We start from the raw sequence: 54,286 nt of genomic DNA on the forward strand, positions 1-54,286 counted from the left end.
GGTCTTCCCGCTGGCGGAGCTTCCCGAGATGCCGCGCGGCAAGGGCGTGCGCCTGCAGAAGTTCAAGGATGGCGGGCTGTCGGACGTGACTGTCATCACGCTGGCCGAGGGACTCAAGTGGTCCGATCCCGCCGGCCGCACACGTCATGAGCCGGACCTGACCGAATGGCTGGGCACCCGTGCGCAGGCCGGTCGCATGGCACCCCGCGGCTTTCCCCGCGACAATCGGTTCGGCTGAAACCGAATGGGCGTCGCGACCCTCGACACCTTGCGCGGCGACGTCGCGGGGACGCGGGGCGCGCTGCTCTGGCTGGTGCTGAAGACCACGATGCTCAGCGTCCTGACGCTCGGCCTATACTCATTCTGGTCGCGCACGCGGGTGCGCCGCTGGCTCTGGTCCTCGCTTCGCGTGGGCGGCGCGCCGCTGGAATATGCAGGCCAGCCGCTGGAGAAGCTGATGGGCTTCGTGATCGCCGCCGTCATCGTCGCGACTTATCTGGGCGTGATCGTCATGCTCCTGATCTTCGCCTCGCTGACGCTGTTCGAGGGCGTCGCCGCGGGCGGCGTCGCGGCGTTCCTCCTGCTGCTGCCGGTCTACTGGTTCGCCCAGTATCGCGGCATGCGCTACCTTTTGAACCACACCCGCTGGCGGGGCCTGTCCTTTGCGATGGTGCCCGGCGCCTACGGCTATGCATGGCGCGCGGTGGCGTGGTCGGCGGCGACGGTGCTCAGCCTCGGGATCGCGCTGCCATGGCGCACGCACCGCCTCTGGGCCTACCGGGTCGCACGGGCGAGCTTCGGCGACACCCGCTTCGCCCTCGCCACCACGGCCGGGCCGCTCGTCCGGGTCTGGCTGCCCGTCTGGGTAGGGCTCTGGCTGCTGGTCGGCGGGACGGCGGCCTTCGGATACGCTCTCTCCGACGGCGGCTCCGACGAGGAAGCGCTCGTCGGCTTCGTCCTGCTTTCGGCCCTCCCGGTGGCGGGCCTCGCCGCGCTTCTCTGGCTGCGCTGGCGCGTGCGCTCCTTCGAGATCCTCGCCTCCGCCATCCGCTTCGGCGAGAGCGCCACGCTGTCGGTCCGCCCGACCGTCCGCCGCATTTTCCGCATCCACCTTTTGGGTTGGATCGTCGTGGCCCTCCTCCTCCTCGCCCTCCTCTTTGCGCTGGGGCTCGCGCTGGGCCTCTTCGCGGTTGGCTGGCTGGCCAATATTCCCACCGACGGTGCCTTCGCCGAGCCGTCGCCCTACGCGCTCGCGGCGCTGGGGGTGCTGCTCTACCTGACGCTCTTCCTGATGCGCGGCGCTCTCCGCACGGCCTTCGTGACCTTCCCGCTGATTGCCCATGTCGGCGACACGCTGGTCGTCACGGGCGCCACGGCGGTCAACGCGACCGGGGCGGGCGAGCGCCAGCACATGGCCGATGCCGATGGCTTCGCGAACCTCTTCGACATGGGGTCCGGCATATGAGCGACGCCGCCTTCGCCGACTATTTCGACGGCACCCGCGCGCTCCGCCAGCGGGCGGAGATCCGGGTCTGGCAAGGCGATCTCCATATCGCGCTGCCCGATGGCGAGGCCGTGATCTGGCCCAGCGCCGCGATCCGGCAGCTTCGCGACCAGCCCGGCGGCGGGCTGACGGCCTATGGGCGCACCGGGGGCGACGATCGTCTGGTCGCCGAGGCCGCGGCCGCCGCCCTGATCGATGCGCAGGCCCCCTCGGCCGCGCGGGGGCTGCCGGGGCCACCGCTCGCGATCCGCGCGGCGGCCGTTCTCGTCGCCGGATGCGCGGCCATCGCGGCTCTGATCTGGATCGTCCTGCCCGCGCTCGCCTCGATCCTCGCCGAGGTGATGGACCCCGAGGCCGAGGTCGCGCTGGGCGAGCTGCATTTCGAGCAGACGCGCGTGATGTTCGGCGGTGCCACGCCCCTCGCGATCTGCGACGCGCCCGCAGGGCAGGCCGCGCTGGAGGCCATGGTTGCCCGCGTCGGAGCGGATCTCGATCTTCCCTATCCGATCGTCGCGACCGTGCTCGACGACCGCGAAGACCCGATCCTGAACGCCTATGCCGTGGCCGGCGGGCGCGTCACGTTCTTCCATTCCATGATCGTCGCGGCCGAACATCCCGACGAGATCGCCGCCGTCCTCGCCCACGAGATCGGCCATGTCGTCCACGACGATCCGGTGCGCGGGATGCTGCAACAGCTCTCGGGTCTGGCGGTGATTTCCGTGCTGCTGGGCGACATCACCGGCGGCGGGCTTCTGTCGGGCGCGACCAGCGGCGCGATCTTCGCGGGCTATTCGCGGGACGCCGAGACGCGGGCCGACATCTTCGCCGCGCGCCAGCTTCGCGCGCAGGGCCTGCCGCCCTCGGCACTCGGCCGGATGTTCGAGCGGCTGCGCGAGCGTTACGGCGATGTCGACGGCTTCGCGAGCCATTTCGCCAGCCACCCCCAACTGGCCGAGCGCATCCTCGCCGCCTCCGGTGCGGGCGATCCGCCCCCTGGCGCGCCGTCGCTCGCCCCCAAGGAATGGTCCGATCTCAAGGCGATCTGCCGGTGAAACTTGCCCCCGGCCGGACGCCCCGCTACGCAAGATGCGATATCGCCGCCAAGGGGTTCCCATGACCACAGATCTCAGCCGCCGCGCATTCGCGGGGCTCGCGCTCGGCGGGCTGGCCGGGTGCGCCGCCTCGGACCCCCTGACCGAAGCCCCTCGCGACATGGGGGATTTCCGGCTGGGCCTGACGATCGTCGTGGCCGACAAGGTCAAGAAGATCCCGCCCTCCCGCGACGCCACGAAAGAGGCGCTGATCGCCGCGATGACCGCCGAGATCGACCGCCGCTTCCGGCGCTACGACGGCGCGCGCGAATACCACATCGCGGTCGCCATCGACGGCTACGCGCTGGCGCCGCCGGGCATCCCGATCGTGCTGACGCCGAAATCGATCATGGTCGTCACCGCGAACCTCTGGACTGCCGATCCGCAGGAGAAGATCCGCGGCCCCGAACAGCTCACCACCTTCGAGGGGGCCGACACGCTCCTGCTCGGCTCCGGCCTCGTGAAAAGCGCCGACGAACAGCTCGCCACCCTGGCCCGCAACATGTCGGGCAAGATCCAGGCCTGGCTCCTGCGCGAGCCCGAGACCTTCGGCCTGCCGCCGCGCTGACCGGAGCCAACCGGGCCTTGCCTTTCGCACGGCCCACGGCTAGACGGCCCGCGATGTAATCAGGGGGTCCGCCACATCGGCCCCGACAAGCGCAGGGGCCCCTCATGGCGAAGGCAAAATTCGAACGCACGAAACCGCATGTGAACATCGGCACGATCGGTCACGTTGACCACGGCAAGACGACGCTGACGGCTGCGATCACGAAGTATTTCGGCGACTTCAAGGCGTATGACCAGATCGACGGCGCGCCCGAGGAGAAGGCCCGCGGGATCACGATCTCGACGGCGCATGTCGAGTACGAGACCGAGAACCGCCACTACGCGCATGTCGACTGCCCGGGCCACGCGGACTACGTCAAGAACATGATCACGGGGGCCGCCCAGATGGACGGCGCGATCCTCGTGGTGAACGCGGCCGACGGCCCGATGCCGCAGACGCGCGAGCACATCCTGCTCGGTCGCCAGGTCGGCATCCCGACCATGGTCGTCTACATGAACAAGGTTGACCAGGTCGACGACGAGGAGCTCCTGGAGCTCGTCGAGATGGAGATCCGCGAGCTTCTGTCGAGCTACGAGTATCCCGGCGACGACATCCCGGTCATCCCGGGCTCGGCGCTGGCGGCGATGGAAGGCCGCGACGAGGAGATCGGCGAGCAGTCGATCCGCAAGCTGATGGCGGCGGTGGACGAGTTCATCCCGACGCCCGAGCGCGCCGTGGACCAGCCGTTCCTGATGCCGGTCGAGGACGTGTTCTCGATCTCGGGTCGCGGCACGGTCGTGACGGGTCGCGTCGAGCGCGGCGTGATCAATGTCGGCGACGAGATCGAGATCGTGGGCATCCGGGACACCAAGAAGACGACCTGCACGGGCGTCGAGATGTTCCGCAAGCTGCTGGATCGCGGCGAGGCGGGCGACAACATCGGCGCGCTGCTGCGCGGCGTGGATCGGGACGGCGTCGAGCGGGGCCAGGTGCTCTGCAAGCCGGGCTCGGTGAAGCCGCACACGAAGTTCGAGGCCGAGGCCTACATCCTGACCAAGGACGAAGGCGGGCGCCACACGCCGTTCTTCGCCAACTACCGCCCGCAGTTCTACTTCCGGACGACGGACGTGACGGGGACGGTGCAGCTGGCCGAGGGCACGGAGATGGTGATGCCGGGCGACAACGTGTCGTTCGGGGTCGAGCTGATCGCGCCGATCGCGATGGAGCAGGGCCTGCGCTTCGCGATCCGCGAAGGCGGCCGCACGGTGGGTGCGGGCGTGGTCTCGAAGATCACCGACTGATCGCGGGGGCCCTTCGGGGCCGACCGCCACGGACACGGCGCAAGGGCTCCCCTCGGGGGGCCCTTGTTGCGTGAGGGGCACCCCCGCGACCCGCCCGCATCAAGGGCCCGCCCCAGCGAGGCCCTGCGGACGGCGGCCGGATCGCGCCGCGGCGAGGCCGAACCCCGCCACGAAAGAGGGCCGCCCCCGGAAGGCGCGGCCCTCGATGCGGGCGAGGTCGTGGGATCGCCGATGGGACGGCCCGGATCGGGCCGCCCGTCTGCGGGATCAGTTGTTGCGGATGATGGCCTCGATCTGGCCCTTCTTCTGCGAGTCCGCGTCGCTGCTGTCGACGATGGCCTTGATGGTCGCGATCTGGCCGAGGGTCAGATCGTCGCCCATCGAGGACGGGTCGATGCCGAGGCGCTCGAGATCGCTCATCAGCGCGGTTTGCAGCATGTTGAAGCCCTGGCTGGCGTGGCCGTCGGCGAGGGCGGCGCCCCCGGCGGACAGGGCGATGAGGACGGCGGCTGCGGTCATCTTGAGGTTCATGTCTTCTCTCCGATGTGTTCGGTGCGACGTCGGCCGGGTCATCCGACCGCTCGTCCCGGACCAGATGCCGCGCCGCCCGATCACGTGTCCCCAGACGAACCCGTGAGATCATGCGTCCGTGACTTGACCGTGACGCCGCCTTCGACGCAGGCGCGCGCCTACCCCATTGGCCGCCGACGCGGAGCCGCGACGGCCAACGAAAAAGGGCGACGCTTGCGCGCCGCCCCCAAATCTCGGTCGGAAGATCCGATCAGTTGGCGATGATCGCCTCGATCTGACCCTTCTGCTGGGCTTCGGCGCCGTCACCTTCCACGATCTCCTTGATCGCGGCGATCTGACCGAGGGTCAGGTCGTTCAGGGCGTCGGTCGGGATGCCCATGCGCTCGAAATCGCTCATCAGAGCGGTCTGCAGCATGTTGAAGCCTTCGCCCATCGTGGCGTGGGCGTCGGCCATGGCGGCGGAGGCGCCAAAGGTCAGGGCGGTGGCGGTGACGAGGGCGGTAAGCGTGCGGTTCATTGGTGTGCTCCTTAGGGGCAGTGGTCATAGAAAACACGGCGTGGTTGTCGTCGCGTCGGCAATACAACGGGGTCCCGATCCAAAGGTTCCGGCCCGTTGCAACATTTTCTTGCCAGCGAATTGCCGTCGCGTCGAGTCGTTGGCCGGGCGACGGCGGCGCCATCCCGCCCGCGCTTCCCCCTTGCACCCGTCGCGGCTGGGCCATATGCCCTGTCGCGCCTGCAGGGGTATAGCTCAGTTGGTAGAGCAGCGGATTCCAAATCCGCAGGTCTCGGGTTCGAATCCTGATGCCCCTGCCAGGCCCGCGAACCGCGACCGCCGACCGGCTTGCGCCGCCGGACCCCGGCGCCTATCTCCGGCAGGACCGATCCCGAGAGGCACGACATGGCCACCACCAACCCCATGCAGTTCATCCAGCAGACGCGGGCCGAGATCGGCAAGATCACGTGGCCGACACGCCGCGAGGTCCTGCTGACGACGGTGATGGTCTTCCTGCTGGCGATCCTGGCGGCGACCTTCTTCTTCTTCGTCGACTTCCTGATCCGGACGGGCCTGACGACGCTCTTGGGCGCATTCTGACTGCGCGCCCGCCCGCGCGGCCCGCGACCCTTGAATCCCGCCGGAGCGGGGGGTAGAGGGACCGGACTTCGAACCGGGCGGCGCGCATTGATTCGTGATGCGCGCTGTTTGACGTTTTGAGGCCGGTCGCCACGCGCGGTCGGACGATATTTTTAGAGACGAGCGAGGACGACCGGCAGATGGCGAAGCGATGGTATTCGGTCAGCGTGCTGTCCAACTTCGAGAAGCGCGTCGCGGAGCAGATCCGCACCGCGGTCGAGGAGCAGAACCTCGAGGACCAGATCGAAGAGGTGCTGGTCCCGACCGAAGAGGTGCTGGAGGTCCGTCGCGGCAAGAAGGTGACCTCCGAGCGGCGCTTCATGCCCGGCTACGTGCTGGTGCGGATGGAGATGTCGGACGAGGGCTATCACCTGGTCAACTCGATCAACCGCGTCACCGGCTTCCTCGGGCCGCAGGGTCGGCCGATGCCGATGCGCGATGCCGAGGTGAACCAGATCCTCAACCGCGTGCAGGAAGGCGAGGAGGCCCCACGGTCGCTCATCACCTTCGACGTGGGCGAGGACGTGAACGTGACCGACGGTCCGTTCGAGGGCTTCGCAGGCCAGGTCGAGGAGGTGGACGACGAAGCCCAGCTTCTCAAGGTCTCGGTCTCGATCTTCGGCCGGGCCACCCCGGTCGAGCTGAAATTCACGCAGGTCTCCAAGGCCGCGTGATAAACGGCCCCCGCGCCACGCGGGGGTCTCGGACGTGGGAGGCGACGGGCGATACGCCCCGGACCGAACCACGGCAAAGCGCCCTTCGGGGCATGTAGGGCGGGCCTGGTCCCGCCGCCGAAAAGGAGAGACGCATGGCGAAGAAACTCGTCGGCACCATGAAGCTGCAGATCCCTGCAGGTCAGGCCAATCCGTCGCCGCCCGTGGGCCCCGCCCTCGGTCAGCGCGGCATCAACATCATGGAATTCTGCAAGGCGTTCAACGCCAAGACGCAGGAGATGGAGCAGGGCGCCCCGTGCCCCACGGTGATCTCGTATTACCAGGACAAGTCCTTCACCATGGATATCAAGACGCCGCCCGCGTCCTATTATCTCAAGAAGGCCGCTGGCCTGAAGCCCGTGGGCAAGCGCAACCGTCCGCGCGGCGCCGAGACGCCGGGCCGCGAGACAATTGCCTCCGTCACCGTCAAGCAGGTGCGCGAGATCGCGGAAGCGAAGATGAAGGATCTGTCGGCGAATGACGTCGATCAGGCGATGAAGATCATCGTGGGCTCGGCGAAGTCCATGGGCATCGAGGTGAAGTGATGGCAAAGCTCGGAAAGCGCGCAAAGGCCGCCCGCGAGGCATTCGCCGGCAAGGAAAACGTATCCATCGACGAGGCCGTGAGCCTCGTGAAGGGCAATGCCAAGACGAAGTTCGACGAGACCGTCGAGATCGCGATGAACCTCGGGGTCGACCCGCGGCACGCCGACCAGATGGTCCGCGGCGTCGTGGCGCTCCCGAACGGGACCGGCAAGGACGTCCGCGTCGCCGTCTTCGCCCGCGGCCCCAAGGCCGAGGAGGCCGAGGCCGCCGGTGCCGACATCGTCGGTGCCGAGGACCTGATGGAGACGGTGCAGTCGGGCAAGATCGACTTCGACCGCTGCATTGCCACGCCCGACATGATGCCCATCTTGGGTCGTCTGGGCAAGGTTCTGGGCCCCCGGAACCTGATGCCGAACCCCAAGGTCGGGACGGTGACGATGGACGTGGCCCAGGCCGTCAAGGACGCCAAGGGCGGCCAGGTCCAGTTCAAGGCCGAGAAGAACGGCGTCGTCCACGCGGGCGTCGGCAAGGCCTCCTTCGACGAGGCCAAGCTGAAGGAGAACGTCATGGCGTTCGTCGACGCGGTCTCCAAGGCCAAGCCGACGGGGGCCAAGGGCTCCTACCTCAAGAAGATCTCGCTCAGCTCGACGATGGGGCCGGGCGTGTCGGTCAGCGTCGAGAGCGCGACGGGCAACGATCCGGCCGCCTGATCGCGGCGCGACCCTATCGGAACCGGTGGAACGGCGGGGCAGGATGCCCCGCCGTTTCGCGTTTGCGGCATGGATCGGGCGGGCGCGATGCCGCAGCTGCGAGGATTTGCCCTTTCCATTCGGGCGCGATCATCCTAAGAGGCCCCCCGACGACCCGGACGGATTGCTTCGCCCGGGTCGTTGATTCGTCCGAGACGGTGGGTGGCTTCGGCCGTAAGTCCTGCCCGAGACGGGAAAAGACATTCCGGCCCCGATTTCCGGGACCCTGGGCTGCGCTGACCCGTAAGGACTTCTTGTCGTGCATTCGCGCGACGAAAGAGAGCCGGGGGGGTCCGCCCCTCCATCGTGGGGTTTCCCCGCGAGACTTGGAGAAGAACTGTGGATAGAGCCCAGAAAGAGAAAGTGGTCGAGGAACTCGGCCAGATCTTCGAAAGCTCTGGCGTCGTGGTGGTCAGCCGCTACGAGGGCATGACAGTCGCCGAGATGCAGGACCTTCGCTCGCAAATGCGCGAAGCGGGTGGTTCGGTTCGCGTCGCCAAGAACAAGCTCGCCAAGATCGCCCTTGAGGGGAAGGCTGCCAGCAGCATTTCCGACTTCCTCACGGGCATGACCGTACTCGCCTATTCCGAGGACCCCGTGGCTGCGGCCAAGGTCATCGACGCGTATGCCAAGGACAACTCCAAGCTGGAGATCCTGGGCGGCGCGATGGGTGAGAACGCTCTGGACGTCGAAGGTGTGAAAGCCGTCGCGAAGATGCCCAGCCGCGAGGAGCTCATCGCTTCCATCGTGGGCTGCATCGGCGCGCCTGCCTCGAACATCGCCGGCGCCATCGGCGCGCCTGCTTCGAACATCGCGAGCATCCTGTCGACCATCGAGGAGAAGGCCGCCTGAGGCCCATCCCGTCATCCCTCGTCGTGGTCTTGAACGACACGGCACCGGAACACATCTAAACGAACTGGAAATCGAACAATGGCTGATCTGAAAAAACTCGCCGAAGACATCGTGGGCCTGACCCTTCTGGAAGCCCAGGAACTGAAGACCATCCTCAAGGACGAATACGGCATCGAGCCCGCCGCCGGTGGCGCGGTCATGATGGCCGGTCCCGCGGGCGACGCCGGTGGCGCCGCCGCCGAGGAGCAGACCGAATTCGACGTCATCCTGAAGTCGGCCGGCGCCTCCAAGATTAACGTGATCAAGGAAGTCCGCGGCATCACGGGTCTGGGTCTGAAGGAAGCCAAGGATCTGGTCGAAGCCGGCGGCAAGGCCGTCAAGGAAGGCGTCGACAAGGCCGAGGCCGAAGACATCAAGGCCAAGCTGGAAGCGGCTGGCGCCGAAGTCGAACTGAAGTAAGGCGGGGACAACCCGCCTGACGGGCGCCGGTCGCGCGGGGATCTCCCCGCCGCCCCGTCCGAGAGCGAACGACACGGGTGGTCCCGCCGCATGCGGGGCCACCCCTTCCTGTCCCGGCAAGCCCCTTTTCGGGGGCTTTCCAGGTCAGGAGGCGGAAACGGGGGCGCGTCCGTGGGACGATGCGCCAGATGGTTTCCCCTCGCACGACCCTTCGCTGGCCCACGGCGTCCGCAGCCCCGACGGACGCCCGTGCGCGCGAAACCGAGAGAAAGAGACCATCCATGGCTCAGATGCAGGCATCCCCCAAGCGGATTCGGCGTTACTACGGCAAGCTCGAGGAAGTCCTCCAGATGCCGAACCTCATCGAGGTTCAGAAGTCTTCCTACGACCTGTTCCTGAATTCCGGCGACCAGCCCGAGCCCTCCGAGGGCGAGGGCCTGATGGGCACCTTCCAGTCGGTCTTCCCGATCAAGGACTTCAATGAGACGGCGGTGCTCGAATTCGTCAAGTACGAGCTCGAGGAGCCCAAGTACGACGTCGAGGAATGCCAGCAGCGCGACATGACCTACTCGGCCCCGCTGAAGGTCACCCTGCGCCTGATCGTGTTCGATGTGGACGAGGATACCTCGGCCAAGTCCGTCAAGGACATCAAGGAGCAGGACGTGTTCATGGGCGACATGCCCCTGATGACGCCCAACGGCACCTTCATCGTCAATGGCACCGAGCGGGTCATCGTTTCCCAGATGCACCGTTCGCCGGGCGTGTTCTTCGACCATGACAAGGGCAAGACGCACTCGTCGGGCAAGCTGCTGTTCGCCTGCCGCATCATTCCCTATCGCGGCTCCTGGCTCGACTTCGAGTTCGACGCCAAGGACCTTGTCTTCGCGCGCATCGACCGCCGCCGGAAGCTGCCGGTGACGACGCTGCTCTATGCCCTCGGTATGGATCAGGAAGCGATCGTGAACACCTATTACGACACCGTGACCTACACCCATCGCAAGGGTGAGGGCTGGGCCACGAAGTTCTTCCCCGAGCGCTATTCCGGCACCCGGCCGGCGATGGATGTCATCGACGCCGCCACCGGCGAGGTCGTGATCGAGGCGGGCAAGAAGGTCACCCCGCGGCAGGTCAAGAAGCTGCGCGAAGAGGCCAAGGTCGAGGAAATCCTCGTGCCGTTCGACGCCATCATCGGCAAGTTCGCCGCGCGCGATATCATCGACGAGACCAACGGCGCCATTTTCGTCGAGGCCGGCGACGAGCTGACCTGGGAGCTGGACAAGGCGGGCGAAGTGTCCGGCGGCACCCTCAAGGAGCTGCTGGACGCCGGTATCGAGACGCTGCCGGTGCTCGACATCGACAACGTCACCGTGGGTCCGTACATCCGCAACACGCTGGCCGCGGACAAGAACCTCGGCCGCGAGACCGCGCTGATGGACATCTACCGCGTCATGCGCCCGGGCGAGCCGCCCACCGTCGACGCCGCCCAGACGCTGTTCGACCAGCTCTTCCGCGACAGCGAGCGCTATGACCTCTCGGCCGTGGGCCGGGTCAAGATGAACATGCGTCTCGACCTTGATGCCGACGACACCATCCGGACCCTGCGCAACGAGGACATCCTCGCCTGCATCAAGGCCCTCGTGGAGCTGCGCGACGGTCGCGGCGAGATCGACGACATCGACCATCTCGGCAACCGCCGGGTGCGCTCGGTCGGCGAGCTGATGGAGAACCAGTACCGGGTCGGCCTTCTGCGGATGGAGCGCGCCATCAAGGAGCGCATGTCCTCGGTCGAGATCGACACGGTGATGCCGCAGGACCTGATCAACGCGAAGCCCGCGGCCGCCGCGGTGCGCGAGTTCTTCGGCTCGTCGCAGCTGTCGCAGTTCATGGACCAGACCAACCCGCTGTCCGAGGTGACGCACAAGCGTCGCCTCTCGGCGCTTGGACCGGGTGGTCTCACGCGCGAGCGTGCGGGCTTCGAGGTGCGCGACGTGCACCCGACCCACTACGGCCGGATGTGCCCGATCGAGACGCCGGAAGGCCCGAATATCGGCCTGATCAACTCGCTCGCGACCTTCGCGCGTGTGAACAAGTACGGCTTTATCGAGACGCCTTACCGCAAGGTGGTCGACGGGCAGGTGACGGACGACGTCCAGTACATGTCCGCCACCGAGGAGATGCGTCACACCGTGGCGCAGGCCAACGCGCAGCTGACCGATGACAAGCGGTTCCAGAACGAGCTGGTCTCGACCCGCCAGTCCGGCGACTACATGCTGCAATCGCGCGACAACGTGGACCTGATCGACGTGTCCCCGAAACAGCTGGTCTCCGTCGCCGCGGCGCTGATCCCGTTCCTCGAGAACGACGACGCCAACCGCGCGCTGATGGGCTCGAACATGCAGCGCCAGGCCGTGCCGCTCCTGCGGGCGGACGCACCCTTCGTGGGCACCGGCATGGAAGCGGTCGTCGCCAAGGATTCCGGTGCGGCCATCATGGCCAAGCGCGGCGGCGTCATCGACCAGGTCGATGCGCAGCGGATCGTCGTGCGCGCCACCGAGGATCTCGAGCTGGGCGATGCGGGCGTGGACATCTACCGCCTGCGCAAGTTCCAGCGCTCCAACCAGAACACCTGCATCAACCAGCGTCCGCTGGTGAAGGTCGGCGACACGGTCACCAAGGACGAAGTCCTGGCCGACGGTCCGTCCACCGACATGGGTGAGCTGGCGCTCGGCAAGAACGTGGTCGTCGCGTTCATGCCGTGGAACGGCTACAACTACGAGGACTCCATCCTCATCTCCGAGCGGATCGCCCGCGACGACGTCTTCACCTCGATCCATATCGAGGAGTTCGAGGTCGCCGCGCGTGACACCAAGCTCGGACCCGAGGAGATCACCCGCGACATCCCGAATGTCGGCGAGGAGGCGCTGCGCAACCTCGACGAGGCGGGCATCGTCTATATCGGCGCCGACGTGGAGCCGGGCGATATCCTGGTGGGCAAGATCACCCCCAAGGGCGAAAGCCCGATGACGCCGGAAGAGAAGCTCCTCCGCGCCATCTTCGGTGAGAAGGCCTCGGACGTGCGCGACACCTCGCTGCGCGTGAAGCCGGGCGACTACGGCACGGTCGTGGAAGTCCGCGTCTTCAACCGTCACGGCGTCGAGAAGGACGAGCGCGCGCTCCAGATCGAGCGCGAGCAGGTCGAGCGTCTCGCGCGCGACCGTGACGACGAGCGCGAGATCCTGGACCGCAACATCTATGCGCGCCTCCGCGGCATGATCGAGGGCCAGAAGGGCGTGAAGGGTCCCAAGGGCTTCAAGTCCGGCTCCAAGGTCGATGACGCGGCCCTGTCGGCGCTGACCTATGGCCAGTGGTGGCAGATCGCCGTCGAGGACGAGGGCACCGCCCAGCAGGTCGAGGCCCTCAACGAGCAGTACGAGATCCAGAAGCGCGCCCTCGAGGCCCGGTTCGAGGACAAGGTCGAGAAGGTCCGCCGCGGCGACGATCTGCCGCCGGGCGTGATGAAGATGGTCAAGGTCTTCATCGCCGTGAAGCGCAAGCTTCAGCCGGGCGACAAGATGGCCGGCCGTCACGGCAACAAGGGCGTCATCTCGAAGGTCGTGCCGATGGAGGACATGCCGTTCCTCGCAGACGGCACGCCGGTCGACTTCGTGCTGAACCCGCTGGGTGTGCCCTCGCGCATGAACGTGGGCCAGATCCTCGAGACCCACATGGGCTGGGCCGCGCGCGGCATGGGCCTGCAGATCGACGAGGCGCTGGACGAGTTCCGCCGCTCCGGCGACCTGACGCCGGTCCGCGACGCCATGAAGATCGCCTATGGCGAGGAGGCCTACGAGGAGCATCTGGCCAAGATGGGCGAGGACGGTCTTGTCGAGGCGGCGTCCAACGTCACCCACGGCGTGCCGATCGCGACCCCCGTCTTCGACGGCGCCAAGGAAGGGGACGTCAACGACGCCCTGACCCGCGCGGGCTTCGACACGTCGGGCCAGTCGGACCTGTTCGACGGGCGCTCGGGCGAGAAGTTCTCGCGCCAGGTGACCGTCGGGGTGAAGTACCTGCTCAAGCTGCACCACCTGGTGGACGACAAGATCCACGCGCGTTCGACCGGGCCTTACAGCCTCGTCACGCAGCAGCCCCTGGGCGGTAAGGCGCAGTTCGGCGGCCAGCGCTTCGGCGAGATGGAGGTCTGGGCGCTCGAAGCCTACGGCGCGGCCTACACCCTGCAGGAGATGCTGACGGTGAAGTCCGACGACGTGGCCGGGCGGACCAAGGTCTACGAGAGCATCGTCAAGGGCGAGGACAATTTCGAGGCGGGCGTTCCCGAGAGCTTCAACGTGCTCGTCAAGGAAGTCCGCGGCCTCGGCCTGAACATGGAACTCCTGGATGCGGAGGAAGACAGCGAGTGATCGCGCGGCGGTGCGTGCCGAGCACGCACCCTACGCCCGGTAGGGTGCGTGGTTTCCACGCACCGCTCCTCTTCCAACGCACCCTTTTCACAAAGGTATCAAGATGAACCAGGAACTGACGAACAACCCGTTCAACCCGATCGCGCCCCAGAAGGTCTTCGACGAGATCAAGGTCTCGCTGGCCTCGCCCGAGCGGATCCTCTCGTGGTCCTACGGCGAGATCAAGAAGCCCGAGACCATCAACTACCGGACGTTCAAGCCCGAGCGTGACGGCCTGTTCTGCGCGCGCATCTTCGGTCCGATCAAGGATTACGAGTGCCTCTGCGGCAAGTACAAGCGCATGAAGTATCGCGGCGTCGTCTGCGAGAAATGCGGCGTCGAGGTCACCCTCCAGAAGGTCCGCCGCGAGCGGATGGGCCATATCGAGCTGGCCTCGCCGGTCGCCCATATCTGGTTCCTCAAGTCGCTGCCGTCGCGCATCGGCCTGATGCTGGACATGACGCTGCGCGACCTCGAGCGGATCCTCTACTTCGAGAACTACGTCGTGATCGAGCCCGGCCTGACGGACCTCACCTACGGACAGCTGATGTCCGAGGAGGAGTTCATGGACGCGCAGGACGCTTATGGCGCCGACGCGTTCCAGGCCAATATCGGCGCGGAAGCCATCCGCGAGATGCTGGCGGCGATCGACCTCGAGCAGGAGGCCGCCACCCTTCGTGAAGACCTGAAGGAAGCCACGGGCGAGCTGAAGCCGAAGAAGATCATCAAGCGCCTGAAGATCGTCGAGAGCTTCATCGAATCCGGCAACCGTCCGGAGTGGATGATCCTGACCGTGATCCCGGTCATCCCGCCCGAGCTGCGCCCGCTGGTGCCGCTGGATGGCGGCCGCTTCGCGACGTCGGACCTCAACGACCTCTATCGCCGGGTCATCAACCGCAACAACCGCCTCAAGCGGCTGATCGAGCTGCGCGCGCCCGACATCATCGTGCGCAACGAAAAGCGGATGCTGCAGGAATCCGTCGATGCGCTCTTCGACAACGGCCGCCGCGGCCGGGTCATCACGGGGGCCAACAAGCGCCCGCTCAAGTCGCTCTCGGACATGCTCAAGGGCAAGCAGGGCCGCTTCCGCCAGAACCTTCTGGGCAAGCGCGTCGACTTCTCGGGCCGCTCGGTCATCGTGACCGGCCCGGAGCTCAAGCTGCATCAGTGCGGCCTGCCCAAGAAGATGGCGCTCGAGCTCTTCAAGCCGTTCATCTACTCGCGGCTCGAGGCCAAGGGCCTCTCATCGACCGTCAAGCAGGCGAAGAAGCTGGTCGAGAAGGAGCGTCCCGAGGTCTGGGACATCCTCGACGAGGTCATCCGTGAGCACCCGGTTCTGCTGAACCGTGCGCCCACGCTGCACCGTCTCGGCATCCAGGCGTTCGAGCCCGTGCTGATCGAGGGCAAGGCGATCCAGCTGCACCCGCTGGTCTGCTCGGCCTTCAACGCCGACTTCGACGGCGACCAGATGGCCGTCCACGTGCCGCTGAGCCTCGAGGCGCAGCTGGAATGCCGCGTCCTGATGATGTCGACCAACAACGTGTTGTCGCCCGCCAACGGCGCGCCGATCATCGTGCCGTCGCAGGACATGATCCTGGGGCTCTACTACGTCTCGATGGAACGGGCCGGCATGAAGGGCGAGGGCATGATCTTTTCGTCCGTCGACGAGGTCACGCACGCGCTCGACGCGGGCGAGGTGCATCTGCACGCCAAGATCAAGGCGCGTGTCACCCAGATCGACGAAATGGGCGAGGAAGTCGGCGTCATCTTCGACACGACGCCGGGCCGCGTGCGCCTCGGCTCCATGCTGCCGCTCAACGCCAAGGCGCCGTTCGACCTCGTCAACCGGCTCCTGCGCAAGAAGGAAGTCCAGCAGACCATCGACACCGTCTACCGCTATTGCGGCCAGAAGGAGTCGGTCATCTTCTGCGACCAGATCATGACCCTCGGCTTCCGCGAGGCGTTCAAGGCGGGCATCTCGTTCGGCAAGGACGACATGGTCATTCCCGACGCCAAGTGGCCCGTCGTCGAGGCGACGCGCGACCAGGTCAAGGATTTCGAGCAGCAGTACATGGACGGCCTGATCACCCAGGGCGAGAAGTACAACAAGGTCGTGGACGCCTGGTCGAAGTGTAACGACAAGGTCACCGAGGCCATGATGTCCACGATCTCGGTCGCGGGCGTGGACGAGAACGGGGCCGAGAACGAGCCGAACTCCGTCTACATGATGGCCCATTCCGGCGCCCGTGGCTCGGTCACCCAGATGAAGCAGCTGGGCGGGATGCGCGGCCTGATGGCCAAGCCGAATGGCGACATCATCGAGACGCCGATCATCTCGAACTTCAAGGAAGGCCTGACCGTGCTGGAGTACTTCAACTCCACACACGGCGCGCGGAAGGGTCTGTCGGACACGGCGCTCAAGACCGCCAACTCGGGTTACCTGACGCGGCGTCTCGTGGACGTGGCGCAGGACTGCATCGTCCGCATGGACGATTGCGGGACCGAGAAGGCGATCACCGCATCGGCCGCCGTCAACGACGGCGAAGTCGTCGCCACCCTGGCCGAGCGCGTGCTGGGCCGGGTCGCGGCCGACGACGTCGTCCGCCCCGGCACCGAGGAGGTCATCGTCAAGGCCGGCGAGCTCATCGACGAGCGAACCGCCGACATCATCGACCAGGCGCAGGTGCAGTCCATGCGCATCCGCTCGCCGCTGACCTGCGAGGCCGAGGAGGGCGTTTGCGCGTCCTGCTACGGACGTGACCTCGCGCGCGGCACCAAGGTGAACCAGGGCGAGGCCGTCGGCATCATCGCGGCCCAGTCCATCGGCGAGCCGGGCACCCAGCTGACGATGCGGACCTTCCACATCGGCGGCGTCGCCCAGGGCGGACAGCAATCCTTCATGGAAGCCTCCGCCGAGGGCACCGTCGCGTTCCAGAACGCCAACACGCTCAAGAACGAGGCGGGTGGCATCGTCGTGATGGGTCGCAACATGACCCTCGCGATCATGGACGAGAATGGCGAGGAGCGGGCCTCCCACAAGCTGGGCTACGGCACGACCCTGCACGTTACCGACGGGGCCAAGGTCGCGCGCGGTGACAAGCTCTACGAATGGGACCCGTTCACCCTGCCGATCATCGCCGAAAGCGACGGCAAGGCGAAGTTCGTCGATCTCTATGCGGGCATCTCGGTGCGCGACGAGACCGACGACGCCACCGGCATGACCCAGAAGATCGTGTCCGACTGGCGCTCCGCGCCCAAGGGCTCCGATCTCAAGCCGCAGGTCATCGTGGCCGGCGAGGATGGCGAGCCCGTCCGCAACGAGGCCGGCAATCCGATCACCTACGAGATGTCGGTGGACGCGATCCTGTCGGTCGAGGACGGCCAGATGCTGAAGGCGGGCGACGTCGTCGCGCGTATTCCGCGCGAAGGCACCAAGACCAAGGACATCACGGGCGGCCTGCCGCGCGTGGCGGAACTGTTCGAGGCCCGCAAGCCCAAGGACAACGCGATCATCGCGGAGGCCGACGGCACGGTGAAGTTCGGCAAGGACTACAAGAACAAGCGCCGGATCACGGTCATCCCGTCCGACGACAGTCTCGAGCCGATCGACTACATGGTGCCCAAGGGCAAGCACATCCCGGTGGCCGAGGGCGATTTCGTCCAGCGCGGCGACTACATCATGGATGGCAACCCCGCGCCGCATGACATCCTGCGGATCCTGGGCGTCGAGGCGCTGGCCGATTACCTGATCGACGAAGTGCAGGACGTGTATCGACTGCAGGGCGTGAAGATCAACGACAAGCATATCGAGGTGATCGTCCGGCAGATGCTCCAGAAGTGGGAGATCCTCGATAGCGGCGACACGACGCTCCTCAAGGGCGAGAATGTCGACAAGGCCGAGCTGGTCGAAGCCAACGAGAAGGCCGAGAAGCGGGGCGATCGTCCCGCGCGGGCCGAGCCGATCCTGCTCGGCATCACGAAGGCGTCGCTCCAGACCCGTTCGTTCATCTCCGCCGCCTCCTTCCAGGAGACGACGCGCGTCCTGACCGAGGCTTCGGTGCAGGGCAAGAAGGACAAGCTGGTCGGCCTCAAGGAGAACGTCATCGTCGGCCGCCTGATCCCGGCGGGCACCGGTGGCGCGACCCAGGCGATGCGCGCCATCGCCACCGCGCGCGACAGCGTCGTGATCGAGGAGGCCCGCGCCGAGGCCGAGAAGGCTGCGGCACTGGCTGCCCCGACCGAGGAGCCTTCCGCCGAGGATGTCTTCGCCGAGACCGCCGAGGAGCCCGCCGCCGAGGAGTGATCCCCGGCCGCATGGCAAGAAGAAATACCCCCGCCGGAGCGATCCGGCGGGGTTTTTCGTCCGGGGGCGACGCCGGCCCAGTGCCCGGCCCGCGGGCGTCCCGGTATCCTTCCGCGCCACACAGCGTCCCGATCCATCGGACCAAAGCCATTCGGCACGCTCGTTCACGCCCCATTAACCGCTCGGCCCCAGAACCATCCCCGCGATCGCACCCGGCGGGACTGACACCCCGCCATTTCGACAGGACGACCCCACACCTGCCCGGACGAGGGCGGGGTCACCGGGGTCGGGCCCGACCTCGACCGACCGGCGCGGCGACATCCGCGTCGACACCGATGGGGCGTCCACCCGAAACGGGGCGGGCCCGCCCAACCCATCCATCACCGAGACCCATGACGGGCCGCACTGGCCCCGACCGGCGATAGGACTTGCCCGGTTCCCGCACCCGTGCGAGCGATCCGCCATGGCCATCGTCAACCAGATCATCGGCGTCCTGCGCTTCTCCTACCCGGCGAAGGAAGGCTTCTCAGTCTCCGGGCTGGACGAGGCTCAGCTGGAGCGGCACCTCTACGAACCCGGCCGGATCGAGACCCGGTTCCGCTATCTCGAGACGATCACCCTGCCGTCGCTCGCCGCCCAGACCGACCCGGCGTTCCGCTGCGTGATCCTCGCCGGGACGACGCTGCCGATACGGCATCGCAAGCGGCTGCGCGGCCTCGAGGAGACCTATCCCTTCCTAAAGATCGTCTTCATGGAGCGGATGGGCGCGCTGGCCGCGGGCAAGCGCAGCTTCCGGCGCGGCCTCGACGACGGCACCACCCATGTCACCGGCTTTCGCATCGACGACGACGATGCCGTGGCGGTCGACTACATCGCCCGCACGCGCGACCTCTCGGACCGGCTTCTGGCCGCGGGGCTGGCCGAGGGGCCGACCACGCTCAGCTTCATGCGCGGTATCTACTGGGACCTCCATGATCCCTCCGAACCCTTTCACGAATTCCGCGAGCCGCAGCCCCTCGGCCTCGCCTGCGCGATGATCACCACAGCCGATTTGCCGACCTGCATCTTTCGCTACAACCATCGCCGGCTGCCCTGCCACGTCCCCGGCTTCACCCTGCCCGGAGACGCGCAGATGTTCCTCAGGACGCTGCACGACCACAACGACAGCGGCCGCTCCATCCCGCCCCACGCGACCCCCATGACCACCCGCAAGGGCCGCAAGCTGATGGTCGAGCGCTTCGGCCTCGACGCCGATGCGGCGCTCGCGCTGATGCCCGCGCCGCCGCAGGACTGACATGCAAGACAACCTGAAGGGTGCGTTCCTGATGATGGGCGCGATGGCGACGTTCACCATGAACGACGCGGCGCTGAAATGGCTGGCCGAGGATCTGCCCGCCTTCCAGGTCACGTTCCTGCGCGGCTGTGTGGCCACGACGCTGATCGTCCTGTTGTCCTGGGCGATGGGCACGCTCGGCCGCGGCATCGCGCGGGCCGACCGTCCTTGGGCCTTCGGGCGCTCGGCGGCCGAGACGGCGGCGTTCCTGCCGTTCCTGCTGGCACTCCAGAACATGCCGCTGGCCAATATCACCGCGATCCTCGCCGCGCTCCCGCTGTCGATCACGGCCGCGGGCGCGCTCTTTCTGGGCGAGCGGGTCGGCTGGCGGCGCTGGACCGCGATCGGGGTCGGGCTGGTCGGGGTCCTGTTGATCGTGCGGCCGGGGACCGAGGGCTTCAACGCGTGGTCTGCCGTCGCGATGATTACCGTCGTGCTGGCCACGGCGCGCGATCTGCTGACGCGGCGCCTGTCGCGGGCGACGCCGTCGCTCAATGTCGCGGCGATCACGGCGGCGATGGTGACGCTGCTGGGCCTGGCGCTGTCGCTGGCCGAGCCGTGGGGCCGGCCGACGGCAGGGCAGGGCGGCATGATCCTCGCCGCCGCGGGCTTCATCTTCGCGGCCTATCTCTGTTCGGTCATGGCGATGCGCGTGGGCGAGGTCGGGGCCGTCACGCCCTTCCGCTACACCTCGCTGGTCTGGGCGCTCATCCTCGGCTGGCTCGTCTTTGGCGACTGGCCCGCGACGCTGACCCTCGTCGGGGCGGCGCTGATCGCGGCGACGGGGCTCTATACCCTCTGGCGCGAAGGCCGGGTGGCATCCGTCCCTCGTGCGGTCGGCCCTCGCTAAATTGCGGCGAAACTCGCCGCCAGCGCGTCGAGGTCCAGTCCGAACCGGTCCCGCAGGTCGGTCCGCTCCTCCGAGGTGGCATGCACGAGGCGGTCGAGCTGCCCGGGCATCGGGCTGTCATTCGTCCCGTCCACGCCCCGCAGCCACATCGGCGCGTCCGGGATCGTCACCGAGGGCATCAGCGCGCCGACGCGGTGATGCGGGAAATGGATCGCCGTGCGCCGGATCGACGGCTTCAGGAACAGCGCCTGCGCCACACCCAGATGGCTGCGCGTCGCGGATTGCACCAGCGGGCCCTGGGGCGTGGGGCGCATCACGTAGCCGCGGCTGAAATCGATCGCCAAGCGGCCATGTCGTTCCCAGAGCGGGCGAACCTCGCCGAAGATGCGCCGGGCGCGTTCGACGAAGGTCCGCGCCACGCCGTCATCGTCATCCTGTCGGAACTGCATCACCGGCGGCCCGTCCGGGTCGATCCGGTCGTTGACGATCGCCTCCATCGCGTGGCGCTGGTTTTCGGGCGGATGGAAGATCAGCTCGGCCTGAGGCAGGGCGGCGACCAGTGCCACCAGCCGCCCGCGCCACGGCTCGGGCAGGGCATCGCCGGTGATGACGAGAACGCGGAAATCGCCGTCCGTCTGGGCCGCCAGCGTCCGCAGACAGACATGCTCCAGCGTCCGAAACCGTGCCTCCAGCCGGTCGGGCGCCCAGAGATGTGCCTGCCGTTCGGTGACGCTGTCGTGCTCGATCTGGAAGCCGCCGGAGCCGGGATAGGCGAAGCGGGTGATGGCGATGATCTGCAGATCGGACATGGCGGCGACGGTGCCTGCAAACACGGGGGCCGACAAGCGCGTGGCCTGCGTTGACACCCCACCGCGATTCCCCTATCAGGCCCGCAATTCGGTCCGGGTGCGCGTCGCGCGCCCGTGTCGGCAAGCCAGAACCGTCGCACACGATCCGGGATACTGTTTCCCGCATCCTCTGTCACCCAACCGCATCGTCCAGGTCGGAATTCCGGGCGGATGCGGCCATCGGTCTTTGGCGCGTCGGGGTCCGGACGAGAGATTTGAACGTGAACGATAGACGGGGACACCCCACATGCCGACGATCCAGCAGCTGATCCGCAAGCCGCGTCAGCCCAAGCGCAAGACCTCGAAATCCCTCCACCTCGAGGGTTGCCCGCAGAAGCGCGGCGTCTGCACGCGCGTCTACACCACTACCCCAAAGAAGCCGAACTCGGCCATGCGGAAGGTCGCCAAGGTGCGCCTGACCAATGGTTACGAGGTCATCTCCTACATCCCGGGCGAGAGCCACAACCTGCAGGAGCACTCGGTCGTGCTGATCCGCGGGGGCCGGGTGAAGGACCTTCCGGGCGTGCGCTACCACATCCTGCGCGGCGTGCTCGACACGCAAGGCGTCAAGGATCGCCGTCAGCGCCGCTCCAAGTACGGCGCCAAGCGTCCGAAGTGAGACCGGGTCCCGCCCAATTCTGATGCGGGGCGCCGTGCCGCCCCGCCCGCCGCATTCAAACGAAGGATACACCGATGTCCCGCCGCCACGCCGCTGAAAAGCGCGAAGTTCTGCCCGACGCCAAGTATGGCGACAAGGTGCTGACGAAGTTCATGAACAACCTGATGATCGACGGCAAGAAGGCCGTCGCCGAGCGCATCGTCTACAACGCGATGGATCGGGTCGAGACCAAGATCAAGCGCTCGCCCATCGAGGTGTTCGCCGAGGCCCTCGACAACATCAAGCCGTCGGTCGAGGTGCGCTCGCGCCGCGTCGGCGGTGCCACCTACCAGGTGCCCGTCGAGGTCCGCCCCGAGCGCCGCGAGGCGCTGGCGATCCGCTGGCTGATCAACGCCGCCCGCTCGCGCAACGAGAACACTATGGAAGAGCGTCTGGCCGGTGAGCTGATCGACGCCGTCCAGTCCCGTGGCTCCGCCGTCAAGAAGCGCGAAGACACCCACAAGATGGCCGACGCCAACAAGGCGTTCAGCCACTACCGCTGGTGACCCGCCGCACCTATCTGACGTTCTGATCACGGGGGCCCGTCCGGGGCCCCCGAACCTGTTTTCTCCTCCATTCAGAGGTACGAGCCCATGGCCCGCGACTATCCCCTCGAACGCTACCGCAACTTCGGCATCATGGCCCATATCGATGCCGGCAAGACGACCTGCTCGGAGCGTATCCTGTTCTACACCGGCAAGTCCCACAACATCGGCGAGGTCCATGACGGCGCCGCCACGATGGACTGGATGGAGCAGGAGCAGGAGCGGGGCATCACGATCACGTCCGCCGCGACGACGACATTCTGGCAGCGCCAGGAAGAGCCGACCGCCGACGGCACGTCCGACACCAAGTACCGGATGAACATCATCGACACGCCCGGCCACGTCGACTTCACCATCGAAGTCGAGCGCTCGCTCGCCGTGCTCGACGGCGCGGTCGCCGTGCTCGACGCCAATGCCGGTGTCGAGCCCCAGACCGAGACCGTCTGGCGCCAGGCCGACCGCTACAAGGTTCCGCGGATGGTGTTCGTCAACAAGATGGACAAGATCGGCGCCGACTTCTTCAACTGCGTCCGCATGATCGAGGACCGCACCGGTGCCCGCGCCGTGCCCGTCGGCATCCCGATCGGCGCCGAGACCGAGCTCGAGGGCCTCATCGACCTGGTCACCATGGAAGAGTGGGTCTGGGAAGGCGAAGACCTCGGCGCGTCCTGGATCAAGAAGCCCATCCGCGACAGCCTCAAGGCCATGGCCGACGAGTGGCGCGGCAAGATGATCGAAGCCGCCGTCGAAATGGACGACGACGCGATGGAAGCGTACCTCATGGACGCCGCCGAGCCGGACGTCGACACGCTGCGCAAGCTGCTCCGCAAGGGCACGCTCTCGATGTCCTTCGTTCCGGTGCTGGGTGGGTCCGCGTTCAAGAACAAGGGCGTCCAGCCCCTGCTCAACGCGGTCATCGACTACCTGCCGTCGCCGCTCGATGTCGTCGACTACATGGGCTTCAAGCCCGGCGACGAGGAGGAAGTGCGCAACATCCCCCGTCGTGCCGACGACTCGATGCCGTTCTCGGGCCTCGCGTTCAAGATCATGAACGACCCCTTCGTGGGCTCGCTCACCTTCACGCGCATCTACTCGGGCAAGCTCGAGAAGGGTGACACGCTCCAGAACACCACCAAGGGCAAGAAGGAGCGCGTCGGACGGATGATGATGATGCACTCCAACAACCGTGAAGAGATCACCGAGGCCTTCGCGGGCGACATCATCGCGCTGGCCGGCCTCAAGGACACGACGACGGGCGACACGCTCTCGGACGTGAACGATCAGGTCGTGCTGGAGACGATGACCTTCCCCGATCCGGTCATTGAGATCGCGGTCGAGCCCAAGACCAAGGCCGACCAGGAGAAGATGTCCCAGGGCCTCCAGCGCCTCGCCGCCGAGGATCCGTCCTTCCGCGTCGAGACCGACCTCGAGTCGGGCCAGACGATCATGAAGGGGATGGGCGAACTCCACCTCGACATCCTGGTCGACCGTCTCAAGCGGGAGTTCAAGGTCGAGGCCAATATCGGCGCGCCGCAGGTGGCCTACCGCGAGACCATCGGTCACGAGGTCGAGCACACCTACACCCACAAGAAGCAGTCGGGTGGTTCGGGTCAGTTCGCCGAGGTCAAGCTCCTCATCTCGCCGACCGAGCCGGGCGAGGGATACTCGTTCGAATCGAAGATCGTCGGTGGTGCGGTGCCCAAGGAATACATTCCGGGCGTCGAGAAGGGCATCAACTCGGTCATGGATTCGGGTCCGCTCGCGGGCTTCCCGGTGATCGACTTCAAGGTCCAGCTGCTGGACGGCAAGTTCCACGACGTGGACTCGTCGGTCCTCGCCTTCGAGATCGCGGCCCGGATGGGCATGCGCGAAGGCATGCGGAAGGCCGGCGCCAAGCTTCTGGAGCCCGTGATGAAGGTCGAAGTGATCACGCCGGAGGAATATACCGGCGGCATCATCGGCGACCTGACCTCGCGTCGCGGCCAAGTCTCGGGGCAGGAGCCGCGCGGCAACGCCATCGCCATCGACGCCTTCGTGCCGCTGGCCAACATGTTCGGCTACATCAACACGCTGCGCTCGATGTCCTCGGGCCGCGCGCAGTTCACGATGCAGTTCGACCATTACGACCCGGTCCCGCAGAACATCTCGGAAGAGATCCAGAAGAAGTTCGCCTGATCCGATCGCGGTGCGTGGGCCTCCCACCACGCACCGGTCACCCCCAAACCCGTAGGGTGCGTGCGCGTCACGCATCCTCGCCAATTTGAGAAGGAGCCCTCCCATGGCGAAGGCAAAATTCGAACGCACGAAACCGCATGTGAACATCGGCACGATCGGTCACGTTGACCACGGCAAGACGACGCTGACGGCTGCGATCACGAAGTATTTCGGCGACTTCAAGGCGTATGACCAGATCGACGGCGCGCCCGAGGAGAAGGCCCGCGGGATCACGATCTCGACGGCGCATGTCGAGTACGAGACCGAGAACCGCCACTACGCGCATGTCGACTGCCCGGGCCACGCGGACTACGTCAAGAACATGATCACGGGGGCCGCCCAGATGGACGGCGCGATCCTCGTGGTGAACGCGGCCGACGGCCCGATGCCGCAGACGCGCGAGCACATCCTGCTCGGTCGCCAGGTCGGCATCCCGACCATGGTCGTCTACATGAACAAGGTTGACCAGGTCGACGACGAGGAGCTCCTGGAGCTCGTCGAGATGGAGATCCGCGAGCTTCTGTCGAGCTACGAGTATCCCGGCGACGACATCCCGGTCATCCCGGGCTCGGCGCTGGCGGCGATGGAAGGCCGCGACGAGGAGATCGGCGAGCAGTCGATCCGCAAGCTGATGGCGGCGGTGGACGAGTTCATCCCGACGCCCGAGCGCGCCGTGGACCAGCCGTTCCTGATGCCGGTCGAGGACGTGTTCTCGATCTCGGGTCGCGGCACGGTCGTGACGGGTCGCGTCGAGCGCGGCGTGATCAATGTCGGCGACGAGATCGAGATCGTGGGCATCCGGGACACCAAGAAGACGACCTGCACGGGCGTCGAGATGTTCCGCAAGCTGCTGGATCGCGGCGAGGCGGGCGACAACATCGGCGCGCTGCTGCGCGGCGTGGATCGGGACGGCGTCGAGCGGGGCCAGGTGCTCTGCAAGCCGGGCTCGGTGAAGCCGCACACGAAGTTCGAGGCCGAGGCCTACATCCTGACCAAGGACGAAGGCGGGCGCCACACGCCGTTCTTCGCCAACTACCGCCCGCAGTTCTACTTCCGGACGACGGACGTGACGGGGACGGTGCAGCTGGCCGAGGGCACGGAGATGGTGATGCCGGGCGACAACGTGTCGTTCGGGGTCGAGCTGATCGCGCCGATCGCGATGGAGCAGGGCCTGCGCTTCGCGATCCGCGAAGGCGGCCGCACGGTGGGTGCGGGCGTGGTCTCGAAGATCACCGACTGATCGCGGGGGCCCTTCGGGGCCGACCGCCACGGACACGGCGCAAGGGCTCCCCTCGGGGGGCCCTTGTTGCGTGAGGGGCACCCCCGCGACCCGCCCGCATCAAGGGCCCGCCCCAGCGAGGCCCTGCGGACGGCGGCCGGATCGCGCCGCGGCGAGGCCGAACCCCGCCATGAAAGAGGGCCACCCCCCGGAAGGCGCGGCCCTCGATACGGGCGAGGTCGTGGGATCGCTTCGTGCTCAGGCGCGCGTCAGGGACGTGCCGTTGATGCAGTGGAGCCGCATGCCCGCGACGTCGATATGGTGGCCCAGATGCGAGCCGCAGCGGCGGCAATGAACCTCGGCCATGGCGAAGGTCTCGTCCTGGATCATCCCGGCCTGCCCGTATTGCCGGACCGCGCCGTCGAGACCGAACATCACGGCGTTCGGCTCGGCGTGGTGGAAGAAGACCCAGCCCTTGTCGAGCGGCTCGAACCAGCCCGCATCGTAGATGAAGAGATCGCAGCCGCGGCAGTTGTAGCCGGCCTCGTGCGCCTCCTCCCAGAGGTCGGTGGTCTTCGGCCATTCGGTGTTGGCGCGGCGCAGGATGCCGTAGGCGTCGTCGTCGCCGTCGAGATGGGCGCGCCATTCGGCTTCGCTGCGCTGGACCTCGAAGGGGAAGTCGCTGGTCTCGGGGACGTATTGTGCGATGGTCCGGCCGGAGGGGGCGACGATCTCCTCGGCGCGCAGCGCGGGCGCCGTGGCGGCGATCGCGGCGGCAGAGGCCAGCAGGGCGCGGCGGGTCAGGTTGCGGTCAGTCATGGTCTCGGCTCCTCGGAACGATTGGCTACGCGGCCATCCTAGCCGACCCGCGCGCAGGCGTCTCATCACGTTGTCCCAAGGCTGCGTGACGGGGGCGCGAGTTTCCCGTGTGCGGGGGGTTGCGGGGCGGGACGACCTGGGCTATCCGCCCCCATCCACGGACGGGGTCGCGACGCGCGGCCCCGCTTCCGTTCGGGTTCGACGAGGGGGCCGGGTGGTCCTGTCTCCTCCTCTCAACTTGAACGGGCCGGTCGCCATGATCCGCGGCCCGCCCCCTGTCGGAAGAACGACATGAAAAGCCAGAACATCCGCATCCGGCTCAAGGCGTTCGATTACCGCGTGCTGGACGCCAGCACCCAGGAAATCGTCAACACCGCCAAGCGCACCGGTGCCCAGGTTCGCGGGCCGATCCCGCTGCCGAACAAGATCGAGAAATTCACCGTCCTGCGCGGTCCGCACATCGACAAGAAGTCGCGCGACCAGTGGGAAATCCGCACGCACAAGCGGATGCTCGACATCGTCGACCCGACGCCGCAGACCGTGGACGCGCTGATGAAGCTCGACCTCGCCGCGGGCGTCGACGTCGAGATCAAGGTCTGAGGGAGGGTATCCAGATGATGCGTTCCGGAGTGATCGCGAAGAAGGTGGGCATGACCCGCATCTTCCAGGAAGACGGGCGTCAGGTGCCCGTCACCGTGCTGCAGCTGGACGGCCTTCAGGTCATCGGCCAGCGCACCGCGGACAAGCATGGCTACACCGCCGTCCAGCTGGGCGCGGGCACGGCCAAGGCCAAGCGCACGTCCCAGGCGATGCGCGGCGTCTACAAGGCCGCGGGCGTCGAGCCCAAGCGCAAGATCGTCGAGTTCCGCGTGGACGAGGACAAGCTGATCGAAGTGGGCGAGGAAATCATCGCCGACCACTACTTCGAAGGTCAGTATGTCGACGTGTCGGGCACTTCGATCGGCAAGGGCTTCGCCGGTGCCATGAAGCGGTGGAACTTCGGCGGCCTGCGCGCGACGCACGGCGTGTCGATCTCGCACCGCTCGCACGGCTCCACCGGTCAGTGCCAAGACCCCGGCAAGGTGTTCAAGGGCAAGAAGATGGCCGGTCACATGGGCGCCGCCCGCGTGACCACGCAGAACCTGCAGGTCGTCCGCACCGACACCGACCGCGGCCTCATCATGGTCAAGGGCGCCGTTCCCGGCTCCAAGGGCGGCTGGGTCACGATCAAGGATGCGGTCAAGAAGCCGTTCCCCGAGAACGCGATCCTGCCCGCCGGCCTGATGTCCTCGAAGAAGGAAGCGCAGCGCCTCGCCGAGGAAGCCGCCGCCGCCGCCGAGGCCGAAGCCAAGGCCGCCGAGGAGGCGCTGGCCGCCGAGCAGGCCGCCGCCGAGGAAGCGGCCCTGAAAGCCGCCGAAGCCGAAATCGCGGACGAGTCGTCGGATGCCGACAACTCGGACGTTGAAAAGAAGGAAGGTGACGAATGAAACTCGACGTCATCAAGATGGACGGCTCCAAGGCCGGCTCCGTCGAACTCAGCGACGAGGTGTTCGGCCAGGAGCCGCGCCGCGATATCCTGTACCGGGTCGTCCGCTGGCAGCGCAACAAGGCGCAGGCCGGGACCCACAAGGTCAAGACCCGCTCCGAGGTCAGCTATTCGACCAAGAAGATCGTCCGGCAGAAGGGCTCCGGCGGCGCACGCCACGGCTCGCGCAAGGCGCCGATCTTCCGCAAGGGTGGTGTCTACAAGGGCCCCACGCCCCGCAGCCACGGTCATGAGCTGACCAAGAAGGTCCGCCGCATGGGCCTGCTGCACGCGCTGTCGTCTAAGGCGGCCGCGGGCAAGCTGGTGATCCTCGACGCGGCGAACCTCGAGGGGGGCAAGACCTCCGCGCTGGCGCGTCAGGTCAAGGATCTCGGCTGGAAGCGCGCGCTGATCATCGACGGCGCAGACGTCAACGAGGATTTCGCGCAGGCCGCGCGCAACCTCGGCAACGTGGACGTGCTGCCCTCGATGGGCGCGAACGTCTACGACATCCTCAAGCGTGACACGCTCGTGCTCACGAAGGCGGGTGTCGAAGCTCTGGAGGCGCGACTCGCATGAACACCTACGACGTGATCCGCAAGCCGATCATCACCGAGAAGGCCACGATGGCGTCCGAGACGGGCGCCGTGGTCTTCGAGGTCGCGATCGACGCAAACAAGCCCCAGATAAAGTCCGCCGTCGAAGAGCTCTTCGGCGTCAAGGTGAAGGCCGTGAACACGACCATCACCAAGGGCAAGGTCAAGCGCTTCCGCGGCCAGATGGGCCGTCGCAAGGACGTCAAGAAGGCGTATGTGACGCTTGAAGAGGGCAACACCATCGACGTGACCACGGGCCTCTGACGGGGCGGCGGGGTCACCCCGCCGGTGGTTTGCGAATGAAGGGCCCCGCCGGGAACGGCGGGGCCCTTTCCCATTGCGGGCCGATGCAATGCGGCGGGCCCACCGGCGAGGCGACGAAAAGGTTCGATATCCTGCGCGACGCCGCGCGCGCGGACCGATGCCCCTCGCGGTGCGCGGCTCTGGCAGAACGATGTCCCGCAAGCGGGTGGTTCGGAGGGACGCCCTCCCGCCGCAGCCATTTGATCCGCCCCGCCAAGGGCCATACGTCCCGCTGACTGCGGAACGGGCGGAGGCGCACATGTTGCTGGAACAATTGGATCTGGGGCTCGAGGCTCGCGTCCTTCACGTCCTTCTCGGAGCCGCGATCGGCCTCGTTTTCGGCATCGCGGCCCAGATTTCGCGCTTTTGCCTGCGCCGGGCCGTGGCAGGCGATCCTGACGAGCGGTCGGGGGCTGCGGGGGTCTGGATGACCGGCCTCGCGGTCGCGATCCTCGCCGTCCAGGGTCTGACCCAGGCCGGGTATATCGACCTCGGCGATCACCGCTGGCTGTCCTCGGACCTGCCGGTCGCGGCGCTCGTGGTCGGCGGGCTTCTGTTCGGCGTGGGAATGGTCCTGACGCGGGGCTGCATCTCGCGGCTCAGCGTTCTAGCCTCCTCCGGCAACCTGCGCGCGGTCACGGTCATTCTGGTTTTCGCGGTCACCGCCCACGCCATGCTGAAGGGCGTGCTGGCCCCGGTCCGCACCGCCATCGGCGGCGTGACGATCGAGAGCCCGGTCGCGACCCTGACGCAGCTTCCGGGCGGCGTGTGGCTCTGGACGGCTGTCGCGGTCCTGCCGCTCCTTCTGTTCGCGTGGCGCTCCGACGCGCGCCGCACCGACCTCCTCCTCGGCGGGCTGATCGGGCTGGTGGCGGCGGCCGGCTGGGCGGGCACCTCCGTCCTGCTCTTCGATGAATTTGACCCCCTTCCGGTCCAGAGCGCGGCCTTCACCCTTCCGTGGACGGACACGCTCTTCTGGACCATCGCGTCCACGGCCATCCCGGCCTCCTTCGGGGTGGGCTTCATCGGCGGCGTCGTGACCGGGGCCTTCGCCTCGGCCACCGCCCGGCGCGAGTTGCGTCTGGAGAGCTTCGAGAGCCCCGGCCAGACCCTCCGCTACGCCTCGGGTGCGGCGATGATGGGCGCGGGCGCGGTGTTGACCGGCGGCTGCACCATCGGCGCCGGGATCGCGGGCGGCGGCGCTCTGTCGGTCGCGGCCCTCGTGGCGCTGGCCTCCGTCGTGGGCGGGGCGTTGCTGGCAAAGACGGTGCAGACCGGCGGACTCGCCGGACGGCCAATCGGCGCTTCCGGCTGAGGCGGCCTCCGGGAGGCTGGCGCCAGCCTCTCCGAGGCAGGGTCCGGTCCCGACAAGCCTTAGATCGGGTCCGCTGTCGAAGAGTTCTTCGGCGTCGAGGTGAAGGCCGTGAACGCGATCATTCCCAAGGGTAAGGTCAAGCACTTCCGCGGCCAGATGGGCCGCCGCAAGGACGTCAAGAAGGCCTACGTGACGCTCGAAGAGGGCAACACGATCGACGTGACGACCGGGCTCTGACCGGACGGCGGACAGAACCCCGCCCTTGGAACGACGAGGCCCCGCCGGAGACGGCGGGGCCTTTGCTTTGTACCTGTCCGGGAGGTTCGCCGAAGGATGGACGGCTCCGAGTAAGGTCCGAGAGACGGTCTAGTTCACGCGGACACGCCGCACGCCCATATCCGTGGAGCGCAGCGTGTAGGTAAAGACCCGCTTCGAATAGACGCCGTGCTTGAAGTAGAACCGGCTTGAAAGGATGGCATCCGGTCGCTGCGATGGCGCATACCGACCGTCGATCTGCACTGCGCCATCGAGCCAGACGACAGACCTGAAACCTCCGGACCCGTCAAACTGCACCAGGACCTCTAGAAGCTGTTCGGTTCCGTCACGCTTGACCCGGGCTGGTGACGTGCCGCCGATTGTCCCTCGGATGCAGGACTCGCCCGGTCCCGTCTTGATGTCGCTGGCGATATACATGCGCCCATCCTCGCGGACGAAGAGTTGGAGCGGCGGAGCGCAGCCATTGCGTCCATCGTGGATGGAGAAGATGCTGAATTCATTGTTGGTTGGTGTCGTAAAGCTGGTCGTGGTCGAGAACATGAAGGCGCCGCTTCGGTTGGTCGGATAATCCTCCGTGAAGATCTCAGCCCGCTGATTGAACGTCCCGCCCGTGCAGTAATTCCGGCTCGTCGAGAATACCCACGTTCCGCGGCTTCTCTGGATCGAGCCGGGATCCGCCCCGCAGGAAACCTCCCATCGGTTGAGCGATTGCGCAGATGCGGGGCCAGTCAGAAATCCTGTGGATGCAATCAAAGTCAAACCGATCAAAGCGGCAAAGACCCGAGCAATGTTGGTCTGGTGCATTCGTTACTCCGTACGAACCATCGATCAGGTAGTTGTACGGCATTTGGCCCGTCTGGCGACATATCATTTTCGATACTGTGCCCAAGTCCGCCGTCCCAAGTTTGTTTGTAGCTCCGCGACCCCGTCCATGCTCACTTGCGCCTCGGACCGGGATCAAGGCCGAAGGCGTGCCGGCGCGGGACATGTCGGTGAAGATGAAGGTCAGCTCGTAGCGTCCCGGATCGGGCAGGCTCATCCCGGCGGTGATGTTGTTCCAGAACTGCGTCTCGTCCACCGGATAGAGCAGCGTCGAGGGCGCGGCATAGGTGTGCAGCTTGGCGCGTCCCAGCTCCGCACCGCTCTCGTCCGCGACGCGCAGATGCAGGTCGATCTCGAACCGCATGTCCATCGTGCCGGGCTGCGCGCGGGCGACATGTTCGAGATAGGCGCGCAGGAAGATCTCCTCGTTCGGCGCATAGACATTGCTCTCCCGCGCGAGGTAGCGGCCACGGTCGTCGCGCCGGTCCTTGTGGGCGAGATAGGCGGAGTGGACCCCGATCGGAGGCATCATCTCCTGCATCGCGATGGTCTGCGCGTCGATGTAGATCGGCGGCGTCCGCGCGCCGGTCTCGTCCCGCCGGGAACGGCGGGGCTTTCTGGTTTCATATTGTCGCCACCAGTCGTGACTTTTATCCGCCTAGCTGACTTCCCTAAGGACGAGAGTATGAAGCCCGTTTCGCAACAAGATCGTACGCTCGCAGTCGAACTGGCGGTGTCCCTCTCCAGCTGGCTTAAATCTCATCTGGATGTCGTCACGTGGCGTGAACTGGATGAAAGCACGCCGGCCGTCTACAATATGGGACTGTCGTCACACGAAGCTGGATGCCAAGCACTGAATGCGGTTGGGGTGTTCGAGCAGGCCGACCACTACACGACCCATTACGTGCGCGTTTCGCCTGTGGACGTCCGACAGCACATGGAGCAGCTGCAGTCCCTATCATCGGACAAGCTGGCACTTCTGCTCGATGCATTCATAGGTGGGCCCGTCGCCCATTCTGCGCTGCTCCCAACCCACCGAGAGGCATTTCAGGTTCCGAACTCTCTTGAAGGTTTGGCACGGCGACTGACCGATTCCGGCTATCTCGACGCTGACGGAAACGGAAAGCGATGGACTGACAAGATTACGAGTTTCATGCACAAGTGGTCCGTCTGGACAGATGGTCGTGCACCGCTTTCCGCAACTCCCGACGGTGTCGAGGTCTTCTGCGCTGGCCTATCGGCGGCAGACCGAGATCGCCTTCTCGAGACCTATCGAGGCAACGGGTACATCGCTGCCCTCCAGCTTCTCCGAAGCATCGCAGGCTTGGAACTGAAATTCGCCAAGGACGTGCTCGACTTTTTGGTGCGCTGAAGGTGCGTTTCGAATACGGGCATTACGTCCAGTCCCACCGAGCCTAGGCGCGCGCGGGGGTAGGCTACCGTACCTCCCTAATCGCCTGACCCGCCCTTGACCCCACCCCCCAACCCTCCTAGACGGCCCCATCCCGACCACCCCGGATTCGTCCGGGGTGTCTCTTTTCGGGACATCGAACCAGGGACCTTCGGGGCCCTTACATCCAGGGCGGGACGCCGTGTGCGCCTCCGTCCGACACACAACGGAAGACAGGTAACATGGCACTCAAGTCGTATAAGCCGACGACGCCGGGCCAGCGTGGGCTGGTTCTGATCGACCGTTCGGAGCTGTGGAAAGGCCGCCCGGTCAAGTCCCTCGTCGAGGGTCTGACCAAGCATGGCGGACGCAACAACACCGGACGGATCACGATGCGCCGCAAGGGCGGCGGGGCCAAGCGCCTCTATCGGATCGTCGATTTCAAGCGCAACAAGCTGGACGTCCAGGCGAACGTGGAGCGGATCGAGTACGACCCGAACCGCACGGCCTTCATCGCCCTCATCCGCTACACGGATGGCGAGCAGGCCTACATCCTCGCGCCGCAGCGCCTCGCCGTGGGCGATCGCGTTGTGGCCTCGGCCCGCGCCGACATCAAGCCCGGCAACGCGATGCCGTTCCAGGGCATGCCGATCGGCACGATCGTCCACAACATCGAGCTCAAGCCCGGCAAGGGCGGCCAGATCGCGCGTGCGGCGGGCACCTATGCCCAGTTCGTCGGTCGCGACGGCGGCTACGCCCAGATCCGCCTCTCCTCGGGTGAGCTTCGTCTCGTCCGTCAGGAGTGCATGGCGACGGTCGGCGCGGTCTCGAACCCGGACAACTCGAACCAGAACCTCGGCAAGGCGGGTCGCAACCGGCACAAGGGCATTCGTCCCTCGGTCCGCGGCGTCGTCATGAACCCGATCGACCACCCGCATGGCGGTGGCGAGGGCCGGACGAGCGGTGGTCGCCACCCGGTCACGCCCTGGGGCAAGCCGACGAAGGGTGCCCGCACCCGCAACAAGAACAAGGCGTCGCAGAAGCTGATCATCCGCTCGCGTCACGCCAAGAAGAAGGGTCGCTGAGAATGAGCCGTTCCGTTTGGAAAGGGCCTTTCGTGGACGCGTATGTCCTCAAGAAGGCCGAAGCCGCCCGCGAGTCGGGCCGCAGCGACGTGATCAAGATCTGGTCGCGCCGTTCCACCATCCTGCCCCAGTTCGTGGGGCTCACCTTCGGCGTCTACAACGGGCACAAGCACATCCCCGTCAACGTCTCCGAGGACATGATCGGCCAGAAGTTCGGTGAGTACTCGCCGACGCGGACCTATTACGGTCACGCCGCCGACAAGAAAGCCAAGAGGAAGTAAGCCATGGGCAAGGAAAAGAATCCCCGCCGCGTGGCCGATGACGAGGCCATGGCCAAGCTGCGCATGCTGAAGACCAGCCCGCAGAAGCTGAACCTCGTGGCCGCGATGATCCGCGGCAAGAAGGTCGAGAAGGCGCTGGCCGATCTCACCTTCTCGAAGAAGCGGATCGCCATCGACGTGCGCAAGTGCCTGCAATCGGCCATCGCGAACGCCGAGAACAACCACAACCTGGATGTCGACGAGCTGATCGTCGCCGAAGCCTGGGTGGGCAAGAACCTGACCATGAAGCGCGGACGTCCCCGCGCGCGCGGTCGCTTCGGAAAGATCGTCAAGCCGTTCTCGGAACTGACGATCAAGGTGCGGCAAGTCGAGGAGCAAGTCTGATGGGCCATAAAGTCAATCCGATCGGGATGCGGCTCCAGGTGAACCGCACCTGGGACAGCCGCTGGTACGCCGACACCAAGGATTACGGGAACCTGCTTCTCGAAGACCTCAAGATGCGCGCGTTCATCGAGGAAGAGTGCAAGCAGGCCGGCGTCAGCCGCGTCGTGATCGAGCGTCCGCACAAGAAGTGCCGCGTCACGATCCACACGGCCCGTCCCGGTGTCATCATCGGCAAGAAGGGCGCCGACATCGAGGTGCTTCGCAAGAAGCTTGCCGCGATGACGGACTCGGAGCTGCACCTCAACATCGTCGAGGTCCGCAAGCCCGAGCTGGACGCCCAGCTGGTCGGCGAGAGCATCGCCCAGCAGCTTGAGCGTCGCGTCTCGTTCCGCCGCGCCATGAAGCGCTCGGTCCAGAACGCCATGCGGATGGGTGCCCTCGGCATCCGGATCAACATGGCCGGCCGCCTCGGCGGCGCCGAGATCGCCCGGACCGAATGGTACCGCGAGGGTCGCGTCCCGCTGCACACGCTGCGCGCCGACATCGACTACGCCCATTCCGAGGCCAAGACCCCCTACGGGATCATCGGCATCAAGGTCTGGATCTTCAAAGGCGAGATCATGGAGCACGACCCGTCGGCCCGCGATCGCAAGGCCGAGGAACTGCAGAACGGTCCGGGCCCCCGTGGCGCCGGTGGCCGTCGTGACGACCGCGGCCCCCGCGGCCCGCGCCGGTAAGGAGTAGATCAGATGCTGCAACCGAAACGGACGAAGTTCCGCAAGGCCTTCAAGGGCCGCATCCACGGCGAAGCCAAGGGCGGGTCGGATCTCACCTTCGGCACCTACGGGCTGAAGGCGACCGAGCCGGAGCGCGTCACCGCGCGCCAGATCGAAGCCGCCCGCCGGGCCATGACGCGTCACATGAAGCGTCAGGGCCGGGTCTGGATTCGGATCTTCCCGGACCTGCCGGTGACGTCGAAGCCCACCGAAGTCCGCATGGGCAAGGGCAAGGGCTCGGTCGATTACTGGGCCTGCAAGGTCAAGCCGGGTCGCGTGATGTTCGAGATCGACGGCGTGACCGACGCCGTCGCGCGCGAGGCGCTGCGCCTCGCCGCGATGAAGCTGCCGGTCAAGACCCGCACGGTCCAGCGCGAGGATTGGTGACCCGACGGCTCCGCCGTCGGAGCGCGATGTAGACGGTTTGCTTGCAAACCGTCGGGTCGCGCCCGGTTCAGAATAGGGAAGGGGCGTCCATTGCGGGCGCCCTTTTCGCATGCCGGGGACACGCCGGCCCACGGCAAGGCACCGACCGCCCTACACCTGGCCCGTCCGCCGGTGTAGGAGGCGCGCGACCGTAACGCCCCCGGAGCGCCCCGATGCCCGACCTCTCCTCGCTCTTCGTGACCCGCCTCTACCGGGCCGCCCTGTCCGAACACGGCCCCGCCATCGTCGCGGGTGAGCTCGAGGCGTCCTGCCTGTCCATCGCCGAGGATGACGAGGCGGGGCAGGCGTGGTGCGAGGAGAACGACTTTCCGGGCTACACGAGCTACGCCTCGCTCACCGATCTGGGCTGGCGCTTCCCGATCTTCGCGGACCTGACCCGCGCGCTCGATGCCCATGTCGCGGCCTTCGCCGAGGACCTCGCGTTCGACCTCGGCGACAAGTCCCTGACGCTCGAGGATCTCTGGATCAACATCCTGCCCGAGGGCGGCATCCATACGGGCCACCTGCATCCCCATTCGGTAATCTCGGGCACGACCTATGTGGCGATGCCCGAGGGCACGAGCGCGATCCGGTTCGAGGACCCGCGCCTGCCGATGATGATGGCCGCCCCGGTGCGCCGCAAGGACGCCCGCCCCGAGATGCGGACCTTCCACTACGAGGCGCCGAAAGTGGGCGACGTGCTGCTATGGGAAAGCTGGCTGCGCCACGAGGTGCCGATGAACATGTCAGAAGAGGACCGGATCTCGGTGAGTTTCAATTACCGGTGGGGGTAGGGCCTTTGCCCTGATGGCCAAGCGCGCTTGTCCGCGCGGATCGGCGGCTATACATATTGTATCGATGCAGATGGCATCGAATGCGCCGCTAGGGGCCTGACATGGACGTCAAGATCGAACGCGAAGCCGTGGAGGGTGGAACGCTGGTGCGCGACGCGCGGACCGGCAAGCTGATTTCCGTGCAGACCGGCTCCTCCGAAAGCTATGTCGATCCGGCAAGTCGGTCTGCCGGGGAAACAGTCGCGCACCGGCGCAGGGACGCGATGGAGCGTCTTCTCAATCGCTGACGACGTCTATCAGGTCACTTTGTCCGACGCTCTGGAGATGCACGAGATCGCACTCTCCTTCGGTGGACGTTCGGGAATCGTCAGTTTGGCCATGGTCGAGTCCGCGATTGGCCGACCTTATCACGGCTATTACGACAGCTTGGCGGACATGGCCGCAGCGCTCTTGGAAAGCATGGTCAAGAACCATGGCTTCGCCGATGGCAACAAGCGGTCGGCATGGTTGTTGACCGAAATGATGATCGACCGCAGCGGCTATCGGCTGGACATACCCGACGACGAGCGAGTCGACGATCTCGTGGTCGCTCTGGCCGAGGGCAGCGCGGATTTTGAAGAGGCGCGGACATGGTTCGCGGACAGGTTGGCCCGGTCCGCCTGATTGCGCCCGAAAACGTCCGCCTCCCCCTTGCCAACCCGCACCAACCCGTCTAGAGGCGCCTCTCTACCGTTGATCTCCACCGGAATCAGGGTGACCCGCACGATGCGCAGGGCCCTCCGGTGATGTTGCAAAGGACGACCGGCATGGATGCCACCGAACTCCGGGGGAAGACCCCCGACGAGCTCCGCACGGAGTTGACCAACCTCAAGAAGGAAGCGTTCAACCTGCGCTTCCAGGCGGCGACGAACCAGCTCGAGAACACCGCGCGCGTGCGCACGGTGAAGCGCTCGATCGCCCGCGTGAACACGATCCTCAACCAGAAGGCGGCCGAAGCCGCCGCCTCGGAGGCCTGAGCCCATGCCCAAGCGCATCCTCACCGGCGTCGTCACGTCGAACCAGAACGCCCAGACCGTCACCGTCTCGATCGAGCGCCGCTTCAAGCACCCGCTCCTGCAGAAGACGATCCGGAAGTCCAAGAAGTACCGCGCCCACGACGAGAACAACCAGTTCAACGTCGGCGACACGGTCAGCATTCAGGAATGCCCGCCCAAGTCCAAGACGAAGCGGTGGGAGGTCATCGCCGAATAATCGGCGCGGCCATCAATTCGAAACCCTGGGGGCACCGGCACGCATCGCCGCCCCAAAGGTCGGGAGAAACCAATGATCCAGATGCAAACCAACCTGGATGTTGCTGACAACAGCGGCGCTCGCCGTGTTCAGTGCATCAAGGTCCTGGGCGGGTCCAAGCGGAAGTATGCCTCCGTGGGCGACATCATCGTGGTGTCGGTCAAGGAAGCCATTCCGCGGGGCCGCGTGAAGAAGGGCGACGTCCGCAAGGCCGTCGTCGTCCGCACCGCCAAGGAAGTCCGCCGCGACGACGGCACCGCCATCCGCTTCGACCGGAACGCGGCCGTCATCCTCAACAACAACAACGAGCCGATCGGCACCCGTATCTTCGGACCGGTGGTTCGCGAGCTGCGCGCGAAGAACTTCATGAAGATCATCTCGCTCGCGCCGGAGGTGCTGTGATGGCTGCCAAACTCCGCAAGGGTGACAAGGTCGTCGTGCTTACGGGCCGCGATGCGTCCAAGCAGGGCGAGATCGTGTCCGTCGATCCGAAGGCCGGCAAGGCCATCGTCGAAGGCGTGAACATGGCGATCCGCCACACCCGCCAGAGCCAGGCGTCCCAGGGCGGACGCATCCCCAAGGCGCTGCCCATCGACATGTCGAACCTCGCCATCGTCGATGCCAACGGCAAGGCCACCCGCGTCGGCTTCCGCATGGAAGACGGCAAGAAGGTGCGTTTCGCCAAGACCACGGGAGACGTGATCTGATGCTGGACGAAGCGAACTACACCCCGCGTCTGAAGGCCGACTTCAAGGATCGCATCAAGGCGGCCATGAAGGAGGAGTTCGGCTACAAGAACGACATGCAGATCCCGCGTCTGGACAAGATCGTCCTGAACATCGGGGCCGGTGCCGAAGCCGTGCGCGACAGCAAGAAGGCCAAGTCGGCCCAGGACGACCTGACCGCCATCGCCGGTCAGCAGGCCGTCATCACCAAGGCCAAGAAGTCGATCGCCGGCTTCCGCGTCCGTGAAGGCATGCCGCTGGGCACCAAGGTGACGCTGCGCGGCGCCCGGATGTACGAATTCCTGGACCGCCTCGTGACCATCGCGCTGCCCCGCGTCCGCGACTTCCGCGGCGTCTCCGGCAAGAGCTTCGACGGCCGCGGCAACTACGCCATGGGCCTCAAGGAGCATATCGTCTTCCCCGAGATCAACTTCGACAAGGTCGACGAGGTCTGGGGCATGGACATCATCATCTGCACCACGGCGCAGACGGACGCGGAAGCGAAGGCGCTGCTCAAGCACTTCAACCTGCCGTTCAATTCGTGAGGGACTGATCAATGGCCAAGGAATCCATGATCGAACGCCAGAAGAAGCGCGAGCGCCTGGTGAAGAAGTACGCGTCCAAGCGGGCCTCCCTGAAGGAGATCATCCGTGACGAGAGCCAGCCGATGGAGGAGCGCTTCAAGGCGACCCTCAAGCTGGCCGAGCTGCCCCGCAACTCGTCGCCGGTCCGCCTGAACAACCGCTGCCAGCTGACCGGTCGGCCCCGTGCCTATTACCGCAAGCTCAAGCTGTCCCGCATCATGCTGCGCGAACTGGCCAGCCAGGGGAAGATCCCCGGCATGGTCAAGTCGAGCTGGTAAGGAGATCAGACCATGAATGATCCCATCGGCGATATGCTGACCCGTATCCGGAACGCGCAGATGCGCGGGAAGGGCACTGTCTCCACCCCGGCATCCAAGCTGCGCGCGCGCGTCCTGGATGTGCTGGCCGACGAAGGCTACATCCGCGGCTACGAGACCTCGTCCGATCGCATGGGTCACCCGACCCTCGAGATCGAGCTGAAGTACTACGAAGGCGTCCCCGTGATCCGCGAAGTCAAGCGCGTGTCCAAGCCGGGTCGCCGCGTGTATCTCGGCGTCGGCGACCTCCCGTCGGTCCGTCAGGGCCTCGGCGTCTCCATCGTGTCGACGTCCCAGGGCGTCATGTCGGACGCAAACGCACGCAGCGCCAATGTCGGCGGCGAAGTGCTCTGCACCGTGTTCTGAGGAGAATCTGATGTCTCGTATCGGAAAACGACCCGTAGAACTGCCCTCGGGCGTCGAGGCCTCGGTCTCGGGCCAGACCATCTCGGTCAAGGGCCCCAAGGGCACCCGCGAGTTCACCGCCACCGACGATGTCGTGCTCGAAGTGGCCGACGGCACGGTCACGGTAACCCCGCGCGGCAAGTCCAAGCGGGCGCGCCAGCAGTGGGGGATGTCCCGCACCATGGTCGAGAACCTGGTGACCGGCGTGACCGACGGCTTCAAGAAAGAGCTGGAGATCACGGGCGTCGGCTACCGGGCCACCATGCAGGGCAACACCCTGAAGCTGGCCCTCGGCTACAGCCACGACGTCGAATTCGACGTGCCGGAGGGCGTCACCGTGACGGCCCCCAAGCAGACCGAGATCACCGTCGAGGGGGCTGACCAGCAGCTCGTCGGTCAGGTCGCGGCCAACATTCGCGAGTGGCGCAAGCCCGAGCCCTATAAGGGCAAGGGTATTCGCTACAAGGGCGAGTATATCTTCCGCAAGGAAGGCAAGAAGAAGTAAGGACCAGTCAGATGGCAAACAGCAAACGGGATCTGTTCCTCAAGCGCCGCCTGCGCGTCCGGAACAAGCTTCGCAAGATGGCCGCCGGGCGTCCGCGCCTGTCGGTGCATCGCTCGAACAAGAACATCTCCGTCCAGGTGATCGACGACGTCGCGGGCAAGACCCTCGCCGCCGCGTCCACCATGGACAAGGGGATCGACCTCAAGGGCCAGAACAACGTCGAGGCGGCCGCCAAGGTCGGCGCGGCGATCGCCGAGCGCGCCAAGAAGGCGGGCGTCGAAGAGGTCTATTTCGACCGCGGCGGGTTCCTCTTCCACGGGAAGGTCAAGGCTCTGGCCGACGCCGCCCGCGAAGGTGGCCTGAAGTTCTGACGGCCCGGGCGGGGAGACCCCCGCCCATTGGCCGCGCGGAGGTGGTTTCGCGAACGAAGACGATGCAGGGGGCGGCCGCCGCCCCCTCGATGATCCGGGCGCAGCCGCGCACTTGGATCGACATGACAGGGCCGCGTGCCCCGAGACAGGAGATGCCGCATGGCAGGACGTGACGACAACCGTGGACGGGGCCGAGGCCGCGATCGCGACGAGACCCCCGAATTCGCCGACCGCCTGGTCGCCATCAACCGCGTCTCGAAGACGGTGAAGGGCGGCAAGCGCTTCGGCTTTGCGGCGCTCGTCGTCGTGGGCGACCAGAAGGGCCGCGTCGGCTTCGGCAAGGGCAAGGCCAAGGAGGTCCCCGAGGCCATCCGCAAGGCCACCGAGCAGGCCAAGCGCCAGATGATCCGCGTCGCCCTGCGCGACGGCCGGACGCTGCACCACGACATGACCGGCCGTCACGGCGCGGGCAAGGTCGTCATGCGGACCGCGCCCGAAGGCACCGGCATCATCGCCGGCGGCCCGATGCGCGCCGTGTTCGAGATGCTGGGCATCAAGGACGTGGTGTCGAAGTCGATCGGCTCGCAGAACCCCTACAACATGATCCGCGCCACGTTGGACGGCCTCCAGAAGGAATCGTCGCCCCGCTCGGTCGCGCAGCGTCGCGGCAAGAAGGTCGCCGAGATCCTGCGCAAGGATGACGGACCCAAGATGGACGGCGAGCAAGCGCCCGTCGCAGAGGAGGCCTGATCCATGGCAAAGACGATCGTCGTCAAGCAGATCGGCTCCCCGATCCGCCGCCCCGCCGACCAGCGCGCGACGCTGATCGGCCTCGGCCTCAACAAGATGCACCGCACCCGCGAACTCGAGGACACCCCCTCGATCCGCGGCATGGTCGCCAAGATCCCCCACATGGTGGAGATCATCGAGGAGAAGGGCTGAGGCCTTTTAAGTCGGTGGGGTGACCCACGGTTGAAGTTCAATGCGCTCCGGTCGGAAACGGCCGGGGCGTTTTTCTGTTTTCAATGAATGAGGTCTGCGACGTGCCATTCGGTTCGTGAGGCCCCGGATGCCGTCCCCGCAGGGCGGTTGGACTGACCGAGCTGGAATTGAGCCTTGCATGACGGTCAATCTCGTTGCCGCAGCGACCCGTCAGATGGTGAATGGCAGGCCTGTCAGAGAGTTGGCGTAGATCAGGCGAGCAGCCGGCCGCCAAGGATATTACGACCATTGCGCGCCTTGTATGGGCGATGCCGTGACAACAGGCGGTGAGGACTCCGGAGGCGAAGCACGCAATGCTCATCGCTCCGAAGCGGATCGCGTCGTGACCGCATGGAACGAGACCCTCCTATACGCAAAAGGCGTCGAAGCGCGTATCGGCGGTGACGGATAGTCTATCCGGGCAGGTGGCTCCCCGGAGCCGACGCCCGCCCGACCACCAAACACCCCAAAGTCCGCTCCAGCGCCGCCACCAGCTCCTCCACCGTATCGGCCGAGGCGAAGATGCCGCCGGTCCGGTCGGCCATGCAGCGCGAGATGATTTCGCCTGAGAACCCCCCCGAACGCTCGGTGCCGTAGCTGCGGGCGAAGGTGTCCCACACCGCCTTGAAGCCGATGACGTGGATCGTCAGGTTGACGGCCTCGGAGGCCAGTCGGTCGGCCATCGCGCAGGGCGTCCCGCCGCAGCTTTCGTTGCCATCGGTCACCAGCACCACGACCCCCGGCTGCGCGCGGTGGTCGAGCGTCCGGGCGGCGAGGTCGACGGCGGCGGAGAGCGGGGTCAGGCCGCCGGGCTGGATCGCGTCGACGGCCGCGATTACGGGGTCCGCCGCCGCGACGCGCGGCCCGAAGCGCAGGTCGATGCCGCTGCAGGCGCCGGGCCCGCCGGGGCCGTAGGTCACGAGGCCGATGCGCCGCGTGTGCTCGACGCGGGGCAGCACCTCGGCCACCGCCTCGCGGGCTTCGTGGATGCGCTGCACGGTCGAGCCGCCGAGGCCGGGGCTGATCATCGAGGCGGAGGCGTCGAAGACCAGCATCGCGTCGACGGTGCACTCGGCCTGGGCGCTCTGGACGGCCAGCGCGGCCGAGAGAAGCGCGGCGAGCCCCCGGCGCGCCACCGCTCAGGGCCGCCCGTGCAGGGCGAGGTCCCCGATCACGAGGCATCCGAGCGTCCGTTGCAACGCGGCGACCAATTCGTCCACGGTCTCGGTCGACACGAACAGACCGCCGGTGCGATCCGCGAAGCACTTGGCCACGGTGTCGCCGCCGAACTCCTGCTGCTCGGGATTGTCCCAGGCGAAGAAGTCGCGCGCAGCCCGGAAGCCGACGACATGCACCGTCAGGTCCGAGGCCCCGTCCATCATCCGGCGCGAGGTGGCGCAGGGCGTGCCGCCGCAGGTTTCGTTGCCGTCGGTCACCAGCACCACGATCGCGGGCCGGGTGCGGTAGGCCAGCGTTTCGGCCGCCGCCTCGACCGCTGCCGACAGGGGCGTCAGCCCGTCGGGCTCCAGCGCGTCGATGGCCGCGATGACCGGCGTGGCAGCCCGGTCGCGGGGCAGGAAGCGCAGGTCGATGCCGTCGCAGGCATCGCCATCGCCGGGTCCGTAGGTCAGAAGGCCGATGCGGCGGATGCCCTCGATCAACGGCAGGGCGCGGGCCACCGCCTGCCGGGCCTCGGCGATGCGGGTCGCGGGCCCGGTCTCGAGCGTGATCTCGGCCATCGAGGCCGAGCCGTCGAAGACCAGCATCGCATCCGTGGCGCAATCCTGTGCCGCGGCGGGCAGGGCGAGGAGGGCGGAGAGGGCGAGGGCGCGCATGCCGCCAAGGGTGCCACAGAGGCGCGCGCGCACCAAACCCTCATCCTCTGGCCCAAAATACCTCGCGGGGTTCGCCAAGGGGGGCCGCGCCCCCCTTGGTCCGGGGTGCGCGAGGGGGCGGGCCCCCTCGCTTGCCCCCTTGCATCGCCCGCGCCCCGGCTGTAGGGCCGCGCGGTGGCCGAATGCGCCACGTACCATCACGATATGCCGCGTCCGCCCCACATCGCTTCGGGGGCGCGTCCGGCCAAGGAGAAGCGACATGAAACTCAACGAACTGCGCGACAATCCCGGCGCCACCCACAAGCCCAAGCGCGTCGGCCGTGGCCCCGGCTCGGGCACCGGCAAGATGGGCGGCCGCGGCATCAAGGGCCAGAAGTCCCGCTCCGGCGTGGCGATCAAGGGCTACGAGGGCGGCCAGATGCCGCTCTACCAGCGCCTGCCCAAGCGTGGCTTCAACAAGCCCAACCGCAAGAGCTTCGCCGTCGTGAACCTGGGCAAGATCCAGGAGTTCATCGACGCGGGCAAGCTCGACGCCGCCAACATCACCGAGGACGCGATGGTCGAGTCGGGGCTGGTGCGCCGCAAGCTCGACGGCGTCCGCGTGCTGGGCAAGGGCGAGCTGACCGCGAAGGCCGCGATCACCGTCACCGGCGCGTCCAAGGGCGCGGTCGAGGCGGTCGAGAAGGCCGGCGGTTCGGTCACGCTTCCGGCAGCGGCCGAGTAAAGGCGGTTGTGAGCGTCCACGGCGGCGCTTACATCGGTTCACGTATTTCGGACGCCGCCCACGGGGAGCCCGTCGGGCGGCGTTCCAGCTAAAGAGGGACCCGCATGGCATCCGCTGCAGAGCAGATGGCCGCGAACATGAGCTGGGGTGCATTCGGCAAGGCCAAAGAGCTTCGCCAGCGCATCCTGTTCACGATCGGCCTGCTGATCATCTACCGTTTCGGCACATACATTCCCGTCCCCGGCATCGACGCCACGGCGCTGCGCGACTTTGTCGAGCAGGCCAGCGCGGGCCTCGGCGGCGTGCTCAACATGTTCACCGGCGGCGCGATCGGGCGCATGGGCGTCTTCGCCCTCGGGATCATGCCCTACATCTCGGCGAGCATCATCGTGCAGCTGATGACGGCGATGGTCCCTCAGCTCGAACAGCTCAAGAAAGAGGGCGAGCAGGGTCGCAAGAAGATCAACCAGTACACGCGCTACGGCACCGTGGCGCTTGCCACCGTGCAGGCCTACGGCCTCGCCGTGTCGCTGGAATCGGGCGGGCTCGTGACCGATCCGGGCTGGTTCTTCCGCGCCGCCTGCGTTGTGACGCTGGTCGGCGGCACGATGTTCCTGATGTGGCTGGGCGAGCAGATCACCGCGCGCGGCATCGGTAACGGCATCTCGCTCATCATCTTCGTCGGCATCGTGGCCGAGCTTCCCGCCGCACTGGCCCAGTTCTTCGAGAGCGGTCGGACCGGTGCGCTGTCGACGCCGGTGATCCTGGGCGTCGTGCTGATGCTTCTGGCGACCCTCGTCTTCGTGGTCTTCATGGAGCGCAGTCTCAGGAAGATCCACATCCAGTATCCCCGCCGACAGGTGGGCATGAAGGTCTATGACGGCGGCTCGAGCCATCTGCCGATCAAGGTGAACCCGGCGGGCGTGATCCCGGCGATCTTCGCCTCGTCGCTCCTGCTGCTGCCGACGACGATCGCGACCTTCTCGGGCCAGAACACCGGGCCGATCATGTCGACCCTGCTGGCCTATTTCGGCCCCGGCCAGATCCTCTACCTGCTGTTCTTTGCGGGCATGATCATCTTCTTCACGTATTTCTACACCCACAACGTGGCCTTCAAGGTCGACGACGTGGCCGACAACCTGAAGAACCAGAACGGCTTCATTCCCGGCATCCGGCCCGGCAAGCGGACGGCGGAATACCTCGAATACGTGGTCAACCGGGTGCTCGTGCTCGGGGCGGGCTATCTCGCGCTGGTCTGTCTCATCCCCGAGATGGTGCGCCAGGAACTCGCGATCACGGCCTATTTCGGCGGCACGTCTATCCTGATCATCGTGTCGGTGGGCATGGACACGATCCAGCAGGTGCAATCCCACCTGCTCGCCCATCAATACGAGGGGCTGATCGAGAAGAGCCAGCTGCGCGGCAAGAATCGTGGACGCAAGAAGGGAGCCGCACGCCGATGAACATCATACTTCTGGGGCCGCCGGGGGCGGGCAAGGGAACCCAGGCACGGCGTCTCGTGGAGGAACGGGGCATGGTGCAGCTTTCGACCGGCGACATGTTGCGGGAGGCGCGGTCGTCGGGCACCGAGATGGGCAACCGCGTGGCTGCCGTTATGGACGCGGGAGAGCTGGTCACCGACGAGATCGTCATCGGCCTGATCGAAGAGAAGCTGGAAGGCGACCGCGCGGGCGGCTTCATCTTCGACGGCTTCCCCCGGACGCTGCCCCAGGCGGACGCGCTGGGCGCGCTTCTGGACAAGCACGGCGCGACGCTGGACCGGGTGGTCGAGATGCGCGTGGACGACGACGCGCTGGTGGGCCGGATCACCGCCCGCTCGACCTGCGGGGCCTGTGGCGAGGTCTATAACGACGTCACCAAGCCCCAGCCTGCGGATGGCAAGTGCTCCAATTGCGGCGCGTCCGACTTCAAGCGCCGCGCCGACGACAACGAGGAATCGCTGCGCACGCGCCTTCTGGCCTACTACAAGCAGACCTCGCCGCTGATCGGCTATTACTGGGCCAAGGACACGCTGGCGTCGGTCGACGGGCTGGGCGAGATCGACGTGGTCGCGGGCGCCATCTCAAGCGTTCTCGAAGAAAGTTCTTGACAGGTCGCCGCGCAGCGCTTGACGCGCGCGGCAGAAGACCATAGGTCGCAGTCTCCGCCGGGGTTCCCACGAATCCCGGCGGCCGACATTCAGGCCGTCCGCATGCGGATGGCGTTGTGAAAAAAGGGTCTGGAACTACGGACCCGCAACGAAGAAGGAAGCTCCATTTGGCTCGTATTGCAGGCGTAAACATCCCCACGGGGAAGAGGGTTCCGATCGCCCTCACCTATATCACGGGCATCGGCCCGGCGAAGGCGAAGGAAATCGTCGAGGCGACCGGCATCGACGGCACCCGCCGCGTCAATGAACTGTCGGATGCCGAAGTGCTGTCGATCCGCGAGTATATCGACGCCAATGTCACCGTCGAAGGCGACCTGCGCCGCGAGACGCAGATGAACGTCAAGCGCCTGATGGATCTCGGCTGCTACCGTGGCCTGCGCCACCGTCGCAACCTGCCGGTCCGTGGCCAGCGCACCCACACCAACGCACGCACGCGCAAGGGCCCCGCGAAGGCCATTGCCGGCAAGAAGAAGTGAGGGTCTGACAGATGGCTCGTGAAGCTCGCCGCGCCCCCAAGCGCAAGGAACGCAAGAACATCGCCGCCGGTGTGGCGCATGTGAACTCGTCGTTCAACAACACCAAGATCCTGATCTCCGACGTGCAGGGCAACGCCATTTCGTGGTCGTCCGCCGGCACGATGGGCTTCAAGGGATCGCGCAAGTCGACGCCCTACGCCGCCCAGATGGCCGCCGAGGACGCCGGCAAGAAGGCCCAGGAGCACGGCATGAAGACCCTCGAGGTCGAAGTGCAGGGCCCCGGTTCGGGTCGCGAAAGCGCCCTGCGCGCGCTGGCCGCCGTCGGGTTGCAGATCACCGCGATCCGCGACGTGACGCCCATCGCCCACAACGGATGCCGCGCGCCCAAGCGTCGCCGCGTCTGACCTCACGACAACCGACCCGGCAGGGGCTGCGTTCCGCGGCCCCTGCCACGCCGTTTTAACCTCGAGTGTCCGCTCAACCGCCCCGGAGCGCGACGAGAATGGAGGGATGGGCCACATGATCCACAAGAATTGGCAAGAGCTGATCAAGCCCGCGCAGCTTGACGTTCGTCCGGGGACCAACCCCGCCCGTCAGGCCACCGTCGTGGCCGAACCGCTCGAGCGGGGCTTCGGCCTGACGCTCGGCAACGCGCTGCGCCGCGTCTTGATGTCGTCGCTTCAGGGCGCCGCCATCACGTCGGTGCAGATCGACAACGTCCTGCACGAGTTCAGCTCGGTCTCGGGTGTCCGCGAGGACGTCACCGACATCATCCTGAACCTCAAGGGCGTCAGCCTGAAGATGGAAGTCGAGGGGCCCAAGCGCGTCTCGATCTCGGCCAAGGGCCCGATGGTCGTCACCGCCGGCGACATCTCGGAGTCGAACGGCATCGAGGTGCTCAACCGCGACCACGTGATCTGTCACCTGGACGACGGCGCCGACCTCTACATGGAACTGACCGTCAACACCGGTAAGGGCTATGTCTCGGCCGACAAGAACAAGCCCGAGGACGCGCCGATCGGCCTGATCCCGATCGACGCGATCTACTCGCCGGTCAAGAAGGTGTCGTATGAGGTCCAGCCGACCCGCGAAGGTCAGGTTCTCGACTACGACAAGCTGACGCTGAAGCTCGACACCGACGGCTCGCTGGCCCCTGACGACGCGGTCGCCTACGCGGCCCGCATCCTGCAGGACCAGCTTCAGGTCTTCGTCAATTTCGACGAGCCTGAGGCCGCCCGCGATTCCGGTGCCGACGACGATCTGGAGTTCAACCCGCTTCTTCTCAAGAAGGTCGACGAGCTGGAGCTGTCGGTCCGCTCGGCCAACTGCCTGAAGAACGACAACATCGTCTATATCGGCGACCTGATCCAGAAGACCGAAGCCGAGATGCTCCGCACCCCGAACTTCGGCCGCAAGTCGCTCAACGAGATCAAGGAAGTGCTCTCGGGCATGGGTCTGCATCTCGGGATGGATATCGTCGACTGGCCGCCGGAGAACATCGAGGACCTCGCCAAGAAGTTCGAAGACAACTTCTGAGGCCGAACGCAACGCCGGGCTGGGCGGGTCGCTGGACCCGCCTCCCGCACGACCCCGGGCAATGATGCCCCACCAAGGAGACGGTCCCAACGCAGGACCGTCGGACAAAGCATAAATCTGGAGATTTTCCCATGCGCCACGCCCGCGGATACCGCCGCCTCAATCGGACCCACGAACACCGCAAGTCGCTGTTCAAGAACATGTCGGCCTCGCTGATCGAGCACGAGCAGATCAAGACGACGCTGCCCAAGGCCAAGGAACTGCGCCCGATCGTCGAGAAGATGGTCACGCTGGCCAAGCGCGGCGACCTGCATGCCCGCCGCCTGCTGGCCTCGCGGCTGCATGATGACGCCGCCGTCGCCAAGCTGATGGACGTGCTCGGCCCGCGCTACGCCGACCGCCAGGGCGGCTATATCCGCGTCCTCAAGGCCGGGTTCCGCTATGGCGACATGGCCCCGATGGCGATCATCGAATTCGTCGAGCGCGACCAGGACGCCAAGGGCGCCGCCGACCGCGCCCGGCTCGAAGCCGAGGATGCGCTGGAGGACTGACCTCCCCCGACGGACACGAATTTCGAGGGCTCCGCCGGACATTCGGCGGGGCCCTTTTTTCATGTTTAACGGAACATCAACCACGTCTGTGACATTGCGTCAGTGTGGTCGGAAAACGCCCGACGGGCCGCCCGGCTTTTACACTCTGTTAACCATTGTGGCCACTTAAAGGCAGTGAGCGCAGCGTGCTTGTCCCGTCCAACTGGACCCTGAGATTATGACCGAGAGACGTCGCCTTATGGTGACCCTGATGCAGCGGCTGAGTACCGTGGCTCCGATGGGCTACGGGCTCGGCCTGCATATCCGGTTCGCGCAGCCGATGTACTACCGGAACACGTTCCCGCAGGCTTGGCAGGACGCCTATAATTCCAATTCATACCAGCTCCGCGATCCGCTGATCTTCTGGGGCATCGCCAATAGCGGCCGCACCCGTTGGAGCGAGATTTCCCTGCCCGATCCGTTCGGCATTCTCGAAAAGGCCAAGGCGCACGGCCTGACCTACGGGGCTACCACGTCCTGCGGCAAGGTCACGTCGCGGACGCTGGTCGGCGTGGCCCGCGACGACCGCGAGTTCACCGACGCCGAGATCGACGTCGTCGAGGAAATAACCGAGGCGCTTCACGAGACGGCGATGCCGGCCGACGACCTGACCCCTGCCATGATCGAGGCGCTTCGCCTCGCGGACGGCCAGCAGCCCATGGCCGACGCCGCCGCAGATATCGGAATATCTGAGGACGCATTGCACAAGCGTCTCTCGTCCGCCCGGAATAGACTGGGCGCAAGCACCACGGCTGAGGCACTAAGAATGGCGAGAGAATACAGGCTGATCTAGACCTCGGCCCAATCCTGCATCGCGAGTATCCCCGGTCCCCTGGTGTCAACGACAACCTGGCAGAGAAAGCTTTGACCCAAATGCAAGTAACGACGCTCTCCTTCGACAATTTGCACGCCCACGGCCCGCTCTTCACCGACCTGCTCCGGGCGCGTCATCGCACCTTCATCCAGCAGGCGCGCTGGGATCTGCCCGAGGCCGACGGCATGGAATTCGATCAATACGACACCCCTGCCAGCCGCTGGGTCGCCGTCCATGAATACGGTCGCATCCTCGCCGGGGTGCGCCTGACGCCGACGACCCATCGCTGCGGGATCTATTCCTACATGATCCGCGACGCGCAGCTGGGCCTTCTCGACACGATCCCGCGCGACCTGATGTGGGAGGATGCGCCCGTGGCCCAACATGTCTGGGAAGGCAGCCGGGTCTTCATCAGCAAGGAGGTGCCGTCCGAGATGCGACTGCGCGTCCAGATCCAGCTCATCGCCGAGATGGTCCGCACCGGGCGCGAACTGGGTGCGGCCGCGATCCTTGCCATCGTGCCGGTCGCCTCGCAGCGGCTTGCGCGGAAGCTCGGGCTCGAATGGACGCCCGTCGGGCCCGTCCGCGATATCGACGGTGTCGCGTGCGTGTGCGTCCAGTCGTCGATGGCGATGCGGATGCACTGACGGCGTCGGCGTGGGGATGGCTTTCCGGGCGGGGCCGGCGCGCTTATATCGGGGCCATGGCCGATCTTTTTGACACCGCCGCCGCCAGCCCCGCGGCCCCCGATACGCGCCCCGGTCCGCTGGCCGACCGGCTGCGGCCGGCGTCGCTGGACGAAGTGGTCGGCCAGGCGCATCTGCTGGGCGAGGCGGGCGCGCTGACCGCGATGCTCGGCGGCACGCTCCCGAGCCTGATCCTCTGGGGGCCGCCGGGCGTCGGCAAGACGACGATCGCGCGTCTGCTGGCCGACCGGACGGGCCTGCACTTCGTCCAGATCAGCGCCATCTTCACCGGCGTCGCGGACCTGCGGAAGGTGTTCGAGACCGCCCGGAACCGGCGCGCGAACGGGCAGGGGACGCTGCTCTTCGTCGACGAGATCCACCGCTTCAACAAGGCCCAGCAGGACGGCTTCCTGCCGTATATGGAGGACGGGACGATCACGCTCGTCGGGGCCACGACGGAGAACCCGTCCTTCGAGCTGAATGCCGCCGTCATGAGCCGGGCGCAGGTCCTGACGCTGACCCGGCTGACGCTCCGGGACATGGAGCTTCTGACCCAGCGGGCCGAGGCCGTGCTGGGCGCCAAGCTGCCGCTCGATGGTCCCGCGCGCGAGGCATTGCAGGAGATGGCCGATGGCGACGGGCGCGCGCTTCTGAACCTCGTCGAGCAGGTCCATGGTTGGGGGGCGACCGGCCGCGTCGACCGCGAGATGTTGGCCACGCGGCTCCAGAAGCGGGCGGCACAATACGACAAGTCGGGCGACAGCCACTACAACCTGATCTCGGCGCTGCACAAATCGGTGCGCGGGTCGGACCCGGACGCCGCGCTCTACTGGTTGGCGCGGATGCTGAAGGGCGGCGAGGACCCGCGCTTCCTTGCGCGGCGGGTGACGCGGATGGCGGTCGAGGATATCGGTCTCGCGGATCCGCAGGCGCAGGGGATCTGCCTGCAGGCCTGGGAGACCTACGAGCGTCTGGGCAGTCCCGAGGGCGAACTCGCGATCGCCAACGCGGTCGTCTACCTGGCACTCGCGCCGAAATCGAACGCGGGCTACGCCGCCTACAAGGCGGCGATGAAGGGCGCGGGCCAGACCGGCTCGGAGCCGCCGCCCAAGCACATCCTGAACGCGCCGACCAAGCTGATGAAGGACGAGGGCTACGGCTCGGGCTACGCCTACGACCACGATCAAGCAGACGGGTTCTCGGGTCAGAACTACTTCCCCGACGGCATGAAGCGGCCCGTCTATTACGTGCCGGTCGATCGCGGCTTCGAGCGCGAACTGGGCCGCCGTCTGGACTGGTTCGTCGAGCAGCGGGCGAAGAAGCGGGGCAAAGGTTGACACCGCCGCCGCTGCGCGGGAAAGCCGCGCGATGATCCCCGTCACGATCCAGGTCGCCTTGGGCGGCGCGCTCGGCGCTGCCGCCCGGTATATCGTCGGTGCGCAGCTGATGCGCCCCGGCTTTCCCGTGGCCGTGCTGGCGGTGAACGTCGTCGGCTCGTTCCTGATGGGCCTCCTGGTCGTGTGGCTGGGACGGCGGGGCCTGACGGAATGGCAGCCGTTCCTGCTGACGGGACTGCTGGGCGGCTTCACGACCTTCTCGGCGTTCAGCCTCGAGACGGTGACGCTGTTCGAGCGGGGTGAGGTCGCGCAGGCGGCGGGGTATGTCGCAGCGTCGGTCGGCCTGTCGGTCGGCGCGCTGGCGCTGGGGGTCTGGATGATGCGGGGACTGACATGAGCGGTGTGCAAAAGGTGGTCGTGGCCGCGGGCGAGGGCGATCAGCGCTTGGACCGCTGGCTGCGCCGCCGCTTCCCGCAGGTGACGCAGGGTGCGGTCGAGAAGATGTGCCGCAAGGGCGACCTGCGCGTCGATGGCGGCCGCGTGAAGGCGTCGACCCGCGTCGAGGAAGGGCAGGAGGTGCGCGTCCCGCCGCTGGCGCAGGGCAAGGCCCCGGCCGCACCGCGTCGCGAGAAGGTGGCCGAGGCCGATGCCGAGATGATCCGGTCCTGCGTGATCTATCGCGACGAGCATCTGCTGGCGCTGAACAAGCCGCCGGGGCTGGCCAGCCAGGGCGGCTCGGGGCAGGGCGACCGGCATATCGACGGGATGGGCGACGCGCTGCGCTTCGACGCGGATGAGCAGCCGCGTCTCGTTCACCGGCTGGATCGCGACACGAGCGGCATCCTCATCATGGCGCGCAACCGCATGACGGCCGCCGCGCTGTCGGATGCGTTCCGCGACCGCGAGACGCGCAAGATCTACTGGGCGGCCGTCGCGGGCGTGCCGCATCCCCGGATGGGGACGGTGCGCTACGGCCTGGTGAAGGCCGGGGGCGCCGGGTCCGAGAAGATGCGCGCGATCCATCCGGACGAGGTCGGCGAGGTGAAGGGCGCCAAGAACGCAACGACCGATTACGCGGTGCTCGAGGCGCTGGGCGGCCGCGCGGCGTGGTGCGCGCTGGTCCCGGTGACGGGGCGGACGCACCAGCTTCGGGCGCATATGGCCGAGCTGGGCCACCCGATCGTGGGTGACGGCAAGTATGGCGGCTCGGGGCAAGAGAACCTGGGCGACGGCTGGGGCGCGCAACTCGGCGGCGAGATCAGCCGCAAGCTGCATCTCCACGCGCGGTCGCTGCAACTGACGCATCCGATCACCGGCGCGCGGCTGCACCTGACAGCGCCCTTGTCCGATCACATGGTGCAGACCTGGAACATGCTGGGCTGGGATGCGGCCGACGTGCCCGTCGATCCCTTCCTGGACGAGGACTGACGGAGCGGCGCGATGAGCGAGTGGAAGGCCAAGCGGTTCTGGACCGATGCCGCGGTCGAGCGGGTCGAGGGCGGGCACGCGGTCCGGCTGGACGGCCGGCCGGTGATGTCGCCCGGCAAGCGCGAACTGGTGATGCCATCGCCCATGCTTGCCGCCGGTGTCGCATCCGAATGGGCGGCGCAGGGCGAGGTTATCGCCCCCCTGTCGATGCCGCTGACGCGGGCGGTGAACACGACCGTGGACAAAGTCGTCCCGCAGGCCGGGGCCGTCGCCGCGCATCTGGGCGAATACGGCGAGAGCGATCTTCTGTGCTACCGCGCGGCGGGGCCAGACGGGCTGGTGGCGCGGCAGGTGGCGGCGTGGGATCCGATGCTGGACTGGGCCGACGAGGTGCTGGGCGCGCGGCTGGCGGTCACGCAGGGCGTGATCCCGGTCCCGCAGCCGGCCAATGCGGTCGAGGCGCTGCATGCGGCGGTGGGCGCGGCCACGCCCTGGGAGCTGACCGCGCTGAGCGAGTTCGTCACGCTGTCGGGAAGCCTCGTGCTGGGGCTTGCGGCACTGGCGGGGCGCGACGCGGACGATCTCTGGAGCCGGTCTCGCATCGACGAGGACTGGCAGGCCGAGCAATGGGGCGTCGACGACGAGGCCGCGGCGCTTGCCGCCTCCAAGCGCGACGCCTTCCTGCAGGCGCGCCGCTATCTGGACCTGCTCGCGGCGACCTGACGTGGCGCGGCAGATGGCACCCCGTTTCGCCCGCTGCCCAACGAGGCGCCGTTTCGGGCGATGAATGCCCGATTCAAGGGGAAATACCGCGCTCTGCGACCATTGGCCTGCCTCATTTCTCGGCAACCTCCCTTGACCTT

65 protein-coding genes, 1 tRNA gene and 1 pseudogene (1 of these 67 only partly in view) are annotated in these 54,286 nt (G+C 66.7%); 59 read left to right on the forward strand and 8 right to left on the reverse strand.

The features are described from left to right. From Q0833_RS03810 to tuf (Q0833_RS03830), 5 genes are all read left to right on the forward strand, one after another. A protein-coding gene (locus tag Q0833_RS03810) for a DNA topoisomerase IV subunit A (protein WP_298430427.1) crosses the window boundary here: on the forward strand, window positions 1-238 show its 3' portion. The gene continues 2,072 nt to the left of window position 1, outside the view; only the last 238 of its 2,310 coding nucleotides appear in the window; its start codon lies off the left edge, out of view; the stop codon is at window positions 236-238. A 6-nt stretch (window positions 239-244) separates the two neighbouring features. After that, on the forward strand, window positions 245-1,465 hold the full coding sequence (locus Q0833_RS03815; RefSeq protein WP_298430429.1) for a DUF898 family protein: 1,221 nt from the start codon (window positions 245-247) through the stop codon (window positions 1,463-1,465). After that, on the forward strand, window positions 1,462-2,556 hold the full coding sequence (locus Q0833_RS03820) for a M48 family metallopeptidase (RefSeq protein WP_298430431.1): 1,095 nt from the start codon (window positions 1,462-1,464) through the stop codon (window positions 2,554-2,556). Before Q0833_RS03815 ends, Q0833_RS03820 begins: the two co-directional genes overlap by 4 nt. A gap of 61 nt (window positions 2,557-2,617) precedes the next feature. After that, window positions 2,618-3,163 (forward strand): hypothetical protein, encoded by a 546-nt coding sequence (locus tag Q0833_RS03825; RefSeq protein ID WP_298430433.1) that lies wholly within the window; start codon window positions 2,618-2,620, stop codon window positions 3,161-3,163. A gap of 104 nt (window positions 3,164-3,267) precedes the next feature. Further along, window positions 3,268-4,443 (forward strand): elongation factor Tu, encoded by a 1,176-nt coding sequence (gene tuf, locus Q0833_RS03830; RefSeq protein WP_298430435.1) that lies wholly within the window; start codon window positions 3,268-3,270, stop codon window positions 4,441-4,443. Between the two features lie 267 nt (window positions 4,444-4,710). Here tuf (Q0833_RS03830) and Q0833_RS03835 read toward each other — a convergent pair whose 3' ends face one another. Then, entirely contained in the window at window positions 4,711-4,974 is a 264-nt protein-coding gene (locus Q0833_RS03835) for a hypothetical protein (RefSeq protein WP_298430437.1), read from the reverse strand. A gap of 250 nt (window positions 4,975-5,224) precedes the next feature. After that, complete coding sequence (locus tag Q0833_RS03840) at window positions 5,225-5,491, reverse strand: hypothetical protein (RefSeq protein WP_298430439.1); 267 nt, start codon at window positions 5,489-5,491, stop codon at window positions 5,225-5,227. A 223-nt stretch (window positions 5,492-5,714) separates the two neighbouring features. Here Q0833_RS03840 and Q0833_RS03845 point away from each other — a divergent pair. The 11 genes from Q0833_RS03845 (at window position 5,715) to Q0833_RS03895 (ending at window position 20,373) form a co-directional block, all read left to right on the forward strand. Continuing rightward, window positions 5,715-5,790 (forward strand) — tRNA-Trp (locus Q0833_RS03845). Window positions 5,791-5,875: 85 nt separating this feature from the next. After that, window positions 5,876-6,070: a preprotein translocase subunit SecE gene (gene secE, locus Q0833_RS03850; RefSeq protein ID WP_298430442.1), complete on the forward strand. Its 195-nt coding sequence runs from the start codon at window positions 5,876-5,878 to the stop codon at window positions 6,068-6,070. Window positions 6,071-6,249: 179 nt separating this feature from the next. Further along, window positions 6,250-6,783: a transcription termination/antitermination protein NusG gene (gene nusG, locus Q0833_RS03855; protein WP_298430444.1), complete on the forward strand. Its 534-nt coding sequence runs from the start codon at window positions 6,250-6,252 to the stop codon at window positions 6,781-6,783. A 134-nt stretch (window positions 6,784-6,917) separates the two neighbouring features. Next, on the forward strand, window positions 6,918-7,367 hold the full coding sequence (gene rplK / locus Q0833_RS03860; protein WP_298430446.1) for a 50S ribosomal protein L11: 450 nt from the start codon (window positions 6,918-6,920) through the stop codon (window positions 7,365-7,367). Continuing rightward, window positions 7,367-8,077, forward strand: a complete 711-nt coding sequence (gene rplA, locus Q0833_RS03865) for a 50S ribosomal protein L1 (RefSeq protein WP_298430448.1) — start codon at window positions 7,367-7,369, stop codon at window positions 8,075-8,077. Before rplK ends, rplA begins: the two co-directional genes overlap by 1 nt. 378 nt (window positions 8,078-8,455) lie before the next feature. Beyond that, window positions 8,456-8,968 carry a 50S ribosomal protein L10 gene (gene rplJ, locus Q0833_RS03870; RefSeq protein ID WP_298430450.1) on the forward strand — a complete coding sequence of 171 codons (513 nt, stop codon included), beginning with the start codon at window positions 8,456-8,458 and terminating at the stop codon, window positions 8,966-8,968. A gap of 78 nt (window positions 8,969-9,046) precedes the next feature. Further along, the gene (rplL, locus tag Q0833_RS03875) at window positions 9,047-9,427 is read left to right on the forward strand and encodes a 50S ribosomal protein L7/L12 (RefSeq protein WP_298430452.1); all 381 of its coding nucleotides are present in this window, start codon (window positions 9,047-9,049) and stop codon (window positions 9,425-9,427) included. A 281-nt stretch (window positions 9,428-9,708) separates the two neighbouring features. Beyond that, window positions 9,709-13,848, forward strand: a complete 4,140-nt coding sequence (rpoB, locus tag Q0833_RS03880) for a DNA-directed RNA polymerase subunit beta (protein ID WP_298430454.1) — start codon at window positions 9,709-9,711, stop codon at window positions 13,846-13,848. A gap of 103 nt (window positions 13,849-13,951) precedes the next feature. Continuing rightward, window positions 13,952-18,190, forward strand: coding sequence for a DNA-directed RNA polymerase subunit beta' (gene rpoC, locus Q0833_RS03885; protein WP_298430456.1), 4,239 nt, complete (start codon window positions 13,952-13,954; stop codon window positions 18,188-18,190). 463 nt (window positions 18,191-18,653) lie between these two features. Next, window positions 18,654-19,484: a glycosyltransferase gene (locus tag Q0833_RS03890; RefSeq protein WP_298430458.1), complete on the forward strand. Its 831-nt coding sequence runs from the start codon at window positions 18,654-18,656 to the stop codon at window positions 19,482-19,484. Between the two features lies 1 nt (window position 19,485). Next, window positions 19,486-20,373: a DMT family transporter gene (locus tag Q0833_RS03895; protein ID WP_298430460.1), complete on the forward strand. Its 888-nt coding sequence runs from the start codon at window positions 19,486-19,488 to the stop codon at window positions 20,371-20,373. On the opposite strand, the gene Q0833_RS03900 is transcribed toward Q0833_RS03895, so the two are convergent. Then, window positions 20,370-21,182, reverse strand: a complete 813-nt coding sequence (locus Q0833_RS03900) for a glycosyltransferase (protein WP_298430462.1) — start codon at window positions 21,180-21,182, stop codon at window positions 20,370-20,372. The genes Q0833_RS03895 and Q0833_RS03900 overlap by 4 nt on opposite strands. A gap of 286 nt (window positions 21,183-21,468) precedes the next feature. Here Q0833_RS03900 and rpsL point away from each other — a divergent pair, with 286 nt between their 5' ends. From rpsL to tuf (Q0833_RS03920), 4 genes are all read left to right on the forward strand, one after another. Beyond that, a complete protein-coding gene (gene rpsL, locus Q0833_RS03905) occupies window positions 21,469-21,840 on the forward strand; it encodes a 30S ribosomal protein S12 (protein ID WP_298430465.1) in 372 nt (123 codons plus the stop codon). Between the two features lie 74 nt (window positions 21,841-21,914). Then, a complete protein-coding gene (gene rpsG, locus Q0833_RS03910) occupies window positions 21,915-22,385 on the forward strand; it encodes a 30S ribosomal protein S7 (protein WP_298430467.1) in 471 nt (156 codons plus the stop codon). An 87-nt stretch (window positions 22,386-22,472) separates the two neighbouring features. Next, on the forward strand, window positions 22,473-24,599 hold the full coding sequence (gene fusA / locus Q0833_RS03915; RefSeq protein WP_298430469.1) for an elongation factor G: 2,127 nt from the start codon (window positions 22,473-22,475) through the stop codon (window positions 24,597-24,599). Between the two features lie 103 nt (window positions 24,600-24,702). Continuing rightward, complete coding sequence (gene tuf / locus Q0833_RS03920; protein ID WP_298430435.1) at window positions 24,703-25,878, forward strand: elongation factor Tu; 1,176 nt, start codon at window positions 24,703-24,705, stop codon at window positions 25,876-25,878. Window positions 25,879-26,115: 237 nt separating this feature from the next. On the opposite strand, the gene Q0833_RS03925 is transcribed toward tuf (Q0833_RS03920), so the two are convergent. Beyond that, window positions 26,116-26,676, reverse strand: coding sequence for a peptide-methionine (R)-S-oxide reductase (locus Q0833_RS03925; protein WP_298430472.1), 561 nt, complete (start codon window positions 26,674-26,676; stop codon window positions 26,116-26,118). A gap of 291 nt (window positions 26,677-26,967) precedes the next feature. Between Q0833_RS03925 and rpsJ the strand changes: the two genes are divergently transcribed. From rpsJ to rplW, 6 genes and pseudogenes are all read left to right on the forward strand, one after another. Continuing rightward, the gene (gene rpsJ, locus Q0833_RS03930; RefSeq protein ID WP_298430474.1) at window positions 26,968-27,276 is read left to right on the forward strand and encodes a 30S ribosomal protein S10; all 309 of its coding nucleotides are present in this window, start codon (window positions 26,968-26,970) and stop codon (window positions 27,274-27,276) included. Window positions 27,277-27,290: 14 nt separating this feature from the next. Next, window positions 27,291-28,163 (forward strand): 50S ribosomal protein L3, encoded by an 873-nt coding sequence (gene rplC, locus Q0833_RS03935; protein ID WP_298430476.1) that lies wholly within the window; start codon window positions 27,291-27,293, stop codon window positions 28,161-28,163. Continuing rightward, window positions 28,160-28,780: a 50S ribosomal protein L4 gene (gene rplD, locus Q0833_RS03940; RefSeq protein WP_298430478.1), complete on the forward strand. Its 621-nt coding sequence runs from the start codon at window positions 28,160-28,162 to the stop codon at window positions 28,778-28,780. Before rplC ends, rplD begins: the two co-directional genes overlap by 4 nt. After that, complete coding sequence (locus Q0833_RS03945; protein ID WP_298430480.1) at window positions 28,777-29,061, forward strand: 50S ribosomal protein L23; 285 nt, start codon at window positions 28,777-28,779, stop codon at window positions 29,059-29,061. Before rplD ends, Q0833_RS03945 begins: the two co-directional genes overlap by 4 nt. A gap of 298 nt (window positions 29,062-29,359) precedes the next feature. Then, window positions 29,360-30,415 (forward strand): YeeE/YedE family protein, encoded by a 1,056-nt coding sequence (locus Q0833_RS03950; protein ID WP_298430482.1) that lies wholly within the window; start codon window positions 29,360-29,362, stop codon window positions 30,413-30,415. A gap of 51 nt (window positions 30,416-30,466) precedes the next feature. Beyond that, a pseudogene (gene rplW, locus Q0833_RS03955) lies at window positions 30,467-30,652 on the forward strand (50S ribosomal protein L23); the annotation flags it as partial. 129 nt (window positions 30,653-30,781) lie between these two features. Here rplW and Q0833_RS03960 read toward each other — a convergent pair. Together Q0833_RS03960 and Q0833_RS03965 are read right to left on the reverse strand one after the other, a co-directional pair. Then, window positions 30,782-31,231: a hypothetical protein gene (locus Q0833_RS03960; RefSeq protein ID WP_298430484.1), complete on the reverse strand. Its 450-nt coding sequence runs from the start codon at window positions 31,229-31,231 to the stop codon at window positions 30,782-30,784. A 43-nt stretch (window positions 31,232-31,274) separates the two neighbouring features. Further along, the gene (locus tag Q0833_RS03965) at window positions 31,275-32,054 is read right to left on the reverse strand and encodes a hypothetical protein (protein ID WP_298430486.1); all 780 of its coding nucleotides are present in this window, start codon (window positions 32,052-32,054) and stop codon (window positions 31,275-31,277) included. A gap of 144 nt (window positions 32,055-32,198) precedes the next feature. On the opposite strand from Q0833_RS03965, the gene Q0833_RS03970 reads away from it, so the two are divergent. The 20 genes from Q0833_RS03970 to rpmD all read left to right on the forward strand — a co-directional run bounded on the left by Q0833_RS03970 (window position 32,199) and on the right by rpmD (window position 41,788). Beyond that, the gene (locus Q0833_RS03970) at window positions 32,199-32,885 is read left to right on the forward strand and encodes a hypothetical protein (protein WP_298430488.1); all 687 of its coding nucleotides are present in this window, start codon (window positions 32,199-32,201) and stop codon (window positions 32,883-32,885) included. 260 nt (window positions 32,886-33,145) lie between these two features. Beyond that, window positions 33,146-33,988, forward strand: a complete 843-nt coding sequence (rplB, locus tag Q0833_RS03975) for a 50S ribosomal protein L2 (protein WP_298430490.1) — start codon at window positions 33,146-33,148, stop codon at window positions 33,986-33,988. Window positions 33,989-33,990: 2 nt separating this feature from the next. Beyond that, complete coding sequence (rpsS, locus tag Q0833_RS03980; RefSeq protein WP_298430492.1) at window positions 33,991-34,269, forward strand: 30S ribosomal protein S19; 279 nt, start codon at window positions 33,991-33,993, stop codon at window positions 34,267-34,269. Between the two features lie 3 nt (window positions 34,270-34,272). Further along, window positions 34,273-34,653 (forward strand): 50S ribosomal protein L22, encoded by a 381-nt coding sequence (gene rplV, locus Q0833_RS03985; RefSeq protein WP_298430494.1) that lies wholly within the window; start codon window positions 34,273-34,275, stop codon window positions 34,651-34,653. Beyond that, on the forward strand, window positions 34,653-35,390 hold the full coding sequence (gene rpsC, locus Q0833_RS03990; protein ID WP_298430496.1) for a 30S ribosomal protein S3: 738 nt from the start codon (window positions 34,653-34,655) through the stop codon (window positions 35,388-35,390). Before rplV ends, rpsC begins: the two co-directional genes overlap by 1 nt. A gap of 12 nt (window positions 35,391-35,402) precedes the next feature. Next, window positions 35,403-35,816, forward strand: a complete 414-nt coding sequence (rplP, locus tag Q0833_RS03995; protein ID WP_298430498.1) for a 50S ribosomal protein L16 — start codon at window positions 35,403-35,405, stop codon at window positions 35,814-35,816. Window positions 35,817-36,028: 212 nt separating this feature from the next. Beyond that, complete coding sequence (locus tag Q0833_RS04000; RefSeq protein WP_298430500.1) at window positions 36,029-36,649, forward strand: TIGR02466 family protein; 621 nt, start codon at window positions 36,029-36,031, stop codon at window positions 36,647-36,649. Between the two features lie 101 nt (window positions 36,650-36,750). Continuing rightward, window positions 36,751-36,936 carry a hypothetical protein gene (locus tag Q0833_RS04005; protein ID WP_298430502.1) on the forward strand — a complete coding sequence of 62 codons (186 nt, stop codon included), beginning with the start codon at window positions 36,751-36,753 and terminating at the stop codon, window positions 36,934-36,936. A gap of 37 nt (window positions 36,937-36,973) precedes the next feature. Further along, a complete protein-coding gene (locus tag Q0833_RS04010; protein ID WP_298430504.1) occupies window positions 36,974-37,312 on the forward strand; it encodes a type II toxin-antitoxin system death-on-curing family toxin in 339 nt (112 codons plus the stop codon). A 143-nt stretch (window positions 37,313-37,455) separates the two neighbouring features. Then, entirely contained in the window at window positions 37,456-37,665 is a 210-nt protein-coding gene (gene rpmC / locus Q0833_RS04015) for a 50S ribosomal protein L29 (RefSeq protein ID WP_298430507.1), read from the forward strand. A 4-nt stretch (window positions 37,666-37,669) separates the two neighbouring features. Next, window positions 37,670-37,900: a 30S ribosomal protein S17 gene (rpsQ, locus tag Q0833_RS04020; protein ID WP_298430509.1), complete on the forward strand. Its 231-nt coding sequence runs from the start codon at window positions 37,670-37,672 to the stop codon at window positions 37,898-37,900. Between the two features lie 72 nt (window positions 37,901-37,972). Then, entirely contained in the window at window positions 37,973-38,341 is a 369-nt protein-coding gene (rplN, locus tag Q0833_RS04025) for a 50S ribosomal protein L14 (RefSeq protein WP_013963207.1), read from the forward strand. After that, the gene (gene rplX / locus Q0833_RS04030; protein ID WP_298430511.1) at window positions 38,341-38,646 is read left to right on the forward strand and encodes a 50S ribosomal protein L24; all 306 of its coding nucleotides are present in this window, start codon (window positions 38,341-38,343) and stop codon (window positions 38,644-38,646) included. Before rplN ends, rplX begins: the two co-directional genes overlap by 1 nt. Beyond that, on the forward strand, window positions 38,646-39,209 hold the full coding sequence (gene rplE / locus Q0833_RS04035) for a 50S ribosomal protein L5 (RefSeq protein WP_298430513.1): 564 nt from the start codon (window positions 38,646-38,648) through the stop codon (window positions 39,207-39,209). Before rplX ends, rplE begins: the two co-directional genes overlap by 1 nt. 11 nt (window positions 39,210-39,220) lie before the next feature. Next, the gene (gene rpsN / locus Q0833_RS04040; protein WP_298430516.1) at window positions 39,221-39,526 is read left to right on the forward strand and encodes a 30S ribosomal protein S14; all 306 of its coding nucleotides are present in this window, start codon (window positions 39,221-39,223) and stop codon (window positions 39,524-39,526) included. Between the two features lie 12 nt (window positions 39,527-39,538). Further along, window positions 39,539-39,931 (forward strand): 30S ribosomal protein S8, encoded by a 393-nt coding sequence (rpsH, locus tag Q0833_RS04045; RefSeq protein ID WP_298430518.1) that lies wholly within the window; start codon window positions 39,539-39,541, stop codon window positions 39,929-39,931. Between the two features lie 10 nt (window positions 39,932-39,941). Continuing rightward, on the forward strand, window positions 39,942-40,475 hold the full coding sequence (rplF, locus tag Q0833_RS04050) for a 50S ribosomal protein L6 (RefSeq protein WP_298430520.1): 534 nt from the start codon (window positions 39,942-39,944) through the stop codon (window positions 40,473-40,475). 11 nt (window positions 40,476-40,486) lie between these two features. Then, window positions 40,487-40,846 (forward strand): 50S ribosomal protein L18, encoded by a 360-nt coding sequence (rplR, locus tag Q0833_RS04055; RefSeq protein WP_298430522.1) that lies wholly within the window; start codon window positions 40,487-40,489, stop codon window positions 40,844-40,846. 159 nt (window positions 40,847-41,005) lie between these two features. Then, window positions 41,006-41,596, forward strand: coding sequence for a 30S ribosomal protein S5 (gene rpsE, locus Q0833_RS04060; RefSeq protein WP_298430524.1), 591 nt, complete (start codon window positions 41,006-41,008; stop codon window positions 41,594-41,596). Window positions 41,597-41,599: 3 nt separating this feature from the next. Further along, a complete protein-coding gene (gene rpmD / locus Q0833_RS04065; protein WP_298430526.1) occupies window positions 41,600-41,788 on the forward strand; it encodes a 50S ribosomal protein L30 in 189 nt (62 codons plus the stop codon). A gap of 452 nt (window positions 41,789-42,240) precedes the next feature. Here the strand turns inward: rpmD and Q0833_RS04070 are convergent, their stop codons facing one another. After that, window positions 42,241-42,963 (reverse strand): VWA domain-containing protein, encoded by a 723-nt coding sequence (locus Q0833_RS04070; protein WP_298430528.1) that lies wholly within the window; start codon window positions 42,961-42,963, stop codon window positions 42,241-42,243. Between the two features lie 3 nt (window positions 42,964-42,966). Further along, complete coding sequence (locus Q0833_RS04075; RefSeq protein WP_298430530.1) at window positions 42,967-43,662, reverse strand: VWA domain-containing protein; 696 nt, start codon at window positions 43,660-43,662, stop codon at window positions 42,967-42,969. A gap of 259 nt (window positions 43,663-43,921) precedes the next feature. On the opposite strand from Q0833_RS04075, the gene rplO reads away from it, so the two are divergent. The 13 genes from rplO (at window position 43,922) to Q0833_RS04140 (ending at window position 54,146) form a co-directional block, all read left to right on the forward strand. Beyond that, window positions 43,922-44,386 (forward strand): 50S ribosomal protein L15, encoded by a 465-nt coding sequence (gene rplO / locus Q0833_RS04080; RefSeq protein WP_298430532.1) that lies wholly within the window; start codon window positions 43,922-43,924, stop codon window positions 44,384-44,386. 104 nt (window positions 44,387-44,490) lie between these two features. After that, window positions 44,491-45,849, forward strand: a complete 1,359-nt coding sequence (gene secY / locus Q0833_RS04085) for a preprotein translocase subunit SecY (protein ID WP_298430534.1) — start codon at window positions 44,491-44,493, stop codon at window positions 45,847-45,849. Further along, complete coding sequence (locus Q0833_RS04090) at window positions 45,846-46,496, forward strand: adenylate kinase (protein ID WP_298430536.1); 651 nt, start codon at window positions 45,846-45,848, stop codon at window positions 46,494-46,496. Before secY ends, Q0833_RS04090 begins: the two co-directional genes overlap by 4 nt. Window positions 46,497-46,663: 167 nt before the next feature. After that, entirely contained in the window at window positions 46,664-47,032 is a 369-nt protein-coding gene (gene rpsM, locus Q0833_RS04095) for a 30S ribosomal protein S13 (protein ID WP_298434964.1), read from the forward strand. 11 nt (window positions 47,033-47,043) lie between these two features. Further along, the gene (gene rpsK / locus Q0833_RS04100; RefSeq protein WP_298430538.1) at window positions 47,044-47,436 is read left to right on the forward strand and encodes a 30S ribosomal protein S11; all 393 of its coding nucleotides are present in this window, start codon (window positions 47,044-47,046) and stop codon (window positions 47,434-47,436) included. Window positions 47,437-47,551: 115 nt separating this feature from the next. Continuing rightward, window positions 47,552-48,568, forward strand: a complete 1,017-nt coding sequence (locus Q0833_RS04105) for a DNA-directed RNA polymerase subunit alpha (RefSeq protein WP_298430540.1) — start codon at window positions 47,552-47,554, stop codon at window positions 48,566-48,568. A 131-nt stretch (window positions 48,569-48,699) separates the two neighbouring features. Next, window positions 48,700-49,119: a 50S ribosomal protein L17 gene (gene rplQ, locus Q0833_RS04110; protein WP_298430542.1), complete on the forward strand. Its 420-nt coding sequence runs from the start codon at window positions 48,700-48,702 to the stop codon at window positions 49,117-49,119. A 217-nt stretch (window positions 49,120-49,336) separates the two neighbouring features. Next, the gene (locus tag Q0833_RS04115; protein ID WP_298430544.1) at window positions 49,337-49,951 is read left to right on the forward strand and encodes an autoinducer binding domain-containing protein; all 615 of its coding nucleotides are present in this window, start codon (window positions 49,337-49,339) and stop codon (window positions 49,949-49,951) included. 80 nt (window positions 49,952-50,031) lie between these two features. After that, window positions 50,032-50,619, forward strand: a complete 588-nt coding sequence (locus tag Q0833_RS04120; RefSeq protein ID WP_298430546.1) for an acyl-homoserine-lactone synthase — start codon at window positions 50,032-50,034, stop codon at window positions 50,617-50,619. Window positions 50,620-50,675: 56 nt separating this feature from the next. Continuing rightward, entirely contained in the window at window positions 50,676-51,995 is a 1,320-nt protein-coding gene (locus Q0833_RS04125; RefSeq protein WP_298430547.1) for a replication-associated recombination protein A, read from the forward strand. Window positions 51,996-52,026: 31 nt separating this feature from the next. Next, window positions 52,027-52,392 carry a fluoride efflux transporter CrcB gene (crcB, locus tag Q0833_RS04130; RefSeq protein ID WP_298430549.1) on the forward strand — a complete coding sequence of 122 codons (366 nt, stop codon included), beginning with the start codon at window positions 52,027-52,029 and terminating at the stop codon, window positions 52,390-52,392. After that, entirely contained in the window at window positions 52,389-53,423 is a 1,035-nt protein-coding gene (locus Q0833_RS04135; RefSeq protein WP_298430552.1) for an RluA family pseudouridine synthase, read from the forward strand. Before crcB ends, Q0833_RS04135 begins: the two co-directional genes overlap by 4 nt. A 12-nt stretch (window positions 53,424-53,435) precedes the next feature. Continuing rightward, complete coding sequence (locus Q0833_RS04140; RefSeq protein WP_298430554.1) at window positions 53,436-54,146, forward strand: ATP12 family chaperone protein; 711 nt, start codon at window positions 53,436-53,438, stop codon at window positions 54,144-54,146. Window positions 54,147-54,286 lie beyond the last annotated feature (140 nt).

This window comes from uncultured Jannaschia sp. (assembly GCF_947503795.1).
GTDB lineage: Bacteria > Pseudomonadota > Alphaproteobacteria > Rhodobacterales > Rhodobacteraceae > Jannaschia.

Coding starts and splice junctions, on each gene's coding strand:
- Q0833_RS03815 (WP_298430429.1), top strand. CDS start 245: ATGGGCGTCGCGACCCTCGACACCTTGCGCGGCGACGTCGCGGGGACG.
- Q0833_RS03820 (WP_298430431.1), top strand. CDS start 1,462: ATGAGCGACGCCGCCTTCGCCGACTATTTCGACGGCACCCGCGCGCTC.
- Q0833_RS03825 (WP_298430433.1), top strand. CDS start 2,618: ATGACCACAGATCTCAGCCGCCGCGCATTCGCGGGGCTCGCGCTCGGC.
- tuf (WP_298430435.1), top strand. CDS start 3,268: ATGGCGAAGGCAAAATTCGAACGCACGAAACCGCATGTGAACATCGGC.
- Q0833_RS03835 (WP_298430437.1), bottom strand. CDS start 4,974: ATGAACCTCAAGATGACCGCAGCCGCCGTCCTCATCGCCCTGTCCGCC.
- Q0833_RS03840 (WP_298430439.1), bottom strand. CDS start 5,491: ATGAACCGCACGCTTACCGCCCTCGTCACCGCCACCGCCCTGACCTTT.
- secE (WP_298430442.1), top strand. CDS start 5,876: ATGGCCACCACCAACCCCATGCAGTTCATCCAGCAGACGCGGGCCGAG.
- nusG (WP_298430444.1), top strand. CDS start 6,250: ATGGCGAAGCGATGGTATTCGGTCAGCGTGCTGTCCAACTTCGAGAAG.
- rplK (WP_298430446.1), top strand. CDS start 6,918: ATGGCGAAGAAACTCGTCGGCACCATGAAGCTGCAGATCCCTGCAGGT.
- rplA (WP_298430448.1), top strand. CDS start 7,367: ATGGCAAAGCTCGGAAAGCGCGCAAAGGCCGCCCGCGAGGCATTCGCC.
- rplL (WP_298430452.1), top strand. CDS start 9,047: ATGGCTGATCTGAAAAAACTCGCCGAAGACATCGTGGGCCTGACCCTT.
- rpoB (WP_298430454.1), top strand. CDS start 9,709: ATGGCTCAGATGCAGGCATCCCCCAAGCGGATTCGGCGTTACTACGGC.
- rpoC (WP_298430456.1), top strand. CDS start 13,952: ATGAACCAGGAACTGACGAACAACCCGTTCAACCCGATCGCGCCCCAG.
- Q0833_RS03890 (WP_298430458.1), top strand. CDS start 18,654: ATGGCCATCGTCAACCAGATCATCGGCGTCCTGCGCTTCTCCTACCCG.
- Q0833_RS03895 (WP_298430460.1), top strand. CDS start 19,486: ATGCAAGACAACCTGAAGGGTGCGTTCCTGATGATGGGCGCGATGGCG.
- Q0833_RS03900 (WP_298430462.1), bottom strand. CDS start 21,182: ATGTCCGATCTGCAGATCATCGCCATCACCCGCTTCGCCTATCCCGGC.
- rpsL (WP_298430465.1), top strand. CDS start 21,469: ATGCCGACGATCCAGCAGCTGATCCGCAAGCCGCGTCAGCCCAAGCGC.
- rpsG (WP_298430467.1), top strand. CDS start 21,915: ATGTCCCGCCGCCACGCCGCTGAAAAGCGCGAAGTTCTGCCCGACGCC.
- fusA (WP_298430469.1), top strand. CDS start 22,473: ATGGCCCGCGACTATCCCCTCGAACGCTACCGCAACTTCGGCATCATG.
- tuf (WP_298430435.1), top strand. CDS start 24,703: ATGGCGAAGGCAAAATTCGAACGCACGAAACCGCATGTGAACATCGGC.
- Q0833_RS03925 (WP_298430472.1), bottom strand. CDS start 26,676: ATGACTGACCGCAACCTGACCCGCCGCGCCCTGCTGGCCTCTGCCGCC.
- rpsJ (WP_298430474.1), top strand. CDS start 26,968: ATGAAAAGCCAGAACATCCGCATCCGGCTCAAGGCGTTCGATTACCGC.
- rplC (WP_298430476.1), top strand. CDS start 27,291: ATGATGCGTTCCGGAGTGATCGCGAAGAAGGTGGGCATGACCCGCATC.
- rplD (WP_298430478.1), top strand. CDS start 28,160: ATGAAACTCGACGTCATCAAGATGGACGGCTCCAAGGCCGGCTCCGTC.
- Q0833_RS03945 (WP_298430480.1), top strand. CDS start 28,777: ATGAACACCTACGACGTGATCCGCAAGCCGATCATCACCGAGAAGGCC.
- Q0833_RS03950 (WP_298430482.1), top strand. CDS start 29,360: ATGTTGCTGGAACAATTGGATCTGGGGCTCGAGGCTCGCGTCCTTCAC.
- Q0833_RS03960 (WP_298430484.1), bottom strand. CDS start 31,231: ATGTTCTCGACCACGACCAGCTTTACGACACCAACCAACAATGAATTC.
- Q0833_RS03965 (WP_298430486.1), bottom strand. CDS start 32,054: ATGCAGGAGATGATGCCTCCGATCGGGGTCCACTCCGCCTATCTCGCC.
- Q0833_RS03970 (WP_298430488.1), top strand. CDS start 32,199: ATGAAGCCCGTTTCGCAACAAGATCGTACGCTCGCAGTCGAACTGGCG.
- rplB (WP_298430490.1), top strand. CDS start 33,146: ATGGCACTCAAGTCGTATAAGCCGACGACGCCGGGCCAGCGTGGGCTG.
- rpsS (WP_298430492.1), top strand. CDS start 33,991: ATGAGCCGTTCCGTTTGGAAAGGGCCTTTCGTGGACGCGTATGTCCTC.
- rplV (WP_298430494.1), top strand. CDS start 34,273: ATGGGCAAGGAAAAGAATCCCCGCCGCGTGGCCGATGACGAGGCCATG.
- rpsC (WP_298430496.1), top strand. CDS start 34,653: ATGGGCCATAAAGTCAATCCGATCGGGATGCGGCTCCAGGTGAACCGC.
- rplP (WP_298430498.1), top strand. CDS start 35,403: ATGCTGCAACCGAAACGGACGAAGTTCCGCAAGGCCTTCAAGGGCCGC.
- Q0833_RS04000 (WP_298430500.1), top strand. CDS start 36,029: ATGCCCGACCTCTCCTCGCTCTTCGTGACCCGCCTCTACCGGGCCGCC.
- Q0833_RS04005 (WP_298430502.1), top strand. CDS start 36,751: ATGGACGTCAAGATCGAACGCGAAGCCGTGGAGGGTGGAACGCTGGTG.
- Q0833_RS04010 (WP_298430504.1), top strand. CDS start 36,974: ATGCACGAGATCGCACTCTCCTTCGGTGGACGTTCGGGAATCGTCAGT.
- rpmC (WP_298430507.1), top strand. CDS start 37,456: ATGGATGCCACCGAACTCCGGGGGAAGACCCCCGACGAGCTCCGCACG.
- rpsQ (WP_298430509.1), top strand. CDS start 37,670: ATGCCCAAGCGCATCCTCACCGGCGTCGTCACGTCGAACCAGAACGCC.
- rplN (WP_013963207.1), top strand. CDS start 37,973: ATGATCCAGATGCAAACCAACCTGGATGTTGCTGACAACAGCGGCGCT.
- rplX (WP_298430511.1), top strand. CDS start 38,341: ATGGCTGCCAAACTCCGCAAGGGTGACAAGGTCGTCGTGCTTACGGGC.
- rplE (WP_298430513.1), top strand. CDS start 38,646: ATGCTGGACGAAGCGAACTACACCCCGCGTCTGAAGGCCGACTTCAAG.
- rpsN (WP_298430516.1), top strand. CDS start 39,221: ATGGCCAAGGAATCCATGATCGAACGCCAGAAGAAGCGCGAGCGCCTG.
- rpsH (WP_298430518.1), top strand. CDS start 39,539: ATGAATGATCCCATCGGCGATATGCTGACCCGTATCCGGAACGCGCAG.
- rplF (WP_298430520.1), top strand. CDS start 39,942: ATGTCTCGTATCGGAAAACGACCCGTAGAACTGCCCTCGGGCGTCGAG.
- rplR (WP_298430522.1), top strand. CDS start 40,487: ATGGCAAACAGCAAACGGGATCTGTTCCTCAAGCGCCGCCTGCGCGTC.
- rpsE (WP_298430524.1), top strand. CDS start 41,006: ATGGCAGGACGTGACGACAACCGTGGACGGGGCCGAGGCCGCGATCGC.
- rpmD (WP_298430526.1), top strand. CDS start 41,600: ATGGCAAAGACGATCGTCGTCAAGCAGATCGGCTCCCCGATCCGCCGC.
- Q0833_RS04075 (WP_298430530.1), bottom strand. CDS start 43,662: ATGCGCGCCCTCGCCCTCTCCGCCCTCCTCGCCCTGCCCGCCGCGGCA.
- rplO (WP_298430532.1), top strand. CDS start 43,922: ATGAAACTCAACGAACTGCGCGACAATCCCGGCGCCACCCACAAGCCC.
- secY (WP_298430534.1), top strand. CDS start 44,491: ATGGCATCCGCTGCAGAGCAGATGGCCGCGAACATGAGCTGGGGTGCA.
- Q0833_RS04090 (WP_298430536.1), top strand. CDS start 45,846: ATGAACATCATACTTCTGGGGCCGCCGGGGGCGGGCAAGGGAACCCAG.
- rpsK (WP_298430538.1), top strand. CDS start 47,044: ATGGCTCGTGAAGCTCGCCGCGCCCCCAAGCGCAAGGAACGCAAGAAC.
- Q0833_RS04105 (WP_298430540.1), top strand. CDS start 47,552: ATGATCCACAAGAATTGGCAAGAGCTGATCAAGCCCGCGCAGCTTGAC.
- rplQ (WP_298430542.1), top strand. CDS start 48,700: ATGCGCCACGCCCGCGGATACCGCCGCCTCAATCGGACCCACGAACAC.
- Q0833_RS04115 (WP_298430544.1), top strand. CDS start 49,337: ATGACCGAGAGACGTCGCCTTATGGTGACCCTGATGCAGCGGCTGAGT.
- Q0833_RS04120 (WP_298430546.1), top strand. CDS start 50,032: ATGCAAGTAACGACGCTCTCCTTCGACAATTTGCACGCCCACGGCCCG.
- Q0833_RS04125 (WP_298430547.1), top strand. CDS start 50,676: ATGGCCGATCTTTTTGACACCGCCGCCGCCAGCCCCGCGGCCCCCGAT.
- crcB (WP_298430549.1), top strand. CDS start 52,027: ATGATCCCCGTCACGATCCAGGTCGCCTTGGGCGGCGCGCTCGGCGCT.
- Q0833_RS04135 (WP_298430552.1), top strand. CDS start 52,389: ATGAGCGGTGTGCAAAAGGTGGTCGTGGCCGCGGGCGAGGGCGATCAG.
- Q0833_RS04140 (WP_298430554.1), top strand. CDS start 53,436: ATGAGCGAGTGGAAGGCCAAGCGGTTCTGGACCGATGCCGCGGTCGAG.